Source organism: Kitasatospora sp. NPDC059577 (genome assembly GCF_042735475.1).
Classification (GTDB): Bacteria; Actinomycetota; Actinomycetes; order Streptomycetales; family Streptomycetaceae; genus Kitasatospora.
This window is the reverse complement of record NZ_JBHWBZ010000057.1, coordinates 1-42,717: the sequence shown is the minus strand read 5'-3', so window position 1 is coordinate 42,717 and position 42,717 is coordinate 1. Positions and strand designations below refer to the sequence as shown.

General features: G+C 72.4%; 36 protein-coding genes and 1 pseudogene. 17 read left to right on the top strand and 20 right to left on the bottom strand.

The window, feature by feature from the left end; genetic code table 11:
* Nucleotides 1-203 precede the first annotated feature (203 nt).
* Entirely contained in the window at nucleotides 204-518 is a 315-nt protein-coding gene (locus ACFV0O_RS32565; RefSeq protein ID WP_380347365.1) for a hypothetical protein, read from the bottom strand.
* An 823-nt stretch (nucleotides 519-1,341) separates the two neighbouring features.
* Between ACFV0O_RS32565 and ACFV0O_RS32560 the strand changes: the two genes are divergently transcribed.
* Nucleotides 1,342-1,827 carry a hypothetical protein gene (locus ACFV0O_RS32560; RefSeq protein WP_380347364.1) on the top strand — a complete coding sequence of 162 codons (486 nt, stop codon included), beginning with the start codon at nucleotides 1,342-1,344 and terminating at the stop codon, nucleotides 1,825-1,827.
* 113 nt (nucleotides 1,828-1,940) lie between these two features.
* Here the strand turns inward: ACFV0O_RS32560 and ACFV0O_RS32555 are convergent, their stop codons facing one another.
* A complete protein-coding gene (locus tag ACFV0O_RS32555) occupies nucleotides 1,941-2,480 on the bottom strand; it encodes a hypothetical protein (RefSeq protein WP_380347363.1) in 540 nt (179 codons plus the stop codon).
* A gap of 932 nt (nucleotides 2,481-3,412) precedes the next feature.
* Between ACFV0O_RS32555 and ACFV0O_RS32550 the strand changes: the two are divergent.
* The 3 genes and pseudogenes from ACFV0O_RS32550 to ACFV0O_RS32540 form a co-directional block, all read left to right on the top strand.
* A pseudogene (locus tag ACFV0O_RS32550) lies at nucleotides 3,413-3,658 on the top strand (transposase family protein); the annotation flags it as partial.
* 188 nt (nucleotides 3,659-3,846) lie between these two features.
* Nucleotides 3,847-4,506 (top strand): hypothetical protein, encoded by a 660-nt coding sequence (locus ACFV0O_RS32545; RefSeq protein ID WP_380347388.1) that lies wholly within the window; start codon nucleotides 3,847-3,849, stop codon nucleotides 4,504-4,506.
* Nucleotides 4,413-4,628 carry a transposase gene (locus ACFV0O_RS32540; protein ID WP_380347386.1) on the top strand — a complete coding sequence of 72 codons (216 nt, stop codon included), beginning with the start codon at nucleotides 4,413-4,415 and terminating at the stop codon, nucleotides 4,626-4,628. The genes ACFV0O_RS32545 and ACFV0O_RS32540 overlap by 94 nt, the downstream gene beginning before the upstream one ends.
* A gap of 735 nt (nucleotides 4,629-5,363) precedes the next feature.
* Here ACFV0O_RS32540 and ACFV0O_RS32535 read toward each other — a convergent pair.
* Nucleotides 5,364-5,891, bottom strand: a complete 528-nt coding sequence (locus tag ACFV0O_RS32535; RefSeq protein ID WP_380347362.1) for a GNAT family N-acetyltransferase — start codon at nucleotides 5,889-5,891, stop codon at nucleotides 5,364-5,366.
* Between the two features lie 2,380 nt (nucleotides 5,892-8,271).
* On the opposite strand from ACFV0O_RS32535, the gene ACFV0O_RS32530 reads away from it, so the two are divergent.
* Complete coding sequence (locus tag ACFV0O_RS32530) at nucleotides 8,272-8,907, top strand: DUF6939 family protein (protein WP_380347361.1); 636 nt, start codon at nucleotides 8,272-8,274, stop codon at nucleotides 8,905-8,907.
* Nucleotides 8,908-10,143: 1,236 nt separating this feature from the next.
* On the opposite strand, the gene ACFV0O_RS32525 is transcribed toward ACFV0O_RS32530, so the two are convergent.
* Complete coding sequence (locus ACFV0O_RS32525) at nucleotides 10,144-13,656, bottom strand: NACHT domain-containing protein (RefSeq protein ID WP_380347360.1); 3,513 nt, start codon at nucleotides 13,654-13,656, stop codon at nucleotides 10,144-10,146.
* Nucleotides 13,657-13,878: 222 nt separating this feature from the next.
* Between ACFV0O_RS32525 and ACFV0O_RS32520 the strand changes: the two genes are divergently transcribed.
* Nucleotides 13,879-14,163 carry a hypothetical protein gene (locus ACFV0O_RS32520; protein WP_380347359.1) on the top strand — a complete coding sequence of 95 codons (285 nt, stop codon included), beginning with the start codon at nucleotides 13,879-13,881 and terminating at the stop codon, nucleotides 14,161-14,163.
* 150 nt (nucleotides 14,164-14,313) lie between these two features.
* On the opposite strand, the gene ACFV0O_RS32515 is transcribed toward ACFV0O_RS32520, so the two are convergent.
* The 3 genes from ACFV0O_RS32515 to ACFV0O_RS32505 all read right to left on the bottom strand — a co-directional run bounded on the left by ACFV0O_RS32515 (nucleotide 14,314) and on the right by ACFV0O_RS32505 (nucleotide 16,426).
* Complete coding sequence (locus ACFV0O_RS32515) at nucleotides 14,314-14,970, bottom strand: hypothetical protein (protein ID WP_380347358.1); 657 nt, start codon at nucleotides 14,968-14,970, stop codon at nucleotides 14,314-14,316.
* Between the two features lie 560 nt (nucleotides 14,971-15,530).
* Nucleotides 15,531-16,070 (bottom strand): M4 family metallopeptidase, encoded by a 540-nt coding sequence (locus ACFV0O_RS32510; protein WP_380347357.1) that lies wholly within the window; start codon nucleotides 16,068-16,070, stop codon nucleotides 15,531-15,533.
* Nucleotides 16,067-16,426, bottom strand: a complete 360-nt coding sequence (locus ACFV0O_RS32505) for a hypothetical protein (RefSeq protein ID WP_380347356.1) — start codon at nucleotides 16,424-16,426, stop codon at nucleotides 16,067-16,069. Before ACFV0O_RS32505 ends, ACFV0O_RS32510 begins: the two co-directional genes overlap by 4 nt.
* Before the next feature lie 261 nt (nucleotides 16,427-16,687).
* Between ACFV0O_RS32505 and ACFV0O_RS32500 the strand changes: the two genes are divergently transcribed.
* Complete coding sequence (locus ACFV0O_RS32500; RefSeq protein WP_380347355.1) at nucleotides 16,688-17,812, top strand: RICIN domain-containing protein; 1,125 nt, start codon at nucleotides 16,688-16,690, stop codon at nucleotides 17,810-17,812.
* A 77-nt stretch (nucleotides 17,813-17,889) separates the two neighbouring features.
* Here ACFV0O_RS32500 and ACFV0O_RS32495 read toward each other — a convergent pair whose 3' ends face one another.
* Together ACFV0O_RS32495 and ACFV0O_RS32490 are read right to left on the bottom strand one after the other, a co-directional pair.
* The gene (locus ACFV0O_RS32495; RefSeq protein WP_380347354.1) at nucleotides 17,890-18,240 is read right to left on the bottom strand and encodes a calmodulin; all 351 of its coding nucleotides are present in this window, start codon (nucleotides 18,238-18,240) and stop codon (nucleotides 17,890-17,892) included.
* A gap of 580 nt (nucleotides 18,241-18,820) precedes the next feature.
* Nucleotides 18,821-20,083 carry an MFS transporter gene (locus ACFV0O_RS32490; protein WP_380347353.1) on the bottom strand — a complete coding sequence of 421 codons (1,263 nt, stop codon included), beginning with the start codon at nucleotides 20,081-20,083 and terminating at the stop codon, nucleotides 18,821-18,823.
* Between the two features lie 201 nt (nucleotides 20,084-20,284).
* On the opposite strand from ACFV0O_RS32490, the gene ACFV0O_RS32485 reads away from it, so the two are divergent.
* On the top strand, nucleotides 20,285-20,506 hold the full coding sequence (locus ACFV0O_RS32485; RefSeq protein ID WP_380347352.1) for a hypothetical protein: 222 nt from the start codon (nucleotides 20,285-20,287) through the stop codon (nucleotides 20,504-20,506).
* A 155-nt stretch (nucleotides 20,507-20,661) separates the two neighbouring features.
* Here ACFV0O_RS32485 and ACFV0O_RS32480 read toward each other — a convergent pair whose 3' ends face one another.
* A complete protein-coding gene (locus ACFV0O_RS32480; protein ID WP_380347351.1) occupies nucleotides 20,662-21,777 on the bottom strand; it encodes a MerR family transcriptional regulator in 1,116 nt (371 codons plus the stop codon).
* A gap of 362 nt (nucleotides 21,778-22,139) precedes the next feature.
* Between ACFV0O_RS32480 and ACFV0O_RS32475 the strand changes: the two genes are divergently transcribed.
* The 3 genes from ACFV0O_RS32475 to ACFV0O_RS32465 all read left to right on the top strand — a co-directional run bounded on the left by ACFV0O_RS32475 (nucleotide 22,140) and on the right by ACFV0O_RS32465 (nucleotide 24,383).
* Nucleotides 22,140-22,613, top strand: coding sequence for a hypothetical protein (locus ACFV0O_RS32475; RefSeq protein ID WP_380347350.1), 474 nt, complete (start codon nucleotides 22,140-22,142; stop codon nucleotides 22,611-22,613).
* 11 nt (nucleotides 22,614-22,624) lie between these two features.
* Nucleotides 22,625-23,383: a hypothetical protein gene (locus ACFV0O_RS32470; protein ID WP_380347349.1), complete on the top strand. Its 759-nt coding sequence runs from the start codon at nucleotides 22,625-22,627 to the stop codon at nucleotides 23,381-23,383.
* Between the two features lie 151 nt (nucleotides 23,384-23,534).
* Entirely contained in the window at nucleotides 23,535-24,383 is an 849-nt protein-coding gene (locus tag ACFV0O_RS32465; RefSeq protein ID WP_380347348.1) for a hypothetical protein, read from the top strand.
* A 101-nt stretch (nucleotides 24,384-24,484) separates the two neighbouring features.
* Here ACFV0O_RS32465 and ACFV0O_RS32460 read toward each other — a convergent pair whose 3' ends face one another.
* The 4 genes from ACFV0O_RS32460 to ACFV0O_RS32445 all read right to left on the bottom strand — a co-directional run bounded on the left by ACFV0O_RS32460 (nucleotide 24,485) and on the right by ACFV0O_RS32445 (nucleotide 28,880).
* The gene (locus ACFV0O_RS32460; protein ID WP_380347347.1) at nucleotides 24,485-25,270 is read right to left on the bottom strand and encodes a VOC family protein; all 786 of its coding nucleotides are present in this window, start codon (nucleotides 25,268-25,270) and stop codon (nucleotides 24,485-24,487) included.
* A gap of 284 nt (nucleotides 25,271-25,554) precedes the next feature.
* Nucleotides 25,555-26,241: a fasciclin domain-containing protein gene (locus ACFV0O_RS32455; protein WP_380347346.1), complete on the bottom strand. Its 687-nt coding sequence runs from the start codon at nucleotides 26,239-26,241 to the stop codon at nucleotides 25,555-25,557.
* Between the two features lie 106 nt (nucleotides 26,242-26,347).
* A complete protein-coding gene (locus ACFV0O_RS32450) occupies nucleotides 26,348-28,129 on the bottom strand; it encodes a molybdopterin-dependent oxidoreductase (protein ID WP_380347345.1) in 1,782 nt (593 codons plus the stop codon).
* Nucleotides 28,130-28,382: 253 nt separating this feature from the next.
* Entirely contained in the window at nucleotides 28,383-28,880 is a 498-nt protein-coding gene (locus ACFV0O_RS32445; protein WP_380347344.1) for a hypothetical protein, read from the bottom strand.
* Nucleotides 28,881-29,357: 477 nt separating this feature from the next.
* On the opposite strand from ACFV0O_RS32445, the gene ACFV0O_RS32440 reads away from it, so the two are divergent.
* On the top strand, nucleotides 29,358-29,942 hold the full coding sequence (locus ACFV0O_RS32440; RefSeq protein WP_380347343.1) for a sigma-70 family RNA polymerase sigma factor: 585 nt from the start codon (nucleotides 29,358-29,360) through the stop codon (nucleotides 29,940-29,942).
* Nucleotides 29,939-30,697: an anti-sigma factor domain-containing protein gene (locus ACFV0O_RS32435; protein ID WP_380347342.1), complete on the top strand. Its 759-nt coding sequence runs from the start codon at nucleotides 29,939-29,941 to the stop codon at nucleotides 30,695-30,697. Before ACFV0O_RS32440 ends, ACFV0O_RS32435 begins: the two co-directional genes overlap by 4 nt.
* Nucleotides 30,698-30,933: 236 nt before the next feature.
* On the opposite strand, the gene ACFV0O_RS32430 is transcribed toward ACFV0O_RS32435, so the two are convergent.
* From ACFV0O_RS32430 to ACFV0O_RS32415, 4 genes are read right to left on the bottom strand one after another with little or no spacing between them, the layout of a single operon-like run.
* Nucleotides 30,934-31,221 carry a hypothetical protein gene (locus tag ACFV0O_RS32430; RefSeq protein ID WP_380347341.1) on the bottom strand — a complete coding sequence of 96 codons (288 nt, stop codon included), beginning with the start codon at nucleotides 31,219-31,221 and terminating at the stop codon, nucleotides 30,934-30,936.
* The gene (locus ACFV0O_RS32425; protein WP_380347340.1) at nucleotides 31,218-31,577 is read right to left on the bottom strand and encodes a hypothetical protein; all 360 of its coding nucleotides are present in this window, start codon (nucleotides 31,575-31,577) and stop codon (nucleotides 31,218-31,220) included. The genes ACFV0O_RS32430 and ACFV0O_RS32425 overlap by 4 nt, the downstream gene beginning before the upstream one ends.
* Nucleotides 31,574-31,723, bottom strand: coding sequence for a hypothetical protein (locus ACFV0O_RS32420; RefSeq protein ID WP_380347339.1), 150 nt, complete (start codon nucleotides 31,721-31,723; stop codon nucleotides 31,574-31,576). Before ACFV0O_RS32420 ends, ACFV0O_RS32425 begins: the two co-directional genes overlap by 4 nt.
* Nucleotides 31,720-32,190 carry an ATP-binding protein gene (locus ACFV0O_RS32415; RefSeq protein WP_380347338.1) on the bottom strand — a complete coding sequence of 157 codons (471 nt, stop codon included), beginning with the start codon at nucleotides 32,188-32,190 and terminating at the stop codon, nucleotides 31,720-31,722. Before ACFV0O_RS32415 ends, ACFV0O_RS32420 begins: the two co-directional genes overlap by 4 nt.
* A 168-nt stretch (nucleotides 32,191-32,358) precedes the next feature.
* Here ACFV0O_RS32415 and ACFV0O_RS32410 point away from each other — a divergent pair, with 168 nt between their 5' ends.
* Both ACFV0O_RS32410 and ACFV0O_RS32405 read left to right on the top strand, forming a co-directional pair.
* A complete protein-coding gene (locus ACFV0O_RS32410; RefSeq protein ID WP_380347337.1) occupies nucleotides 32,359-33,627 on the top strand; it encodes a hypothetical protein in 1,269 nt (422 codons plus the stop codon).
* A gap of 25 nt (nucleotides 33,628-33,652) precedes the next feature.
* A complete protein-coding gene (locus tag ACFV0O_RS32405; protein WP_380347336.1) occupies nucleotides 33,653-34,366 on the top strand; it encodes a creatininase family protein in 714 nt (237 codons plus the stop codon).
* 602 nt (nucleotides 34,367-34,968) lie between these two features.
* On the opposite strand, the gene ACFV0O_RS32400 is transcribed toward ACFV0O_RS32405, so the two are convergent.
* Nucleotides 34,969-35,364 carry a hypothetical protein gene (locus ACFV0O_RS32400; protein ID WP_380347335.1) on the bottom strand — a complete coding sequence of 132 codons (396 nt, stop codon included), beginning with the start codon at nucleotides 35,362-35,364 and terminating at the stop codon, nucleotides 34,969-34,971.
* A gap of 275 nt (nucleotides 35,365-35,639) precedes the next feature.
* On the opposite strand from ACFV0O_RS32400, the gene ACFV0O_RS32395 reads away from it, so the two are divergent.
* Nucleotides 35,640-38,681: a BTAD domain-containing putative transcriptional regulator gene (locus ACFV0O_RS32395; protein WP_380347334.1), complete on the top strand. Its 3,042-nt coding sequence runs from the start codon at nucleotides 35,640-35,642 to the stop codon at nucleotides 38,679-38,681.
* Nucleotides 38,682-38,763: 82 nt separating this feature from the next.
* Here ACFV0O_RS32395 and ACFV0O_RS32390 read toward each other — a convergent pair whose 3' ends face one another.
* Nucleotides 38,764-41,844, bottom strand: coding sequence for an ATP-binding protein (locus ACFV0O_RS32390; RefSeq protein WP_380347333.1), 3,081 nt, complete (start codon nucleotides 41,842-41,844; stop codon nucleotides 38,764-38,766).
* 628 nt (nucleotides 41,845-42,472) lie between these two features.
* Between ACFV0O_RS32390 and ACFV0O_RS32385 the strand changes: the two genes are divergently transcribed.
* On the top strand, nucleotides 42,473-42,717 hold a 245-nt coding region (locus ACFV0O_RS32385; RefSeq protein WP_380347332.1), incomplete at its 3' end, for an acetyl-coenzyme A synthetase N-terminal domain-containing protein.

Sequence of the window (42,717 nt, the reverse complement as noted above, 5' to 3'; positions counted from 1 at the left end):
GGGCACGGTTTTGTATTAACCCCCCCCCCGCGCGCGGGGGGGGGGGCCCGGCGCGGCGGGGGGGGGGGGGGGGTGGTGGAACCCCGACCGACGGGCGTGGGCCTGCCGCCCCCCCCCCGAGGCCCTGCCCCGCGGGTCGTGGGGCAGGGGGCAGGGCACGAAGGGGCACCGGGCGACGAGGGTTCGCGGCTGTCCGCCGTTTCCTACCGCCTCTCTCTGTGCGGCTCCTCCGAGAGGGGGGCCTGCCCCGCCAAGAGGCTCTCCAGGAACTGGCCGTGTCGGGCGGGTGCGCTGCTGCGGGCCTCGAGCGCCCTGGGCTGCGTCCGCAGCACCTGGGTCTTCTCGGTCGGGTCGCTCTGCTGGGGCCGGTCGGGCCGACCGGCCCGGTCGGGCCGACCGGCCCGGTCGGGCCGGGTGCCTCGGTTGGCCCGGGCGGCCCGGGCGGCCTGTTCGGAGACCATGACCCCGAGGACATCGGCGAGGTCGGTCATCGACTGACGCGGCTCGGCAGGGTCCACACGGACCGCCTCCGGGGTCCGAGCCCGGTCGTTCCCGGAGGCGCGGACATCGGTACCGGTCCGGGCAGTCCTCGTGGACTTCGTCGCTTCAGTCGCTCCAGTCGCTCCAGTCGCTGCAGTCGGCGTCGTGGGCGCCGTTGTCAGTGCACTCCCGGTCGGCGCGACCGCGGCCTTCGCCGCCGCCCCGCGCTTCACCGTCGTCACCGCCTCCGACCTTGCAACCCGACCCCGCGCCGCCGTCGCGGGCTTCGCCGCGGAGCGCTCGGCTGCGGACTCCTCGCGCAGACGACTCACCTCCGCCTCAAGCGCCGCCACCCGTGCCCGCAGTTCGTCCAGCTCGCCCATCTTCTCCACTTGCCCAGACCCTCCCCGGCCGTCATCCACGGCCATTGACGTGCGGCTTCAGCCTAGCCGGGGGTCCTGGTCGCGCCCGAGGGCGTCCACCGGCTCGGCGACGCGCGCGACGAACCGCCGCATCAGTGAGAGCATCCTCGTGCTCGGTCGCGGCCCAGGAGGCGGGGGTCATGCGCGCCCCACTCGACTCGAACACCCGTGCTTCGATCGAGTTGACGCGCGGTGCTCGGGTAGACGTCACCCTCCTCCTCCCAGACCTTCGATGCCCTGCCGGCATGCCGCCGGAGCGGCGCGAAGGTGCTGCCCCTGGCCCGCTCTGACGCCGTCTCCGATGAGCACCCTGACGCACTTCTGACGGAGTGAGGATCCCGACGCACAGGCGTTCACCGCTCCCGAACTCGTCCGGACGGATATCGCCCCACGGCCTCGACTGCCTCGAAGTGTCCGACCCCGCCCCTACGATCCCCCGGTGACCGATGACGAGATCGTCGAAGCCTGCCGGAGGATCGCCCGGGACCGACAGGCGCCCCCACCCGCTCCGTACGGTGCCGTCGTCCGGGCGGAACGTGTCATCGAATTCGTCTTCCCCACGCTTCTGCGCCGGCTGTACACCGAGGTGTCCAACGGCGGATTCGGCCCCCCGGACGGCGTCCTGCCGGTCGATGTGGGGCAGTGGCACGAGCACCTCGCCGAGTCCTACGAGCACGGGCCGGACCCCACCGGCGGAGTGCCCGCCGGAGTGGTGCCGCTCTACGACTGGGGCTGCACGAGGTGGTCGATGATCGACTTCCGCGACCCGGACGGCGCGATGTGGGCCTGTGCCGAGGGCGTCTGTCGTCCACAGGACATCAGCCTCAGCCAGTGGCTGGTGGCCGGAATGAACGGAGAGCTGAGCTTCGTCTGGCCGGACGACGAACCGATGGATCGCAAAGACTCCGGGCCGACATGTCGGTGAGCACGGCGGCTGGGGCGGTCGGGAGAACCGGCCCGCACCCGGCAGTGAGAGGCGCGCTGTGCAGCGGTGCTGCTTCGGACCCCCTGGCTTGGTCCGAGGTGGGGAGCCGCCCGTCAGACCAGCAGTCGTGCCCAGTCCGCCAGAGCCGCGAAGTCGTCCGCCGTCAGTCCGATCGTCGGGTCGATGTGGCGGAGGAGCGCCGGAGCGGGGTGGTGGGCCTGGACCCAGGTGCGGTCCGCGTCCGTGATGTTGTCGTCGACCCAGGCGAACGGGCGGCCTTGAGCCCAGGACACGATCTTCGATGTCTTCCAGAACACGCCGTCATCGGGCTGGGGACGCGGATCCGGCCAGGTGATGACCGGCAGCGTGGGCAGTCCCAAAAGGGGCGCAAGGAAGTCATTGGCCTCCTCCTCCCAGGTCGTCGCCCACACCAGGTCGAACGGCAGGGCAGTGAGCGCCGGTCCGTGAGCCGGGTTCAGCCAGACCCGCAGTGGCTTCGGCGCCTTGTTGGGAAGACCCCAGGCCCGGAGCCTACGACGCTCGGCCGCCTCCCACTGGGGCGTCATCAGCCAGTGTGTCTCGTAGCCCTCGGGCCGCCGGTACGGTTTCGCCGCGTTTGGATTCAGTGGCCCGTCGACGTCTATCAGCAGCATGGGCCGCATCAGCTCACCCCCGGAGATCGTCTCCGTACGGTACCGGTCGATCTCTGGCAGACCGATGGGATTTCCTTGCCGTGTTCATCCGGGGACGGTCACCACGGCTCTCCCCCACCCCCGCCGGCTGTCGGAAGTGGTGCGAGGATCCGGGAATCCGGGAATCCGGTCTGACGATTTTCCGCAGAAAATTCTGATCCCCGCGAGACCCCGAGCTGGCCATCGGGCGGTGCCCCATGGCGGTAGGGGATCACTCGGTTCCCAGCTCGGGTGTGCAGTCAGGCCGTGCGGAGCTGCCCGGAGGTCCCGGCGGCAGAAGCATCACGATCGCAATGGAACGGCGCCCGTACGTTGGCCTCGGGGAACGGCCCGCCAACGCCTGGAGCACCGGCCCTCCTGGCGACGCGCGATGGTGGTCCCTGTCTGCGGCGGTGGGGTTGTTCGTCGCTGTGGCGGTCGGGCAGTGGGGTGGAGAACGGGGTCCTGCAGGGCGCCGGCCGCTTGCCGCTCGAAGGCTTTCGACCGTTGGACAGCGGCAGCGGCATGGGTGAAGGCCTTACCGTGGCCCTCGTTTCACTCGTTGCCGACACGTCGGGCCCGGTCTTGCTTTCCCCGCCGGTCTCGCTGGCCAGGCTGATTGTGTCTGCCCCTGCCGGGTGGGTGCGGGATTTTCTGCGGAAAATTGGCTGGGGGTTGCTGGGGTGGTGGGACGGGCTGTTGTGATCCGGACGGGATGTTGGTGGGCTGGATTCTGGGCGGTCTCCCCCACAACTGGCCCCGTCCGTCGGTGACGCTTCGTAGGGTCGGTCCCGGCTGGGCTCGGATTTTCCGCAGAAAATTTCGGGTGTCGGCGGTCGCTGAACCTTGGTTCTGGATCACTTCTTCCGTGCCAGGGCCACGGAGGGGCACCGGAGCCGCGATCATGAACGGTCGTGGCTGACGATCTCCTCCAAAACCTCTGGGTCCACCAGACCGCCGACGTCGCGGTCAACACCTGGACCATCCACGCTGACCGTGTGACCGTCCACGCCGCCACGGCCGGGGACGAGGCGGGCTGTCCGTCGTGTGGGACCGTCTCGACCCGGGTGCACAGCAGCTACGTTCGACGGTTGGACGACAGCGCGGCGGGCCGGCGTCGGGTGGCGGTCGAGTTACGGGTCCGCCGGTTCCGCTGCCGTGAACGAGCCTGCCCCCGGGCCACGCTCGTCGAGCAGGCGCCGGGACTGACCTTCCGGACGCGATCCACGTCGCCGACCGGTTCCACCTGTGGCAGAACCTCGCCGACGCGGTGGAGAAGACCGTGCTCCAGCACCGTGCCTTGCTACCCGAACCGGCCCCTCCAGCAGGTCCGGCTCCGGCTGCCGCGTTGCCGTCCGTCAGCTCCGAGCGCCGCCGGACCGGCCGGCTGTCCGACCGGGTCCGCGAACAGCACGCCGCCGTCCACGCGCTCATGGACGACGGGTTCGGCCTGCGCGCCATCGGCCGACGACCGGGCCTGGCCCGCGACACAGTCCGCCGACCGGTCGGCACGCAGGACCCGGACGAGCTGCTGGTCGGCCGCTGGACCGGACGCACCAGCATCCTCGACCCCTACAAGCCATACATCCACCAGAGGTTCGCCGAGGGCCACAGCATCGCGCGGCGCCTCTTCGAGGAGATCCGGCAGCGCGGATTCCCCGGTCAGGAGCAGATCGTGGCTGTCTACGTGCGTCGGTTGCGGGAGACATTCCCCCGCCAGGACCCGCCCCGTCGCAAGCCCTCCGTCCGGGACGTGACCAGCTGGATCACCCGCCACTCCGACCGCCTGCGCGACGAAGACGCCCGGCAGCTCAAGGAGGTCCTCGCCCGGGTCCCGGTGCTGGCCACCGCTGCCGAGCACCTCAGGACCTTCGCCGAGCCGATGAACGACCGCCGCGGACGAGAGCTCAAGAACTGGATCACGCGCGTCCAGCAGGACCAGGTCCGGCCGTTCGAAGCTTCGCCACCGGTCTCCTCCAGGACCTCGATGCGGTCGTCGCCGGTCTGACCCTGAGCTACAGCTCCGGCGCGGTCGAGGGCCACAACAACAAGATCAAAATGATCAAGCGCCAGATGTTCGGCCGAGCCGGCTTCGACCTCCTGCGCAAGCGCGTTCTCCTTGCGGCATGAGGTCGCCGGTCGTGGCGGCGTGGACGGTCACGCGGTCGGCGTGGATGGTCCGGGCGTTGACCGCGACGTCGGCGGTCTGGTGGACCCGGAGGTCTTGGAGGAGTTCGTCAGCCACGACCGTTCATGATCGCGGCTCCGGTGCCCCTCCGTGGCCCTGACACGGAAAGTGATCCCGAACCACGATTCAAAGAACGCGGACTCTGGGCGGTCTCCCCCACAACTGGCCCCGTCCGTCGGTGAAGCTTTGTAGGGTCGCTCTCGGCTGGACTCGGATTTTCCGCAGAAAATTTCGGGGCTCGGAGCGCTGTGGAGAGGCCAGTGGTGTGGCTCTTCCATGGCGAGTTGGCGCGACGCCAACTGCCGACGTTGGGCGATGGCGTTCGGCAGGACTGGGATTTTCTGCGGAAAATCGGAGCCGGGCTAGCCGAGGCTTGCTGAGTTGGCAGGTCGCCTCGGTGTGATGCCGGAGGCGTTTCTGTCGCCCTGGATGCTGTCCGGTCTCCTTCGCCGCGGGTTCCGTCGGGCAGCAACTCGTTCGTGGAGTCGGTCGTGGATGGGCTCCGGATTTTCTGCAGAAAATTTCCGGCCGGATCGCAGTACGTCTCGGCGGATCCGGGTCGGGTTTGAGAGGTCTGTGCGCTGCGTCGGGGTCCGCTCGACGTTCCAGTGGTTGGCCCGGGCATCGAGGCCGCCGGTTGGATCGAGGAGTGAGGGCTTCCTCATGACCGCTGGCCGTCACTCGACGGCGGCGCGCAGGTCCCGGGTGTACCAGTCGAACCGTGTGCCGTCCCTGCTGTGCGTCTGCCGGCCAGGGATGAATCCTGCCCGCTGAGCCACTGCGGCAGATGCGGGGTTCTCCGGTTCCACCTGGATCACCGCTTCCGTCCCGCTCTCGCTGGCTGCGTACCAGGAGGCCAGGAGGACCGCGCGGGTTGCCAGGCCGCGTCCCCTCCAAGACGGGTAGAGGCCGTACGCGATATTCACCTGACCGGGACGTAGACCTTCCCCGGTGAACCGCAAGTCGATCGTCCCCGCGAGTACCTCGGGGGTGTCGACCCGGATGCCGAACGCACGGAGTGGACCGGCGGCCTCCCACTGTTCCCGGCAGTGTTGGAAGTACGCTTCAACACCCTCCCGGGTGCCGGGGCCGCCGTTGAGCCAGCGCACGAGTAGCTCATCCTCGCCCGCAAGGTGCGCCTCGACATCGTCCAGGCGCAGTGGGGACAGAGTGACGATTCCATCGGACAGCCTCACTTCATGCATCTGCCGATTCTTGAGGTCAGAGCTGTGTCGCACCATCGGGTTTCCGTGGGGCGAGGTCATGTGGGCCGCCCGCTACAGGACATTGATCTCGGCGTGGGTCGATGGTTGGCCCAGCCCCTTCCCCCGCCCTCTCAAGATCAATGACGGGACAGCCCTTGGCCTGTTCGGCACGTTGTGCGTGGTGGAGATGGCGAGCTCCGGTCGTTTGATCCTGCCGGGCCGGATGTGCCTGGCCATGTCGGTGGGGCTCGGATTTTCTGCGGAAAATCCGGTGGGGACGGTTGGGAGTTTCTGGGGCGGGTCGGAGTGACGCCGGGGTGAGCTGTTGGTGGGCTAGGGTCTGGCCGGTGTCCTCTGGTTGCGGCTCGGTCTGCCGGCAACGGTTCGTGAGGCCGGCCTCGGCAGAGCTCGGATTTTCTGCGGAAAATCGAAGCCGGGCTAACCGAGGCTTGCTGAGTTGGCAGGTCGCCTCGGTGTGATGCCGGAGGCGTTTCTGTCGCCCCGGATGCTGTCCGCTCTTCTCCACCGCGGGTTCCGTCGGGCCGCAACTTGTTTCGTGGAGTCGGTCGTGGATGGGCTCCGGATTTTCCGCAGAAAATTTCCGCGCCGAGCGCAGTACGTCTCGGCGGATCCGGATCGGGTCACAGAGGTCTGTGCGCTGCGTCGGGGTCCGCTCGACGTTCCAGTGGGTGGCCCGGGCACCGAGGCCGTCGGTTGGATCGAGGAGCAGTTCGTCCGGCACGTCGAGCGTGGTGGAGACGGCTGGCTTCTGATCGGCCAGGCACTCGGAGATAAGTCCGGTCGGTAGCCGGGAACTGAGAACCCGCACTCGACCCGGCGTCCTGTATCCACTCCCCCGGCGCCTCTGCAGCTCCGCCGGCATTGACATCGGGGGCATCCGATGTGCCGCCTCCGGGGGCTGGCCGTCGTTGGCCAGGTGCTGATGGCGGACCGGGAGCCATGTGCCGATGCGTGCCGCCGTCGGCGTGTGCGGGTCGTCGGGTGCAGCGGCTGGGGTTCCAGCATGGGCGGAGGGAGGGCGCGCTTGGGGCGAGGGGCGGAGGACTGGTACTCACGGGACGGGATGGGGTGGATCAGTGAGGCCAGGACGGGGGAGTGCTTTGGGCGAGTGACCGGTGGTGCCGGGGTAGGCCGCGGGGGCGTGCATCCGGGGGCAGTCCGATTCGCCGGCGAGTACCGCACGATCGGAGGTGGCGGGGGAGTGGCTTCGGCACTGAGGAGCCTCACTCTCTCCCGTTGCGGTCTCTTGTCCGTCGAGCCAGCCGGAGCTACAGGAGCTGCGGGGCGGGATCCGGATCACCGGTGAGAACGGGCGGCGGCGACCGTGGCGCCGGTGGCCTTGGTGTGGGGGAGGAGACGGTGGGCGGGGTGACGGCTCGGGGGCGGGGTCGGAGGCGTTGAGTAGTCACTGGGAGGTGGCGCTGATCAAGGTGCTGAGGCGGCTTCAGGGGAGTCCTCAAGCAGCGGGGCGGCGGTGAGCCGAACGGCGGTTTCGGAGGGGTGCCGCGCCCGGTGCAGATCACGCCCTGGTGATCACCTCGGGCGACCCCGCCATGGGCCACCATTGTGAGCGCGTCCGCGCCCTCGACGTCCTTGGCGCCCTCGACCGGGAACCCTGCGCACTCGTTGGTCGCTCCGAACCCGGGGTGATCATCGGAGAGGGCGTTGATCCCCCGGGTCGTCGCCCGCCTCGGCGAGGACGGCGACCACGTTCGCCGAGTAGGGCGCCCTGTTCGTTTCGGCAGAGCCGGTGCGGCGGCAACGCGGACCGCCGGCCCCGGCCCCGGCCCCGGCCCCGGCGCCGGGCCAGGGGCTGGAGCAGGGGGGTGCCGAGCGAAGGCGGCGGTGGGCGACGGCCGCCGTGGTCGGGGAGGGCCGGGATCATCAGAGCCTGCGCGGACTGTGGCGGCAGGGGCGGATTCGTTGCGGGCGGATCGGTTCGTTGAGCACCGTGAGGACGGTCTCACCGGTGGTTCGGCGAGCGGCGCGCAGCATGTGCCGGCGCACCCTCTGGGTCGTCGTTGTGCGGTAGGTCCACCTGTCATCCGCTCTCTGGCGCCAGGTGGTCATCCAGTCCCATCAGGCTGCCGAGCAATTTTCCGCGGAAAATTCGGCGGACTTCAGCGGCCGACCCTTGGCTGACCGTCGGCCGACCGTCGGCCGAGACACGGCGCAGTCCGGCGGCAATCCTGGGCTGTGATGAGCTGCGGCTCTGCCCACTCAGGTGGCGATCGGTGGGCGCGAAATTTTCTGCGGAAAATTCTTGAGCGCGGGCCTGATCGAGCAGACACGTGGAGCGGCAGGAGCGCCGCCCGGTTCGGTGAGCAGAGCGGAATGTCAGTGCCATCGGGGATGCTCGGTGGCTGATGTCATCGAACCAGGGGGCCCGCAGATGTCGATCCGTATTGCCAGTCGTCGCCGTGCGATGGAGTCATTGACCGCAGCGTTCCCAGGCGCGGAGATCATCGACGTGACCTCCAAGGCGCCGGATCCGTGGGTGCGGCTGAGCCCGTTCTATCCCCATGGCGGCATCCCGGTTCCCTTCAGCGACGGTGTGACGAGTCAGTCCGTGGAAGGCATCTGGCAGGCACTCAAGGTTTTCCAGGACGCAGACGTCGACCCCGCCAAGCTCGGGGTCACCACGATGAAAGGACTGAAGCGGACGGTTCGTCGATTCGGTCCCGTCCAGGGCCACCGAACCGGTCTGAACGGCGACCGGCTGCTGTCCTACGAATCGGCTCGGCGCCGGATCTACCTGCCGGCCTACCGCTGGATCCTTGAGCACCGAGTGGCCGACCTGGTCGAGCAGATCAGGACCAAGGGCGATGTCGTACTCCTCGACTACACCATCAACGGGGATGTCACCGACCCGGCCAGCCCCCTCTCCCACGCGGCGCTCATCCAGCTCCACGTGGAGGGGCGCTGGCCCGATGAGGACGATGAGGACAACGCCGGGTTTCTTCCGGAGGGACCAGCGGTCGAATGTCGTGAGTGATCCGGGCGTAGGGCCACCGGTTGGGTGGTGCTGCCGGGTGGCCCATAGCCGGCACCAGGGCAGGCAGAGCGATGCCTTTGAGGAGCAGGCGCCGTGCCGTGGCGGAGGCGGCTGAGGCTCACCAATTTTCTGCGGAAAATTTCGGGAGGGCATCGGGCCTCGGGTATCGAGCCTCGGGTATCGAGGCCGGGCGTCGGGGGAGTGAGGCCGGGCTGGTGCCCTTCGGCTGAAGCACTCCGGCGCCCTGTTGGGCCGGCTCTCGGCAGACGGTGGGGGAGTGGTCCGCAAACGGTTGTGACGACCTTGAGCTCCCCCGGTTTCTCACCCGAAGGGAGCCTCCCCCCGACAGTGTCGGATTGACCTCGACGGGAGTGGATTCGCCACCTCGACTGCATAGAGGGCTACCAGCGCCACCCCGGAATCTGGAAGATCCCTCTGGTGACCGTCACCGTTTGGCGCCCTTCCCCGAGGTCACCGCGTCGGCCGATCTGATCCTCAACCCGTTGAGGTCACTGCCGACCGAAGAGACTCGCCCCGGCCACGACGACTGCGTTGGGAGTCCGGACGTTTCGCCCGGATCCGCTCCACCCCCTCCGGCGCTCATGACCCGCTCGCTTCGTCAGCACCCTCTGGCCATCTCCGCAGAACGCGGCTTCAGCGACCGCTCCCCGAGCGACGACGGCTGACGGCTCATGGCGGACCTGAGCCTCTGCCACGTGATGTCGACGGGCGGAGTCGGTTGGTCCGCTGTTCGTGTTGGGCCGGGACACGGACAGATCGGGGCAGGACGTGAATCGGACGGAGGTTCGACTGACTCGTGTTCCTGGGTCGAGCTCGGAAGAGCGTCAGCGCCCTCGACGGGTGGGATTGGCCGACCGAGTAGGCGGAGAGGACAGGATTTCGCCGTTTGGCGCCTTCGCGCTCGGAAGCTTGAACACAAAAAACCCAGTAGACGGCATATAAACAAGTTGGCCATCAGTCACCAGCCGCCCTCGGCCGAGGCGGTCAGACTCGCCGCCACGCACCCGAGCGCCAAGATCGGCCGTGTCGAGACCAAGGGCACCCTCGTCGCTGTCGCTGTCGCTGTCGCTGTCGCCGTCGCCGTCCCCGACTCGCGCACCCCGCGCAGCTTCGCCGACGCCCCCGCCGGCGGAGGCGACCCGGGCCCTCGATCCGTCCGGGCCCTCGATCCTCCGTCCGGGCCTCGATGCCGGACCGTCCCACAGGTGCCGCCGGTCAGGCCGAGGCGGCCAGCCAGGCCTGGAGCTGCCGCAGGACGGCGGCTTCCGCCGGGTCGGGGCGTGCGGCCAGGGCCTCGCGCAGCGTTCGGTCGGCTTCGCCGTGCGCTTCCGAGGCGATCAGGCTCTGGAGCGCCTGCCACCGGGTCGAGACGGCGGCACCCGCTGTGCCGCAGATGCGGCACCACAGCGGGACGGCTTCCTCGCGCAGGCCCTCGGCGGCCAGGAGCGAGGCGAGTTCGGCGACCTGGTCGATCGTGGCGAGGGCTGCCGAAGCCCGGTCGAGGATCGTGCGCACGGCCCCGCTGCCGGCCACGGCCACCCAGGACCGGACCACGGCCCGGAGCTCCGGCCTGGTCAGTCCGGGGTCGTCGAGCAGTCGGCGGCCCAGGTCCATGACGGCCGCGTCCTGGCCGTGTTCGACCAGGACGGGCAGGAGGCCGGCGCACAGGGCCGTGCCTCCGTAGGGGCGGTGGTCCAGGGCGTCGAGGATCTCCTCGCAGGCCGACGCTCCGCCGCGCTGCAGCAGGATGTGGGCGGCCGTCACGAACGCCGGGTTGCTGCTGCCGGGCTGGTGGATCAGGCGGTGTGCGAACGGCATGGTGGCCGTAGGGGCCGCGCCGGCGTCGATCAGCAGACGCAGGGCGGACGCGTGGTCCTCGGGCGTCGCGTCGAGCTTCTCCAGCCACTGCAGCATCTCGTCGGCCGAGTCCGGGCCGAGGGCCCTGGCGAGGACCATGAATTCGAGTTGGAGGCTGTACCTCGACCGTGGTGAGGCGTCGAGGCTCATCCGGACCAGTTCGAGTGCCTGGTCGGTGAATCCTTCGAGCAGCAGGGTGTGGGCGATGCTCGGGCGCTCGTCCGCGTTCCAGGGAGAGTGTCCCCGCATGGACCTGACGATGAGGTCGGCTCCGGCCGTACTCTCCGCGTCGACCCACGCCGTCACGACGTCGCCGATGTCATCGCTGCTGATCGACTCGTTGAGGAGGCGCTGCGTGAGCGGAGCCGCCTCGGCGGTGCGGCCGAAGCGGAGCAGCGTGAGGATCAGGCCCCTGGTGGTCCAGATCAGGGGGTCCTTCCGGGTGCCGATGACCCGGGCGACCTCCTCGGCGGCCCGCAACCCCTCGACGGCGAACCAGAGTTCTCCTGCCCGTTCCAAGCGCTGGTCGTTGTGCTCCGGGCCGGCGAGGACGGACCGGGCGAGTTCCGCGACGCCCTCGGTGACACCCTCCTCCACGAGCAGTTCCCCGGCCGTCAGCCGGTCCCAGGTGGAGGCACGGGGATCGGTGAGCAGTCGCCGCAGCACCTCGGCCCGGAACGGAGTGCCCGAGGGGTCCAGTGCGGCCAGGTGCCGGCAGCACAGGACCACGGTCCCCGGCTCCTCCGTCGATGCCATGCCTTCGAGGACGACGACCCCTTCCCGCAGGGAGGCGACGTTGGCGAGCGCGGCGGCTGCCCCGGTGCGCAGAGCCGCCGGGACACCGGCCTGGCCGGCGATCGCCCGCAGGCGGGCGGCGAGCCGACGGTTCCCGCGCAGCTGGGACAACTCGGCGAGGACCTCGGAGTCGGGCGCGGAGAACCGGGGGTTCCCGTCGTCGGCGAAGTCCAGGAGGCGGTCGATCACCGAACGCTCCAGTGCTTCCCCCAGTGGAACCCCCGCGGTGACCAGGCGCAGCGCCAGGATCCGGTGCGGCAGCTCGCCGGCCAGCAGGTGCCGGACGATCACGGCGACGTCGTTGCCGGGTCGACGGGCCCAGAGGGCGGCGGTGAACAGCATGCGGTTGCGCGCGCCGGCGCTCGTCGCGGCAGCGGACCAGCTGCCGAGCTCGGGGAAGTCGGACGGGATCGCGGCGGCCTCGTCCCGGGCGGCCAGGAACTCGGCGAACGACTGGTGGAGGAAGGACAGTTCGGTGCCGTCGAAGGACAGCACCCCGCTCTGCGCCAGGAACTGCCCGAGTTCGCCGTCCGACTCCTCAGGCCAGTGCGTCCCGGCCGGGAGGTGGGACGCCAGCCACTGCCGGGCACTGCGGAGGAGGGACGTCGACGGCGATCCGTCGAGGCGGGCCCATGCCAGGTGGGTCACCAGCAGGTCCCGGTTGTCCAGCAGCCAGGACGCCATGTGGCCCCGGTCCCGTTGCTCCCAGCGCCGGACGAACCGTTTCCTGACCTCGGTGTTCCCCTCGCGCGCGGTCCTGAGCTGCTCCAGGAACGCCTCGTACAGGGCGATCCGGCCGCGGGGCAGCGGAGCGTGGGGGTTGCGGCTGCGGTAGGCGGCGGCGATGGTCGCCAGCAGCGGCACCCGGAGCACCTCGTGCAGGCCCGCCTGGTCGACCTCGTCCAGGAACCTGCGGGCGTGCGTGACGGCGTCGTCCATGCCCTGGGCGCGGAACCAGCGTTCCGCGAAGGCGAGTTGTTGGTCGGCGTCGAAGCCCTTGAGGGTGTAGAAGCCGACGCCCGGCAGCTCCCCGAAGGGTTCGAGTTCGCCCTGGGGGAGGGGCCGCGAGGTGATCACGAACCGGAAGTGCCCGCCGGGCGTCATCTGCTCGGCGAGCGTCCTCAGGACGTTGTGCCGGACGATCGGTGAGGAGACCTCGTCCAGGCCGTCGACGACGACGAGCCACCGGACGCCGTGCGCGCGGTCGGCGAACCGGTCGTGGTGCACCGGATCGGCGTGGGTGCCGCTCCGGTTGACCGCCTCGCTCAACTGCCGGTACCAGGCCTGCGGCAGGTGGAGACCCGCCGAGGTGATGCGGACGGCGACCACGGCGCTCGGGTACCACGGCACCGTGTCGTCCTCCCGCAGCCAGTACCTGGCCACCTGCCGCACGAGGTGCTGGCCGAGGGTGGTCTTGCCGGTGCCGGGGCCGCCGGTGATGAAGAGGTGGCCGTGGGCCGACAGGGCTTCGGCCAGGGTGGACGCCGGCCGGGACGGCCGCTGTGGTCCCGCCCGGTACGGCCGCGGTGTCTCGTCCCGGTACGGCCCGTGAGGTTCCTCCCGGTCCCCGTTCTGCGCGAGCGGTTGGACGTCCTGCTCCACGTAGATGTCGGACAGCGGCGGTTTGACGACACCGAGCACGTCGTACGGGAACTGCTCGGCCGCGGCGGCCTGACTGCGCAACAGGCCGTCCAGCCACGGATCGGGCAGCGGAACGTCGGTCCAGTCGACGTCCGGGACGCCCGCGGCCCGCGTCCTGTCGCGCAGGGCGAGTTCCCGCCGCTCCAGCTGCCGCCTGGCGCGCTTCCACACGGCGGTGACGGCCTCCGGGGGCTGCCCGAGGGCCGTCGCGAGCTGCCGGGTGGTCGGCAGGCTGCACAGACGGCGGGCGTTGAGGATGTCGTAGACGCTGTCCTTGGGAGGAAGCGCGGGGGCACCGGGCGGGCGCGGGGCGATCCGGAAGGCGTTGACGCTGACGTGCCCGGCGGCCTGGAGCTTGGCGTGGAACCACTCGGCGAGGTCGGACAGTTCCGGCAGCGGCTGCTGATCGGTCTTCCTCGGCCGTCCGTTGGGCATGGGCTCGCTTTCCTTGGGGCTTCGGGGCTTCGGGGCTCTGGGCTCGGGGCTCGGGGCCCTGGCCCGGGGCTTTATGGCGCTGGCTCCTCGGGGGTTCTGGGGTTCCAGAGGTCCCGGTGCTCCCGGGTTTCCGCAGAGTTTCCTCACGCTAGAGGGAAATCCCGTACCGGGTGGAGGGTTTGTCGCATCGGTTCGGCGAACGACGGGGAAGGCAGCGCGATAGTGTTCGACGCAGTGGTGACAGGTCTGGGTGACGCCCGGGCGGCGGCCGTGGTCGTTCCGGTGGTGATCGGGGCGGTGGTGCGTCGCTGGCTGCACTACCGCGAGGCCGTGCAGCGGGAGGCGGAGCGAACGCGCCAGGTCAGCACCGTCATCGCGGGCACGGAGTCGCGGCACCGGGCCGAGGTCATGACGGCGTGCGAATGGCTTCGGGCCGGTCCGGACGCGCGTGGCAACGGACGTGGCCTCGGCGTCGGCGTCGGTACCGACAGTGGGCAGCAGTCTTGAGTATGGGCGAGGAGGCGACTGAAGGGGCCTCTGAGGGCCTGGAGGGCGGGTTGAGTGGATGGAGGCTTCTCCGGGCCCGGGGGTGCCGCTGAGGGGTCTTCTGGGGGCTCCAGAAGCCCTCTGTGTGGACAGTGCGCCCCTGGGGCCGCGTCAGCCGGTAGGAGTGCCGGTCGGGCCGTCGGTCGGGCCGCCGGTCGGGCTGCCGGTCGGGCTGCCGGTCGGGCTGCCGGTGGTGGCGAAGCGGGTGCGGAAGTCCGTCGGGGTGGTGTCCAGATGTCGGGCGAAGGCGCGGCGCCGGGTCTCGTCGCTGCCGAGGCCGCTGCGGCGGTCGGCGGCGGTGACGCTGTGGCCGGCGAGGAGGAGTCGCGGGGCGCGCGGTCCGGGCGGACGCGTTCGACCCAGCGGGCCGGCCGGGATGGTGTTCGGCTCGGACTGGAAGAGCCTGCTCGGGTGGCGGGTGCTGACGGCGGCGGTGGCGGCCGTCGCGGGCAGGCTGTGGCCGGCGGCCGGGTCGGCGAGGACGGCGTCGGTCAGCGCGCGCAGCAGCTCGCTGCGGGCCAGCGGGGTGGCCAGGGCGGTGGAGGACCGGGACCGGCGGCCAGGGCGCTGTCTGAAGATGACCGGCTCACGGGCAACGGCACGGGCCGCGTCGGCGCCGTGGTCGTGCCGGTCCAGGGCGAGCGCGAGGTCGGTTCCGGCGTTGATGCCCGGGCCGGCTCCGGCGTGGTTCCTGCGGGCCCCGGCGGTGGTGCGGCGGGTGGGGGCGTCGCCGTACGCGGCCGGCACCTGGGCCGTGCGTGCCGACACCCGGTGAGAGGGGCTGCGACGCTAGCTGGTCCCGCACGTGGGCGGGACGGCGTTGCTTCGCTGTGGGCCCCCGCGACCCGTGGTCTCGACTCGCCAGGTCGATTCATCGGGACCTCGGTTGAGGCGACCGCGCCGCCTCCGGACGTGACCGTTACGCGGCGCCATCAGGGGAGTCCCCGGCGTACCGGCGCGGCGGCGGGACGAGGACCGACCGCCGAACGTGCGGGCCTGTCCGTGAGGCCGGCCGGGACCGCGGGGACGGGGGATTCCCGGGGTCCCGGCCGTGGGAGGCACCGGCCATCGTGGGGGCGTGGCCGGCCTGGTCAGCAGCCCGGGGAGGGGGTGGTGGGGCTGCCGTGACGGGAATGCTAGACCTGACCGGGGTCGGTGAACAGGCCTGTGACCTGCAATCTTTACGGCCGCGGACATGCCAGGAGGGTGGGAGTGGGTGCCCCTGCCCCGCCAGGCGGTCCGTACCCCGCCGAACGGTCCGTACCCCGCCGCATCCGGGCATCGGGGCACGGACCGTCGTGCCGGAAGGGCCTTGCCGAGGGAAGCGGTCAGCGGACGCCGACGGTCTTCCAGGCGTTGTCGACGGCGTTCAGTTCGGTCCCGCTGCCGTAGAGGTCCTCGGCGACGGTCGCGGTCAGCTCGGCGAAGTCGGCGAAGGTGGCGTCGGCGGCGAGCTTGCCGCCGGTCGCGGCGTCGTACCAGATCCGGCCGGCCTTCTCCCAGGCGTTGCCGCCGATGGCGGTGGCGGCGAGGTGGAAGGCGCGGTTGGGGATGCCCGAGTTGATGTGCACCCCGCCGTTGTCCTGGTTGAGAGGCAGATCGAAGTAGCGCTCCATGTCGGCCTTCTGACGGTCCTTGCCGAGCCGGGGGTCGTCGTAGGCGGTTCCGGGTGCGGCCAGCGAGCGCAGCGCCTTGGCCTTGAGGCTCGGGGCGAGCATCCCGGCGCCGAGGAGCCAGTCGGCCTGGTCGGCACTCTGACCGAGTGAGTACTGCTTGACGAGCGAGGCGAAGACGTCGCAGACGGACTCGGAGAGCGCCCCCGACTGATGGAAGTACCCGAGCTGCGGGTTCAGGATCTGCCTGCTCACGCCGGCCGCGACGACGTCGAGGAGCTCGCGCGGGCGCAGCTGGAAGACCTCGCCGTCGAAGTCGCCGAGAACCAGTCGCCGAGAACCAGCCGCCCCTTCTCCCAGAACACGTTGGTGAACTTGTCGCGGTAGTGGACGGTCGCCCGCAGCGGGCCGCCCTGGCCGTCCAGGGAGTTGCGGCCGTACGCCGTCCGGAAGAAGTCGAAGGTGGTGCCGAGCGCGTCGTAGACGCCGTTGACCAGCTCGTCCGTGCTCGCGTCGTCTCCTTCGGAGCGCACCAGGGTGCCCGGGAGGGATTCCTTGCGCTCGGCGTCGTAGATCTCGCGGCGGAGCGTGGGGGTGTCTTCGGTTTCCATGCGATCCGGTGTGGGCGTCGGCCGCCCCGGCCATCGCGTCCTCCGCGCCCTTTGGGTTCGTGTCCTGATTTCCTTGGTAGATCAAGGACATGACGCTCCGTCGGTCGGTGCGGCGGGATCGTGGCCCCTGTGGTCCCGCTACCTGCTTCTCGCGCCTGCGGCCCGCCCGGCGCGTTCGTCACGCGCCGGAGCGGCCCCTCCCGCGGGGGTCCTCATGGGGTGACACAAAGCCATGTCTCCTTTTCTGAAAGGGTTTTCACGATGTCGGTCGACTGGCCCAGCGAGATGTTCGTGTTACGCCTGCACCGCATTCCCGGCCTGGTGGCGGGAGCCGCACCGGGAAGCCCGGAGGGCACTCCCGTGGTGCTCGCGCCCGAGACCGGCAGTGACGGCGAGCAGTGGGTGGCCGAGCGGTTCCGGGTGATCAACCACCGGATCCGGCACGCCGCCACCGGCCTCTACCTGACCGCCGAGGGAACGGGCAAGGGCGCCACGGTCACCCTGCGGCCCAAGTTCCCCGACACCGGCAGCGATTCCTCGTACTGGAGGCAGGCGTGGCGGGCCTTCGTCCAGCGCGACACCGGTCGGCTGATGGCCCTCCACGACTCCTCCAACTGCCTCCTCGGCCTGGCCGACCCGGCTGCCGTGCGGCCGGGCGGACCGCTGGTCCTGGAGAAGGGCGCCGGGGCCGAGGACCTGTCCTGCACCGCCTGGGCGCCCGCGCCCGTCCCGACGCCGGAGCCCGCACCCGCTCCGCCGCCGAAGGCCACCGACCTGCCGGTGGGGACGGGCCGGGTCCGGGTGCCGGCCCGCCGCTACGAGAAGCATGTGCGGACGATCGAGCAGATCTTCGATGAGACCAGCTTCCGGGAGGTCCCCGGCGAACTCCTCACCCCGGGCACGCGCATCGAGACCTTCGACTTCGACCAGTACTCCCAGGGCGACTGGTACAAGGAGGGGCGGGAGGGCAGTCTCGTGATCTTCACCGACAGCTACGACACGGCGGGCGCCGTGCGCAGGGCCTTCCACCGGCTGCCGGGGGAACCCGCCCGCTACGTGGACGCCGAGGAGGTCGACGTCCACTACGTCCCGCCGAAGCTCGTCGCCCGCACCAACTTCCCTGCGCCGCTGTTCGACCGCATCGGCGGCAGCGGCGCCATCTTCCGGACGCCGTACCGGCTGCCCAACGGACACGGTTTCTACAACCAGCCGGAGCGCCGCGAGGGCCTCTACTTCCCCAAACGCGACGGCGCCGGCACCGTCGTGCAGTGGAACAAGACCTGGATCGCGGACAACGACACCACGTCCAAGGTCTTCCTCTGCTTCGACGGCCGCTACTTCATCGACCAGGAATACATCACCTGGGCGGACGACGAGAAGAGCTGACCCCGCGGCCGGCGGATCCGACACCCCCGGGCGCGGGGGCATCCTGATCGGGGGCGACCTCGGCAGCTGGGGAGCACTCAGCTGCCGAGTTCGCGGGTGATCTTGGAGCGGGACGGGGCCCAGACGTTCTCCGGCAGGAAGCCCTCCTCGCCGACGTGGTCCAGCTGCGTTGCGACGTAGTGCCCGGTGGCGTCGCAGTCCTCGTCCGCCTTGTCGAAGAACGTGATGCTGTCGGGGTCCAGGTGGAAGTTCCAGTCCGGGTTGTGGTCGGCGGTCTTCGGGACGACCCGCCCCTGGACATGCACCTGGGACGTCTCGTTTCCGGAAAGGATGTCCCGGGCGTGCCTGATCTTCGCCTCGTCATCAAGCCGGACGATGAACTCGTCTTCGTTCGGTGACGGAACGAGGCCGAAGAGGGCAGTCGTCATGGAAACCTCCTGTATGGGTACGAACCAAGATTTTCTCGACGCTATGGGGCGGCGGCAACGGCGCGCAATCGCTCGATCGGGTGTCAGCGGCGTCGTGCCGTCATGACCGCTGCGGCACCCGGACGACCGGGACGACCGGGACGACCTGCGGTGCACTTCGCCCATCTGCTTCCCACGGCGGCGGGTGTGCTGTGCCGACTCCCTCGCCTGATCGATCACCAGTATTACCGGCACGAACTGGCATTCCATCATTTCTGCGTGATGATCTGATATCGGACAGCGGTCGACGCCTTCTCGACACTGTCATCAATCCCCCCGGTGCACATGCGTCCGGACCGCCACGCTTTGGCACTCCGGTAGGACTTCGACGTTTTGTCTGTTCAGAGGCTGCGTGGGGTGTGTGCAGTGGGCTGATGGCCCATCAGGGCGGCACCGCGTTCGGTGACGTCAAGGCCGACGTCTTCGCCCACTTCGTCTCCGGCCTCCGGCCTTGAGTTCGACGACTTCATTGAGCCATCAAGGGCTCTGGCCGGCCCAAGTGATCCTCCTCAACTGCCGTCCTGAGAGGGTACGTTGATGCTCAGGCCAGATCGCGCATGCGGCGGATCGGGCCGGCCAGGAGGATGGCGGGGCTCGCCACGGAGGCCAGGGCGAGCAAGAGGAGGGCCGTGCGGGGGCCGAAAGTCGAGGCGGCGGCGCCGGCGGCGAGGGCGCCGACCGGGATGGTGCTCCAGGAGACGAAGCGCGCGGTGGCCATCACCCGGGACAGCAGCTCTGGCGGGGTCTGGGTCTGGCGGTGGGTGCGGGTGACGATGGCGGTGACCACGACGCCGCCGTAGAAGCCGGCGCTGCCGAGGGCGAAGACCAGCATCGCCCAGCCGGACTCGGCCAGGGGCAGGAGGAGGGCGAAGGCGCTGGCGATGACGGCCGACCAGCACAGCGCGCGCCCGCTGCCGAACCGGGCAACCAGGCGGGGGGTGAGGGAAGCGCCGACGACGCTGCCGACGCCGCCGGTGGCCATCAGGGCGCCGACCGCGGCGGCCGGAGCATCGAGGGTGCGGACCAGGAAGACCGGGGTGAGCGTCATCAGCCCGCCGTAGACGATGTTCACGGCGGTGGCGCCGGCGACGCACAGCCTGATCACCGGATGCCGGGCGACGAACTGCCAGCCCTCGCGGATCTGTTCGCGGATGCCAGGGCGTCGGGAGGCGACCACTGACGGTTCAGGCTGTTCGGCACGGGGCAGGCTGCGTAGCAGTGCGGCCGAGGCGAGGTAGCTGACCGCGTCCAGTAGCATCGCCGCCGCTCCGCCCACGAGTTGCACCAGCACGCCGCCCAACGACGGGCCCGCCAGCTCAGTCGCGGCGACGCTGCCGGAGATCAGGCTGTTGCGGGAGGTGAGCTGCTCCTTGGCGACGATCGAGGGCAGGAAGGTTGAGTTGCCCACGTCGCAGAGGACGTTCGCGAGGCCGACCAGCAGCGCCACGACGATCAGCTGCGCAAGCCCGAGCACCCCGAGGGCCGCCGCCAGCGGTACCGAGGCGACGGCGGCGCCGCGGAGCAGGTCCATCGTGACCTGGACGCCGCGCAGCGGCAGCCGTTGGATCAGGACCCCGGCGGGCAGTCCGAGCAGCAGCCAGGCGACGTAGGCGGCGGCCGTGATCAGACCAACCTGGATCGCCGACGCGTGCAGGGTGACCACGGCGATCAGCGGCAGCGCCACCACCGTCACCTGGTCGCCGAGGCCGCTGACCGTCGAGGCGGTCCAGTAACGCCAGAACACCCCCGCGCGGTCGCCTCGCACCGCCTCCGCTGCCGCCGTATCCACCGTCTGTGTCGACACGTCCGCCCTTTCGCAAGTCAATCTCTCTTGGGAACTCATGTAGTCGGCGGCCGTGCGCACACGGAGGTGGCGGACCCCGACTGCGCGATCTCCCAGGCCCTGACGGTGGTCGGGGACGCTTGGACCCTGCCTCTGATCAGGAACGTCGCTGGTGGCACGCGCCATTCGAGGGGCTGCAGAAGGGGCTCGGAACCAGTCGCGATGTCCTCACCGAGCGCCTCGAAGCACTCGTCGCCGACGGCGTCCTGGACCAGGCGCGTCAGAGCGCTGACCGGCCACCGGCTGCCCGCCCTGAACCTCGCCGCCGCCACCGGCGACCGCATCGACCGACCCGACCCGGCCTTCACCGACCGCGCCTGGACGGTGCACTACTGCTATCCGGGCGTCTCCGGCCGTTCTTCCTGTTCAGAAGCTGCGTGGTGAGTGTGGTGGGCCGATGGACCGGACCGACCGGTCCGTGCTCGACCTGTACAGCGGGAAACGCCAGGTCGAGTCTGCCACCGAGGCCACGTGACGCCGCGGCGACGTCTACCGATTCCGGCGGGTCAACTCCTTTCGGCGTTCTCGTGCACGATGGTTCAGGCCACGAGAAGGCGCAGGCCGAGCTCCGCCGCGTCGAGGGCGACGAGGTCGCGGTTGCATTCGGCCCAGCGGCCGGAGGAGAGGTCGTCCCGGAGCATGTTCACCGCCCGCTGCTCGGCCTGCGGTCCGACCCTGGTCCAGACGGACACCGCGCGGCGCACGTGATCGTCCAGGTACGCCTCGGGGCGGCGCCAGTGGGCCTCGAAGAAGCCGTCGGCGCAGTCCCACGGGATGAGCACCGGCTCCGCGCGGCCCCCGATCGCATGGGCCATGTCGGCCAGCGAAGGCCACCCGACGAGAAGGTCGGCGAATTCAGGCAGGTAGTCACGGGTGAGCCAGAACCGCTGGAGCCAGCCGGTCGTGCTGGCGTCGTACGTGAACACCACCACGCGCCGGGCCACCCGCTTGAGCTCGCGCAGCCCGGCGATCGGGTCCGGCCAGTGGTGAACGGTGCTGACCGCCATCGCGGCGTCGAAGGACTGGTCGGCGAACGGCAGGCGCTCCGCACTGGCAGCCACGCACGGCGCCGCGCCCGCGGGACGCTGTGCCCGCATGACCGCCGACGGTTCCACCGCCGTGACCTCGCGGTCCGGGGGTTCGTAGGAGCCGGTGCCGGCCCCGACGTTCAAGACCGTCCGGGCGTCCCCGAGCGCCTCCCAGATCCTCGCGGCGATCCGCGGCTCGGTGCGCCGCGTCACGGGGTAGGCGGACCCGATGGATTCGTACAGCCGCGCGCCGAACACTTTGAGCTGTTCCTCCGGCGTCGTCCTGATCCCCATGGCCCGTGCCTCCAGTTCCCTGTCGATGGCCGTCACCGTCGCGGCGGCACGGTCGCGCTGTTCCACCAGCAGGCCGCGCAGCCGATGCAGGTGCGTGACGGCGTCGGTGTTCGGGTCGTCCACCAGATCCGCGACCTCGCGCAATCCGAAGCCCAGCCGCCGGTAGGCGAGCACCTCCCGCAACCGCTCCACGTCGTCGGGCGAGTAGGCCCGGTACCCGGACGCGGTCCGTGCCGACGGGTGCACGAGGCCGATCTCGTCGTAGTGATGCAGCGTGCGGACGCTCACGCCCGCCAGCTCGGCCACGCGTCCCACGGTCAGGTGCTCTTCCACGCGACCGACAATGCAGCATCACGCCACGTGAGGGTCAAGCACCTCCCTTCTGGTACCGCGCGTGTCTGACCATGACCAGGCTCCGCATCCGCGACGATGCCCGCCCCGTACTCACGCCCTGAGCCGGCCCACCTGGCGCGGACAGCGGCAGGCCGGCGCCCGCCGTTGCCACTACCAACGTGGGCCGCACACGATCGAGGGACGGTCCGGAGCAGACCGCCCCTGATCGGGCATCAGCCCACTGCGCTCACCACGACGCAGCCTCTGAGCAGGCAAAACATCGAAGTCCTGCTGGAGTATCAGTACTCCAGCCGTAGATCGTGATCACGGAGGCCGAAGCCGCTCGTCGGTAGCCTGCGTGTATGGCTGGGGCCTGGGACTTCCTCGCCGCGCAGATCGAGGGCACCGACCACTTCTCCAAGCCCGTCAGCGGCAGCGACGAGGACATGGTGCCGTCCGGTCGCAGCATCATCGCGCTTCTCAATGCCCTGCGAAGGACCGCCCACAACGGCGTCGACGGTGACAGCGGTATCGAGACCTGGGCCTTGGCCGTCACCAGCTACGAACGCATCGCCGCCGTGATCAACCACACGCGGCCCGCGGACGGGGCCGCGGGGGCGGACAGCTGGTCCAGCCGCGGATCGTCCTCGACGACCGGATCGACGGCGGGGCGGCCGACGGCGGGGCGGACGGTGGCGGGGCGGACGGTGGCGGGCAGGCCGACGGCAGCTGATCCACGGGGAGCGCGCTCGGGCAGCGCGGGCGACGCGAGGGTGGCGCGAGGGTGGTGCGACGCGAGGGGAAAAGATCATGCTCGTCGTGCGGTCGGCCGGTAGGGTCCGGCCCCGTGAACGAGACCTTCGCCCCCCACGACGACGTCGTGACCGCCATCATGGAGAACGCCGGGCGCGCCACCCTGCCCTTCCAGGAGGCGAACGCCGACCGGAACCACGGGACGGCGTTCCGGTACAACCACCTGGTCGAGAGCGCGCCGGACGGCGACACCGTCAGGCAGTACCTGGTGACCGCCGAGGCGTTGACGCGGTACGACCTCGGGCAGTGGACGCTGCGCGCCGACGTGTGCGAGCCGGCGATGAGTGCCGACCGTCTCGCGATGACCGGGTTCGCCGCCGGGTGGACCGGTCTCGACGGGCTCGGGGTAGCCGTGATGCCGACCGGGGTTCTCGACGCCACCGCCGAACGCAAGGGCTGGCGGTGGACCACCGACGAGATCACCGACGGGCTGGCGGCCTCCGACCGGGACGTCGCCGCCATCGGGGACCGCTGGACACCGGCCTACCTGCTGGGACATGACGTCGGGGAGGAAAGGGGCGAGCGCTTGCAGGCCGTCGTCGTCGGTGCGATCGCGCGGGACGCGGACGGCGTGGTCCGCTGGGGCGGCCCGCTGCCGGAAGGGTGTGCCGGGGGACCGGTCTTCGTCGGCCGCTCGCTCGGCGGCCGCCGCTTCCGGCTGGTGTGCGTCGGCCTCGCCCTTCCCGGCGCGAGCGGCGCGAACGAGATCGCCACCTTCGACCGCATCCGTGCCGCCCTCGGAGGACGCGCCCCGGCCGAGCCCCGCCGCTGGTGGCAGTGGCGGCGGGGGTGAGGGAGGCCGGCCGGTTTCCGGATTCGTCGAGGAGCCGTCCGTGCACGCGGATACCCTCTGGCGGGCGGCCGGGAGTCGTCCCGGACCCGACGGAGGGGGCAGAGGTGGACACGGTCTCCGCGCGGCTCGGACGGGCAATGGCGGGCCTGCGGTGACCGCGGCTGCTTCCTCCGGGGCCGGCCGGGACGGCCGGGACGGCGGGGCCCGGATCGACCCGCTGCTCGCCGACCGGGTCACCGAGGCGTTGCTGCTGGCCGGTCTGCCCGTCGCCCACGGCGGGCACGGGCCCGGTGTCCGGCTGGGGTCGGCGCGGCCGTCGGACGACTCGGGCGACTCGGGCGAATCGGACGACTTCGCGGGCCTGCTCGTCCTGCACTGGAAGCCCGGCCCCCGGCTGGTGGCCGCCGCGGCGATGGAGGGGCCCGAGGACCCCGTGGCCTCCGCCCGCCGGGTCGTCACCGCGAGCATGGGGAACGCGCTGGCGGAGCTGTTGCCGGGCTTCGGCATCGAGGTCGTACCCGGTTCGGCGGGTGGGGAGGTCCGGGTCGTCCGGGTGAGTGGTCCCGCTCCGGCGGTCGGTTCGGGCGGCCTCGCCGCGGCGACGGTCGGGGCCCGGCCGCAGGAGTCCGGCGTCGGGGCCGACGTCGTCGCCGCGGTCCGCCGGGCCGCCGCGCTCGCCGGCCTGCCCGTCGCCGACCACCTCTCCGCGCCCGGCATCACCCTCGGCCCGTGCCCGCCGGTCGACGACGGCGACGACACCACGGGCCTCGCCGACCTCGGCTGGAACCCCTCCCGGCGGCTGTCCACGGCCGCCGCCGACGACGGACCCGCCGCCGAGCAGGCCGCGCGCGCCTGCACCGCCGTCCGGGACGCGATGCGCCACGCCATCGGCTCCGTCCTCGGCGCGTGCGGCCTCGACGCCCGGTGGCGCCGGCCCACCGGCATCCCGTACCAGCTCCGCGCCCACGGGCCGGCCGAGCAGCCGCCGATACGGCACTGAGTTCCGACGGCGCGCGGGTGGGCGCGCGGGTGGGCGCGCGGGTGGGCGTGCGGGTGGGCGTGCGGGTGGGCGGGGGTGAGGCGTTCGGTGACGGTTCCGGGTCAGGACGGGGCGAGGACGTAGAACTCGTGGCGCTCCGGGTCGGCCAGGCACGTCCACGGGACGTCGCCCAGGCTGCGGTCGCGGTCGGGGTCACGGTCACGATCGGGGTCGCGCTCGCGGTCGAGGTCGGTGGCGCCGAGGGACCGTAGTCGGGCCATCTCCGCCGCTTCGTCGTCGCCCGGATACGGCAGCAGGCCGAGGAGGACCCGGTCCGGCACGGTCTTCGGGTCGGGCCTGCGGAGGAACTCCAGGTACGGGCCGACACCGTCGGGGGAACGGAACACGGCCTGGTCGTCGGTCACCTCGTGCAGGGTCCAGTCGATTGCCGCGCCCCAGAACCGGGCCATGGCCCGCGGGTCCGCGCAGTCGACGACCACCGCGGCGACCGGCCCGGTGTCGCGGTAGACCTCCCGGGGTTCCAGGACACAGAACTCGTTGCCCTCGGGGTCGGCAAGGACCGTCCATGGCACGTCGTCGCCCTGGCCCACGTCGGCGGGCGTCGCACCGAGGGCCAGGAGGCGAGCGACCGTCTCCTCCTGGTGGGCGACGGAGGTGGTGGCGAGATCGAGGTGCACCCGGTTCTTCGTCGCCGACTTGGGCTCCGGTACGGGGACGACGCCGATCCCGAGGGCCACCGGTCCCGGCCGGACGAGGCTGCCCGACGGCCCGACGTACGTGGTCACGCCGGTGCGGTCGGCACTCCAGCCGAGTGCCTGTGCCCAGAAGCGGCTGACTGCCGGGCCGTCAAGGGCCTTGATGTTCACCGTCACGGGTCGCAGTGCCATGCCGGCGATCCTATGCACGGGCTCTGCGGCGGCCTTCGTGTCGCGCGGCGGGTCGGGGCGAGGCGTTCGGTCGCCGGTCGCCGGCTGCTGCGGTGGTTGCTGCTGTCGCTACGTCGGCCTGATCGGCGGCCTCGGTCGCTCCGGTCGCTCCGGTCGCTGGGCCGGCGGATCCCGGTGTCTCGGTCGCTCCGGTCGCTGCCGTGCCGCGGGCCGCCCTGTCGGGAGTCCTGTCGGACGCCTGTCGGCAGGGCGGCCCGCGGCACGTGGGCGGGGCCGGAGAGGTGTCAGGAAGCGGGCATCAGGACGGTGTCGACGATGTAGACGGTGGCGTTCGCGGTCTGGACGTCGCCGCACAGGACCTTGGCGTTGCCGTTGACGGTGAAGTCCTGTCCGGCGCCGGTGACGGTGAGGTTGTCGCCCGCGAGGGTCTTGTGGGCGCCGGTGAGGGCGGTGGGGTCGAGGCGCTGCGGGACGACGTGGTAGGTGAGGATCTTGGTGAGCTTGTCCTTGTCGGCGAGGACGGCGTCCAGGGTGGCCTTGGGGATCTTGGCGAAGGCGTCGTTGGTGGGCGCGAACACGGTGATGTTCTGCGCGGAGTTGAGGGTGTCGACGAGACCGGCCTGCTTGACGGCGGTCACCAGGGTCGACAGCAGCGGGTTGTTGGAGGCGGCGGTGGCGACCGGGTCCTTGGCCATGCCGGTGAAGGACCCGGCGCCGTCCTTGGGCACGGCGGTGCAGGCCGCGCCGAACGGCTGTCCGCTCATGGCGGCGCCGGTCGCCGTTCCGGCAGGGGCAGCGGCAGCGGCAGTTTCCGGAGCTGCGGCGACGGATGCGGACGAGGAGGGGGCGGGCGCCGCGGCGGTGGACGAGGAGCCGGAGCCGTTGCTGCCGCAGGCGCCCAGGCCGAGGGTGAGTGCCGTGGCGGCGAACAGGGCGGCGGCGGTGTGGCGGCGGCGGTGGGTGACGGTCATGTCGGTGTTCTCCTTGGCAGGGGTGTGACGGCCGGTCCGTCGGTCGGGCCGGCCGGGGTCTCGGATGTGAGGGTCGGGGGGCGTCACGGGTCGGGCATGACGCGGGTCACGACGTCACGGTCACGACCGTGCTGTGCCAGCCGGTGGCGCCGGACGGGAAGGGGGCGGCCCGCTCCTCCGTCTGGACGGCGCCGGTGGCGTCGGTGGCCCGGACCTCGATCCGGTGGGTGCCGGGCGTGGCCCCGGTCCAGGTGTGGGTCCACTGCCGCCACAAGTCCGGTCCGGCATCGGCGGCGAGCAGCGCCTCCTGCCAGGGCCCGCCGTCGACCCGGACCTCGACGGCGGCGATGCCACGGTGGGTCGCCCAGGCGGTGCCGGCCACGGCGACGTCACCGGCGCGGACCCGGGCGAACGGGGCCGGCACCTCGATGCGAGAGGCGGTGCGCACCTCGCCCGTACGGTCCCAGCCCCGGCGCACCCAGTACGGGTCGAAGGCGGCGAAGGTGGTGACGTCCAAGTCGACGAGCCACTTGGTGGCCGAGGTGTAGCCGTAGAAGCCGGGGACGACGCTGCGGCAGGGGAAGCCGTGGGCGACGGGAAGCGCCTCACCGTCCATCGCGACCGCCAGCAACGCGCGCCGGCCGTCGAGCACCGACTCCAGCGGGGTGCCGATCGTCATCCCGTCCTGGGACCGGCCGACCAGCTGGTCCGCTCCGGGACGCACACCCGCCCGGCGCAGCAGCGCCGGGAGAGAGGCGCCGAGCCAGCGCGTGGTGCCGACGTACGGGCCGCCGACCTCGTTGGAGACGCAGGTCAGCGTGTGGTCCAGCTCCTCCAGGGGCTCGTGCAGCAGGTCGTCGAACGTGAGGAGGAGCGGGTGGTCGACCATCCCGCGGATGCGCAGGGCCCAGCGGCGCGGGTCGATCCGGGGGAGCGTGAGAGCGGTGTCCACCCGGTAGAAGTCCGCTGTCGGTGTGACGAACGGGGACAGGCCCGAGACCTTGGGGTGGACCGGGACGGGCAACGGCGGCAGCGGCCGGGCGGCCGGGGGGACGCGGACGGCGTCACGGGCGGCGGTGACGTCGTAGCGGCGGTCCGACAGTGTGCGGCCGACGACACCGGCGAGCGCGCCGACGGCGATCGTCCCGCCGGTGGCGGCCAGCACGGACCGGCGGCCGGGGCCCTGCGGGGCGGGCGGTTCCTCGGCCGGTACGGCTGCATCCGCCGCTGTAGCCGGCGCCGTAACCGGTGCCGCCGCCGCGTCCGGCCCTGCTTCGGGCGCCGCTTCCGGCCCTGACGCCGCTTCCGGCCCCGTCGCCGTGGCGGCGCGCAGCCTTCGCGTCAGCCACCGGACGGTGGCCGCGCCGACCAGGCCGGCCACCAGCGCCGGTGCGGCGTCCGCGGGCCCGGCACCGGGGCGGGACAGGGCGGCCCAGGCGCCCAGCCCGCCGAACAGGGCGAAGACACCCGCGCCGACGGCCGGTCGACGGGCGGCCAGCAGCCCGGCCAGTGCGGCGAGCAGGGCCATCGTCAGGTGGATCCCGCCGAGCAGCACCGTCTTGTCGCTGGTCCCGAACGTGCGGACGGCGTACTCCTTGAGCGGAGTCGGTGTCAGGTCGATCGCCGCCGAGCCGACCGCGAGGACCGGCGCGGTGTCCGGGCCGGTGAGGGCGGCGACCAGTTCGCCCGCCCCGAGCGCGGCCACGGCGGCGGCCACTTCGGCCGCCGCGGCCAGTGCCGCCGTGACGGTCGGCCCGGCCGCCGTGACCGCCGGGGGCGCCGCCGTGACCGCTCCGGCCTGAGTGCGGCGGGTGCGGCGGGTCGGGCGGATACGGCGGGCAGGGCGTCGGCCGAATGGCGGTGGGGTCGGTGTCGGGTCGGTACTCACAGCCCCGATTCGTCGGCTCCCGGGGCCCGGATGGGTGGGATTTCCGCTTCACCCGCAGGAGTGGCAGTCCTCGAACGCGCGGACGGTCGGAGGGGAGGGAACGCGGGCGGAGGGGCCGACGGGCCGACGGGCCGATGGGCCGACGGGCCGACAGGCGAACGGGCGGTCCCGCCGTGCAGCGCGGCGGCGGGACTGCCCACCGGTGCCCGACCGCCGCCGGTGCGGCGGGAGACCGGCGGGGGGAGGGAGGTGGTCAGTCGAGCGCGCCGCACAGGGCGGGGGCGGTGGCTTCCTGGGGCAGCGCGGGGTTCAGCTCACTGGGCCCGAGGACGCCGTCGTACCTGCCGTTGTGGTTGTAGTCGATCCCGTGGATCACCACGACGGCGTTGTCCGCCCGGACCTGCCGGGCGACGTCGCTGGTGAGCTGGATGGTGCGGGAGTAGTGGAACGTCCCGGTGGAGGGGAAGCGGTCGACGGCCAGGGCGCTGGCCGGGCTGGTGTCGCCGTTGGTGGTCAGGGAGGTGCCGATCGGCCCGTAGGCGGGCAGGCCGTCGGCGGTGCTGATCGCGGGGTGGCCGTTGTGGAGCGTGGCGGCGTCCGCGGTGGGGCACTCGCCGCTGCCCTTGACGTGGATGTGCATGGCGTGGGGGGCGTCGAGCAGCCCGCTGGCGTTCACCGTGACCCTGGCGGTGTCGTCGCTGTTGAGTACGACGGTGGCGGTTCCGGCCCCGGCGACGTGGTTGTCCGGCACCGGCAGCAGGATCGCGAGGATGAACCGGGAGTGCTGCGGCGTGATCGTTCATTCGTGGTGATCGGTCCGTGCGGGGGATCTCCGCGGTCCGTCCGGCGCCGCGCGTGGACCGGGGCGGCACACCCGGGCCGTGGTGCCTGGACCGGGGCGGCACACCCAGACGGTGGTGCCTGGGCCGGGGCGGCACGCCCGGACGGTACGTATTCGAACGACATGGGCCCGGCCGGTGCGCTCCCGGAGGTGAACCGCTCCGCCCACCAGGGATTCGCACTCCGCACCCGGGCGGATTGGTGGCGCGAAGGAGTGGAAACGGCGGGCAATCCGGTCCGTGAGCAGCTCCGAATGCGGGATGTCAGCTGGTTCTGTTGGCCCCGGCGGGAACCCCGTGTCCCGGTCGTGGGTCGTGGGGAGGCCCGTGATGTCCGCCGTCCGTTCGTGGGGCCCACCGCCCGCCCGCCGTGCCGACGGGGTGGTCGGATGAACGCCGTCGTCCACCTGTCCGGCCCTGCCCGTCCGGGCCCGGACCTGAAGGAACTCCTCACCCGGGTCGCCCTGGGGGACCAGGACGCGTTCTCACGGCTGTACGACGCGGTGGCCGGACCGGTGCTGGGGCTGGTGCGGCGGGTCCTGCGGGATCCGGCGCAGTCCGAGGAGGTCGCCCAGGAGGTGCTGCTGGAGGTGTGGCGCACCGCGGCCCGCTACCGGGCCGAACGCGGCGAGGTGATGCCGTGGGTGCTGACCATCGCCCACCGACGCGCCGTGGACCGGGTCCGGTCGGCGCAGGCCGCGGCCGACCGGGACCGGCGCGCCGCCGGGGCGTCCCACGCCCCGGCGTTCGACGAGGTCGCCGAGCAGGTCGAGAGCAGGCTGGAACGCGAGCAGGTCCGGCGGTGCATGAGGATGCTGACCGAACTGCAGCGGGAGTCGCTGACGCTCGCGTACTACCGCGGGTACACCTACCCGCAGGTCGCCGAGGTCCTCGGCGTCCCGCTGGGCACGATCAAGACCCGCATGCGCGACGGGCTGATCCGGCTGCGCGACTGCCTGGGGGTGGGAGCATGAACGTCGCAGACCCGCACACCCTGACCGGCGCGTACGCCGCGCACGCCCTCGACCCCGACGAGAACGCCGAGTTCGAACGCCACCTGGCCGGCTGCCCGTCCTGTGCCCAGGAGGTGGCCGAGTTCGCGGCGACCCTGGCCAAACTCGGCACCGCGCAGTCGGAGGTGCCGCCGCAGACCCTGAAGGCGAACGTGATGGCGGCCCTGCCGACCATCCGCCAGGAAGCCCCGCACACCGCGCCCGCCCCCGGACAGGGGCCGTCCCGCCCCGGGCGACGGGCACCCCGCTGGACGAAACTGGCGCTGGCCGCCTGCCTGGCCCTCGCCGCCTCGGCCGGCGGTATCGCCGTCCAGCAGCACCACCGGGCCGACCAGGCCAGGGCCCGGGCAGCCGCCCTCCAGGTCCAGCAGGACCGGGTCACCGACCTGCTGACCGCACCCGACGCCCGGACGACCACCGGCCTTGCCTCCGGGGGTGCCGCCGGCGGTGTGGGCACCGCGGTGTGGTCCCACAGCCGGGGCCAGGCCGCCTTCCTCGCCTCCGGCCTGCCGACGCCGGCCGCCGGCACCACCTACCAACTGTGGTTCAACGACTCCGGCACCATGCGCCCCGCCGGACTGCTCCCCGGCGGGAACGGCGCACGACTGCTGTCGGGACCGCTGGACGGGGCGGTGGGCATCGGCGTCACGGTGGAACCCGCGGGCGGCTCGCCGCACCCCACCTCGGCACCGGTGCTGCTGCTGCCCTTCACCTGAGCACGGTGCCGGGCCGCAGGCGGATGCGGCCCGGCACCGTCCGGCGATCGTGCTCAGCGCCCAGCCCCCGTCCAACTGTTCTTCAACTCCCCTGGCCAAGAACCGAACCGGCCATCCGTGCACAGACATGCCGGGGAGCCCGATACCACCGGCATCGGGTTCCGACCCACCGGACCACCACTCTCCCGCCAAGGTTCCGGGGTGGTCCGGCACGTCTTCAGTTGTCCCTGATCAGGTCAGGTGCCGTCCCGAACCGGCTTCTCACAGCCGAAGATCCGCCGGAACAGCTCCGCCTCGGTCAAGTCGAGCAGCGGATCATCGACGCCGGCCATCTCCCGCCAGATCTGCCGCATGAGCAGCAACCGCTGGTCCTCGGAAAAGCCGGGCTCGGCATACCAAGCCACCGCGTCACGGTGCGCGGCCCGTCGGCTCGGCGAGACGGCCCGCACCGGCCGGGAGAACTGGCCGTTCAGCAGCCACCAAGTCGAGGCCCGTTCCCACCAGGCCCGCAGGTGCCGGATCACTGAGGTGTCCCGGGGCCGGCGGGGTACAGACGGACCACGGTCGGGGTCAGGTCGAGGAAGGCCCCAGCCCGTACCTCACCGTGCGTCGCGAGCCGGTGGCCGATCGACTGCACCTCCGACGGCCTGAACAGCTCGGCGAAGTAGCCGTGCTGGTCCGGGCTGAGCGGGAGCGCGTCGAGCGTCTTCAGGAGCGCGGCCATGGCGTCCGGCAGCTTGCTGAAGTGCGCGGGCGCGGTGACGCCTCGGACCTCCGCGATCACCGGGAAGGGGTACGGGGAGGCCGCCTCCGGCCCGGAGCGTCCGGCCACCAGGACCAGTTCCGGGCCCGGTCCACCCTGCTCTCCAAGCCGCGTCACTTCCCCGACACCTCCCCCGCGCGGCGCGGGTGCCACCGGTGGACGCCGACCGTCTGACCGTTCACCACGATGGTCCGGGTCAGCGCCTTCCTCAGCTCCGCGCCGCAGTAGAAGCACCGCGCCGCCGTGGGCGCCTGCCTGCTCATCCCACACCGCCTTCCGGACCCACCAGGGCCCAAACAATCTTTCCGATGCCTTCGGGCCTGGGCTCGAAGCCCCATTCCAGGGAGAGGACTTCCACCAGGTGGAGCCCGCGCCCCGAGAGGTCGTCCGGGTCGGTGGCGCGCCGGATCGCGGGCTTCTCGCTGCTCGCGTCATGCACCTCGATCCGCAGGTGGTCGCACACCACTTCGAACCGGACGGCGATCTCGCGCCCCGGCGACACCCGCGCGTGAACCACCGCGTTGGCCACCAGTTCGTCGAGCACCAGCTGGCCGTCGCCCATGAGGGCTGCGCCGCCCGGGACGTTCTGAAGGAATTTGCGCAGGTGGTTCCTGGCCACCGCGGCGGACCGCCTGTGCCGCGCGAGCTTCGCTTCGAACGCGGGTATTCCGTCGGCCGGCTTGTAGGGTTCGGAGTCGTCGTGGGAGTTCCCCGAGCTGATCACGTGCACCGCCTCCCGATGCCCAAAGGGCGGCCTGAACCTGGACGTTCCGGCCCTTGACGCCAGGTTGCCTGGAGGGAATGCGGACTTCGTACCCAAGCTGGTTACCCAACATGGGTAAACTCACAGGTAATCAACTTGCTTACAGCGTCTGCCGATCGACAGCCGGGGGCAGTGGTGACCGAGGCGCGCGTACCTGACCGGCTCCCCGCAGGCCTGCTGTCCGACCCGGAGATGATCGCCGCGTGCCGAAGACGAGACTTCGCTGCGGTGTTCCGTCTGCTCAAGCCGGCCGGGATCTACCCGTCGCTCATCGCTCGCGCCTGTGACATGACCCCGAGCCGGGTCGGAGAGGTCATGTCCGGGAAGCGCAGGATCGAGAAGATCGATCTCATCGAGCGGATTGCCGACGGCCTTCACATCCCGGGCCACATGCTCGGCCTGGTTTCCCGATCATGGGAGCAGGAAGCGCTTCCCCAGCCCCGCCGCCGCTCGCCGGAGCCGTCTCCCCGTGGGCAGGGCCTCAACGCGCCGATCGACCCCGAGTTCTTTGTCAGCCAGCTGCGCGGCGTCATGCCCGGCCATTACAGGGCCGCGAACCTGCTCGGTTCCCGCCATGCGCTGGACGCGGTGACACGGCACGTCCGGCTGCTCGACCGTCTCCAGCAGAACGCCGGCGGCAGCGCCCGCGACGAACTCCTCACCATCGGCGCCCGCACCGCAGAGTTCCTCGGCTGGTTGAACCAGGACCTCGGGGACTTCGACCAGGCCCTCTACTGGTCGGACCGCGCCATGGAGTGGGCACAGGAGGCAGGCGACGACGTCATGGCCGCCTACGTGCTCTTCCGGAAGAGCAACCAGGCCACCGCCCAGCGCAGCGCCCAGAAGGCCGTCAGCCTTGCCCGCGCGGCACAACGGGCGGTCGGGGCCACCCACCGAATCCGGGCACTGGCAGCACAGCAGGAGGCACAGGGCCACGCGATGATGGGCAACCAGTGCTTTGCGCAGGCGAAGTTCGACGAGGCTCACGAGGTCGCGGCCGCGCCGGACGACTCCCACGCCGACGACGCCCTCGATCTCGCCTACTGCACACCGACCTACATCGAGATGCAGCGCGCGAACTGCCTGATCGAACTCGGCGACCCGCACACAGCCGTCGGCATGTTCGAGGCGGAGCTCCGCGTCCTCCCGCCGATCTACCGCAACGACCAGGGCGTCTACCTCTCCCGACTGGCCCGCGCCTACGCGGTGTCCGGCGAACCCGAGCAGGCCGCCTCCGCAGCCGACCGCGCACTGTCGATCGCCATCGACACCGAATCGGCACGCGCGATGTCCGAACTGTCCGCCGCAGGCCAGGCCCTCCAGCGGTGGAGCACCGTACCCGAAGTCGCCACGTTCACCGGCCGCCTGGCCCTGATGGGCAGCGGGAGCCCTCTCGACCGCTGACGGCCCGATGGGAGAGGCTGAGCTCATGGACGCACTGATCACGGCCGCCACCTCCGCAGACGAACGCCGACGCGGCGCCAAGATCGCCGTGCTGCCGGTCGGCAGCTTCGAGCAGCACGGCGACCACCTGCCGCTCACCACCGACACCGTCGTCGCCAGCCTGATCGCCCAGCGGATCGCCACCGACTACGACTTGTTCCTCCTACCGCCCATCACGCTGTCCTGCTCGCACGAGCACGCCCACATGCCGGGCACCGTCAGCATCAGCGCCGCCACGCTCTACGCAGTGATCAACGACATCCGGAGGTCGCTTCAGGCGTCCGGCGTTCCCGGCCTGCTCATCGTGAACGGGCACGGCGGTAACTACGTCCTCTCGAACGTGGTCCAGGAGGCCAACACCGAAGGCCCGCGCGTCGCCCTCTTCCCGGTCCGCGAAGACTGGCACCGGGCCCGCGAAGCCGCCGGCCTGGAGAGCAGCAGCGCCGAGGACATGCACGGCGGTGAGCTGGAGGTGTCGCTGCTCCTCCACGGTGCCCCGGAGCTCATCCGCGAGGGAATCGCGCAGGACGACCACTCCGCTCCGGAGCGCCCGCACCTCCTCACGCTCGGAATGGCCGGCTACACGAAGAACGGCATCATCGGACAGCCGTCCCTCGGAACGGCGGCGAAGGGCAAGGCCCTCCTCGACAGCCTGTCCCAGTCAGCTGCCGCTCACCTCTCCCTCGTCGCGGGCGGCTGAGCAAGCACTTCGGGCCCTGCCCCGTCAGGGGAAAGGCCCGAAGGAAGAGAAGGAGCCGTGACCGAGCAGACTCAGGCGTTCCTGGGACCGGCTGACTGGACGACGTCGAAGGACCAGAGGGTGGAGCCGCAGGCGGCGTGACGCTTGAGAGTCTCACCCCCACCACCGTTCTGGTGGGCCGACTTCATCCGAGGACGCGCTGCGAGCCGCGCTCGGCGCCTCCGTCTTCGACACCGTCCGGTTCCCGGCGAACGCCGCACACGCCGGCTTGGGTGCCGTCTTTGCCGAAGCGGTGCGCTCCCACCTGCCCCTGCTCAACCGCACCGATGGCCTCCGGTGGGCTCGTCGGCAGCGGCCATCCCTTCGCCTTCCACACGGCTTCTTTCCGGCGTGCGGTCGTCCTCACCGGCACCACGAAGGTGGGCCACCTTGAAGCGAACGCGGAGGCGTTCGCCTCCGCCGTGGCTGTGGTGGAGGGGACGGAGACGGCGGAGGGGCCTGCAGCGAGGAGTTCGGAAGGGGCGCTGCCGTCGGGAGGCACTGACCGTCGGTACGGCGGCTGCGTGAAGCCGCCCGGTCAGGTCCGGCCGGGGCCGAGCCGGTCAGGCCAGGGCGTCGAGGAGGCGGTTCAGTTCGGGGTACCAGGCCCGGCAGACGTTCAGGCGGGTCGCGTTGCGGTCGCCGGGCAGGACGAAGCCGAAGTGGCTCCAGAAGATGCCGCGCCGGAGGGGGACGAGCCGCCTGGCCACGTCCGGGAGCGGGACGCGGTGGGCCAGGCCCTGCGGGCGCACCCGGATCGGGTCGACGTCGTGGAAGGCCAGCGAGCGGTCGGTGAGGGTGACGAAGCAGTCGTTGTTGTCGAAGACGCCGATCAGTGCGTACCGGTACGGGCTGCCCCCGCGCAGGACGCCCACGGTGGCCACCGGCTGCTCGCCCGGGAGGTCCCGGGCGACCGCCTCCGCCACCTGCTTCACCATCGTCGACTTGCGCAGGGCCATCCGCTGCTCTCCTCCTCGGTGCCGGCGTGCGCCGGCCGGTCGGTTCCGGTCTGCGGGGAGCAGGCCTCGTGGTGACGCTACGAACCGCCCGGGCCGCGCGGCACGACGGGGCGCACCGAAGGCTTTGGGCCCCGGCACCGTGAGCGCCCGGGGCCGGGCGCCACTCCGGTGGGGGACAATGGGGGCTCGCCGCGGCCGGGCCGCCCGGCGCGTCGGCCACCCGCTGCCCCGGCCGGCACCGTGGACGGGGCAGTACGGAACGGTGGAGCGAGGACATGGGCGGACTGCGGATCGCGGTACTGGGGCCGCTCCGCGCGTGGCGCGGCGAACGGGAGTTGGACACCGGCCCGGCGCAGCGGCGCGCCGTCCTGGCGGCCCTGGCGCTGCGCTCCGGCCGGGTCGCCACCGCCGAGGACCTGGTGCGGGACGTGTGGGGCGCGGAGCCGTCGGCCAGCGCCCCGGCGGCCCTGCGCAACCACGTCTCGCGGCTGCGTGCCGCCCTGGAACCGGAGCCGTCCGCCCCGAGGGCCCTGCTCTCGCGGGCCGGCGGCTACGCGCTGCACCTGGAGGACGGGGCGCTGGACCTCGCCGAGGCGCAGCGGCTGCGGGCCGAGGCGGAGGCCGCCGAGGCGCGTGGCGAGGCGGAGGCGGCGCTGCGGCTGACCGGCCGGGCGCTCGGCCTGTGGCAGGGGGTGCCACTGACCGGTGTCCCGGGCGACGGCGCGCAGCGGCACCGCGACCGGCTGACGGAGTACCGGCTGGCGCTGACGGAGGCGCGGCTGGAGCTGGAGCTGCGCCTGGGCCGGCACGCCCCGGCGGTCGCGGAGCTCACCGCGCTCGCGGACGAGCACCCGCTGCGTGAGCGCCTGCGGGAACTGCAGATGCTGGCGCTGTACCGGTGCGGCCGGCAGGGGGAGGCCCTGGCGGCCTTCGCCGGGGCCCGGGCGGTGCTCGCCGAGGAGCTGGGGGTCGATCCCGGGGCGGGCCTGGCGCGTCTGCACCAGCGGATCCTGACCGCCGATCCGGCGTTGGACGCGGATCTGGCCGGGGCTGCCGGGGCGGTGGGGTCGGTGGGTGCGGTCGGCCCGCTCGGTCCCGTCGGTGGAGCCGGTCCCGTCGGTGGAGCCGGTTCGGTCGGTGGAACCGGTTCGGTCGGTGGGGAGGGTTGCGAGTCGGGTGCCCGGCCGGTCGAGGGCGACCGCCAGATCTGGCCTCGTCCGGCCCAACTCCCGCCTGACGTACCGGACTTCACCGCCCGTACGGAGGACGTCGCGGCGCTGCTGCGGGCCCTGGGCGGCGGCGGACACGAGCCCCGGAGCGCACCGGTGGCGCCGACCGCGCCGACCGCACCGACCGCAACGACAGCACCGGTGGCACCGACCGCACCGACCGTCTGGACGGTCCACGGGATGGGCGGCGTCGGCAAGACCACCCTCGCCGTGCACGCGGCCCACACCGCGCGCGAGCGGTTCCCCGACGGCCAGCTGTACGCCGACCTGCGGGGCGCCGGTGCCGAGGCCGCCGATCCGTACGACGTCCAGGAGGTGTTCCTGCGCGCGCTGGGCGTCGCCTCCGAGCACATCCCTGCGGACCGCGCCGAGCGCACCGCGCTCTACCGTTCGCGGCTGGCCGGCCGCACCCTCCTCGTCCTCCTCGACAACGCGGCCGGCACCGAACAGGTCAGCCCCCTGCTGCCGGGCACGCCCGGGTGCGCCGTCCTGATCACCAGCCGGGCGCCGCTGGCCTGTCTGCCGACGACCGGCCGCACCGCGCTGGAGCCGCTCAGCGAAGCGGAGGCGACCGGCCTGCTGGAGCGGATCGCCGGCGCCGAGCGGTGCCGCCGGGACCCGGACGCCACCCGTGACCTGGTGCGTGCCAGCGGCATGCTGCCCCTGGCCGTCCGCATCATCGGCAGCCGCCTGGCCGCCCGGCCGCGGTGGAGCACGGTGTTCCTCGCGGAGCGGCTGGAGGACCGGCGACGGCGGCTGGGCGAACTGGAGACCGGCAGCCTCGCCGTGGAACCGGTCTTCGACCTCGGCTACTCGGCGCTGGAACCCGACCATGCCCGCGCCTTCCGCCTGCTTGCGATCCCCGAGGTCCCCGACCTGTCCGTGGCCGCCGCCGCGGCCGTCCTGGAGTGCGGCCCGCGCGCGGCCGAGGCGGTGCTCGACGAACTCGCCCACGCCGGACTGCTGGAACCCGCCGAACCCGGTCGCTACCGCTACCACGACCTGCTGCGCCTGTTCGCCCGGCACCGCACGCTGGAGGCCGACTCCTCGCCGGAGCGCCAGGGCGTGCTCAGCCGGATCGCCCGCTTCCACCTCGCCGGGACGGCCGCCGCCGTCCACGCGGAGTGGCCGCACAGCCGCCTGCGCCGTGCCGTCGACCCGACCACCGGCTCCACCGGTCCGGCGTTCACCGACGAGGCCCGCGCCCAGCAGTGGGTGATCAACGAGCTCCCGGCGATGCTCGCGGTCGCCGCCCAGATCCTCGACCACCCCTACCGGCCGGTGAGCGCCGAGGACACGGCAACGCTCGCCGGCCTGCTGGCGCTGCTCACCGCCTACCCCGACCTGTCCGTGCCCTGGTCCGCCCTGGGCGCCGCCGCCCGCACACTGACCGAGGTCGGTGAGCGCCACGGCGACCGCGCGGCCGTCATGTACGGCTGCGCGGTGGAGGCCATCGCCTGCGCGCAGACCGGTCGCCACGAACAGGCGCGGACCCTGGCCCGCCGCGCGCACGAGGTTCCGCCCCCGCCCGGCCCCGACATGTCCCACCGGATGCTGCACGTCAGGGGGCTGGTGGCGGGCAGACGCCCGGACGGCCTCACCGAGGCCCTGACCCACAACCGCCGCGCCCGTGACCTCTCCCGCGCGGCCGGGGACATCAGCATGGCCGCCCGCTGCGCCCTCGAACTCGCCCCGGCCCACCTCGCCCTCGGCCGGCCCGACGAGGCACTGGAAGCCGCCCGCGACGCGCTCGACGGCTGCCGCGAGGCCGAGAGTCCGGCCGGTGTCGTCGTCGCCCAGCGGTCCCTCGCCGAAGCACTGGCCGCCCTCGGCCGCCACGACGAGGCGCGCACGGAGTACCGGGCCGCCCTCGAACTGTGCGAGGCGCGCGGACTGCGCACCCAGCACGCCCGCACCCTGCTCTCCCGCGCGGCCGCCCTCGCCGGTACGGACCGTCCGGGCGAGGCCGAGGACTTCGCGGCCCTGGCCCTGGCCGCCGCCGTTCGGCTCGGTGACGCCCCGGGCGAGGAACGGGCGCGCACCCTGCTGGCCCGGGCCACGGGCGGGGCGGCGCCGACCGAGAGCTGATCCGGTGGCCCCGGCGACCCCGGCGGCCCCGGCGTTGCCGCACCTCCGACCTGGGCACCCTCCGACCTGGACACCCGCCGCCCTAGACACCCGCCGGCCGGGGCAGTCCCCGGGGTGTGCCCGGGCGGGGGCCGACGACCGTGGGGGCGGGCTGCTCCCCGGTGCCCGCCAGCGCGGCCGTCAGTCCGCTGCGGCCGTCGATGGCGAGCTTGCCGTAGACGTTCGTGAGGTGGACCTCGACGGTGCGCAGGCCGACGAAGAGTCGCTGGGCGATCTCACGGTTGGTCAGGCCGAGGGCGGCGAGGTCGGCGACGCGCCGCTCGGAGGGGGTGAGGGCGGCGACCCCGTGGAAGGTCCGGCTGCGCGGGCGGTCCCCGACCGCCCGGAGTTCGGCGAGGACCAGGTCGCCGAGCACGGTCGCGCCGCACTCGTCGGCGAGGCTGGCGGCCCGCTGCAGGAAGCCGCGCGCCTCGGGCAGCCGGCCGGCCTTGCGGGCCAGGATCCCGCAGTCGGCCAGCGCCTGGGCGTGCCGCAGGCGCGCGGGTGACCGTTCCAGGAGCGCGACGGCCTCGCGGAGCAGTTCCAGCCCCTCCGGGCCGCCGACGACGAGTCCCATGCCGTGCAGGGCCGTGCCCACCGCCTCCGGGACGCCCCACAGCCGGGCGAGCCGGACCTCCTCGGCGGCCAGCGAGCGGGCGCCCGCGCCGCGCCGCAGCGCGGCCTGCACCAGCGCGGCCTCGGAACGCCAGGAGTGGAAGGCCGGTCCGGCCATGCCCCGGGCGTAGGCCCGCTTGCCGCAGTGCAGGAAGTCGGCCAGGGCCTCCTCCAGCCGGCCCTGGGCCACCCGCAGGCGTCCGCGCACCATCAGCACGTGGTCGTTGACCCAGTTGGGGCTCAGCGCGCCGTCCAGACCGGCGCGGGTCAGCAGCAGCTCGGCGTCGTCGGCCCGGCCCCGCCGCACCAGGGAGTCCATCGCGGTCGTCGTCGCGAAGACGGCGAAGCTGTGCGCGGGCCCGATGCCGATCCCCTGCAGCTCCACCAGTGCCGACCGCGCGTCCGCGTGGCTCTCCGTCAGGCGCCCCAGACGGGCCGCCATGTGCGCCCGTACGCTGAGCGCCTGGACCCGTCCGAGGACGGAGCCGCGGGCGTGCGCCCGGTCCACGGCGGCGTCGGCGAGCTCCAGCGCCGTCTCCGTCCGCCCGGCGGCCCGCAGGGCGATCAGGGCGTCGTAGTAGACGACGGACTCGTCGGACAGCGGGTCGGCCCCCTGGCCCAGGGCCAGTTCGGCGAGGTTCACCACCTCCTGCGGACAGCGGCCGACCATGGCCTCACGCAGGCTCAGCAGCGCCGCCAGCGGCCGTCGGACCCCGGGGTCGCCGGTGTCGAGGACGTTCAGCTCCAGCAGCCGCCGTACGGTCTGCGGCGCATTGGCCGCGTTCGTCAGGTCGATGTGGAGCCGGTCGATCTCCAGCCGCATCGCCTGGTCGGGGTCCTCCTCCCGGATCTGCTCACCGGCCTGCCGCAGCACCTCCACGGCGTCGGGGTGGCGGTCCAGGGCGAGCAGCGCGCCGGCCAACCTGCGGGCCACCTCGGCCCGTTCGCCCGGTTCCCGGCACAGCCGCAGGCTGTGCTCCAGGCTGCGCACCGCCACCGGGACGCTGGAGGCGAGCTCCAGCCGCCCCAGCGCGCCCAGCAGCCCGGCCAGCTCCTTCCCGGGCACGTCCTCCCGCAGGGCGCGCCGCACGTAGGCCGCGGCCTGCGCCTGATCGCCCCGTTCGCCCGCTCGCTCGGCGGCCAGGGCCAGCACCCGCGACGCCCACGGCTCGCCCGGCGGCCCGGACAGGAGGTGGGCGGCGATCCGTTCGGCCGGGGCGCCGTGCGCGTGCAGGAACCGGGCCGCCCGGGCGTGGAGGTCCATCCGCCGGCTGGGCAGGACGGTGGACGCGACGGCGGCGGCGACGGCCTCGAACCGGAAGGCCACCCCGGCCCGGGGACCGGCAGCGACCCCGGACCCGGCCTCGGGATCGGACCCGGGCTCGGGATCGGGCTCGGAGTCGGCTCCGGTTCGGGACTCGGTACCGGCACCGGTGCCGACACCGGTCCGCTGCAGACAGCCGGACCGGACGAGCCCGTGCACGGCGTCCTCGACCTCGGGTTCGGTGAGCCCGGTCACCTCGGCCAGCAGGTCGGTGCCCGGCTCGCCACCGAGAACGGCGACGGCCGCGACGGTGGCCGCCGCGTGCGGCGCGAGCGCCGCCGTCCGGGCGAGGACGGCCGGGCCCAGGTCGGCCGGGACGTGTTCGGCGATCCGTGCGGCCAAGGACGCCCCGGGGTCGTGCTGCCCGGCCTCGCGGAGCCCGCGCAGGACGGCCCGGAGCAGAAGCGGATTGCCGCCGGTCGCCTCGCGGCAGGCGGCCGCCATGGAGCGCTCGGCGGGCCGGCCGAGGGACTCCTCGGCCAGCGCCCCGACCGCCTCCTCGGCCAGGGCGCCCAGCGTCACCCGGTGGCCGAACAGCGGCAGGACGTCGGCGAGGGCTCCGGCGTTCGGGTGCGTCCCCTCCTCGCCGAGCACGGCGAGCACGACCAGGGGCAGGTCGGCGCCGCGGCACAGCAGGTAGCGCAGCCAGCGCAGGGAGCCGGGATCGGCCCGCTGGAGGTCGTCGACGGCCAGCACCAGCCGGCCGTGCCCGGCGAGCCGGGCCACGTGCCGGTAGGACGCGCCGAGCAGCGCTGCCTCCGCCTCCGTGGCCGTCGCCGCTGTTGTTGCTGTTGTTGCTGTGGTCGCCGTGGTCGCTGTTCTCGTCATCGTCATCGTCGCCGTCGTTGCGGCAGCGGGCAGATCGGGACCGGGCAGATCGGGGCCGGGCGGGGCGCCGGGGCTCTCGAAGAGCTGACGGACCATGGCGAACGGCGCCTCCCGCTCCAGCGGGTCGACCGAGGCCGACAGCACGAGGACGTCCTGCTGCCGGCGGGCCTGCGACAGCACCTCGCGCAGCAGCGCCGTCTTCCCGATGCCCCAGTCGCCGCGGAGCAGCACGGAGACACAGCCCTCGCCGGGGGCTGCGAGGAGTTCCCGCAGCGCGTGCGACTCGCGTTCCCGTCCGTGCAGGGCGGGGCGGCTGCCCGCTCCCGCGAGATCGAACACCGTGGGTATCGCTGCCATGTGCATCAGGACTGTCCGTCGTCGAAGCGATCCGCGGCCCCGGCCGACAGGTGTCGGGACCGGGGGAGGGAAGCCCCGCGGGGTGGAACCGGAGCGGCCGGCCGCTCGCCCGCCGATTCTCGCGCGCGCGTGTCATCGGCGCGTAAGCGTCCTGTCATCGCGGGGGCCCGGGGGGGGATCAACGGGGATCGACGGGCGGGGGCTGACGGTGGGGACCAGCGGTGGGCTTCGACACCGGGTGGCCGGGCCAGACCTTTCGGTACCGGCCGTCATGTCCCGGCGGCGCTACCCGGCCTAGGTTGGCCGTGGCCGGTGGCGTGCTGCCCGGCTGTTCCGTGCGGTTTGCCCGGATCCGCCTCCGTCGGTCGACGCGGCGTCGTCCGCGCACCGAGAACCACCGCACCGAGAACCACCGCATCGCGGAGCCTCCCGTACCGAGTGCCCACCGCACCCGTACCGAGTGCCCACCGCACCGCCGAACACGCCACGACCGAACCACTGCACGACCGAACCACCGCACGACGAACCACCGCAGTACCGAACCACCGCACAACCGAACCACCGCGTCCCCGAACCACCGCACCATCCCGGCACCGTCCGGACCCGCATCACCACGAGGAGAGAACCGTTGAGCAACGAGAGCCTGGCCAACCTGCTCAAGGAGGAGCGGCGCTTCGCCCCGCCGGCAGAGCTCGCCGCAGCCGCCAACGTCACCGCGGACGCCTACACGCGGGCCTCCGAGGACCGTCTGGGCTTCTGGGCCGAGCAGGCCCGCCGTCTGGACTGGGCCGTCGAGCCGACCCAGACCCTGGACTGGTCGAACCCGCCCTTCGCGAAGTGGTTCGCCGACGGCAAGCTCAACGTGGCCCACAA

Bases quoted from the DNA above. Each gene is read 5' to 3' on its own strand.
- ACFV0O_RS32420 (WP_380347339.1), bottom strand. From the start codon at position 31,723: ATGAGCAGGCAGGCGCCCACGGCGGCGCGGTGCTTCTACTGCGGCGCG.
- ACFV0O_RS32555 (WP_380347363.1), bottom strand. From the start codon at position 2,480: ATGCTGCTGATAGACGTCGACGGGCCACTGAATCCAAACGCGGCGAAA.
- ACFV0O_RS32405 (WP_380347336.1), top strand. From the start codon at position 33,653: ATGGACGCACTGATCACGGCCGCCACCTCCGCAGACGAACGCCGACGC.
- ACFV0O_RS32505 (WP_380347356.1), bottom strand. From the start codon at position 16,426: ATGGAAACCGAAGACACCCCCACGCTCCGCCGCGAGATCTACGACGCC.
- ACFV0O_RS32440 (WP_380347343.1), top strand. From the start codon at position 29,358: ATGAACGCCGTCGTCCACCTGTCCGGCCCTGCCCGTCCGGGCCCGGAC.
- ACFV0O_RS32475 (WP_380347350.1), top strand. From the start codon at position 22,140: ATGGCTGGGGCCTGGGACTTCCTCGCCGCGCAGATCGAGGGCACCGAC.
- ACFV0O_RS32455 (WP_380347346.1), bottom strand. From the start codon at position 26,241: ATGACCGTCACCCACCGCCGCCGCCACACCGCCGCCGCCCTGTTCGCC.
- ACFV0O_RS32460 (WP_380347347.1), bottom strand. From the start codon at position 25,270: ATGGCACTGCGACCCGTGACGGTGAACATCAAGGCCCTTGACGGCCCG.
- ACFV0O_RS32485 (WP_380347352.1), top strand. From the start codon at position 20,285: ATGTCCTCACCGAGCGCCTCGAAGCACTCGTCGCCGACGGCGTCCTGG.
- ACFV0O_RS32435 (WP_380347342.1), top strand. From the start codon at position 29,939: ATGAACGTCGCAGACCCGCACACCCTGACCGGCGCGTACGCCGCGCAC.
- ACFV0O_RS32395 (WP_380347334.1), top strand. From the start codon at position 35,640: ATGGGCGGACTGCGGATCGCGGTACTGGGGCCGCTCCGCGCGTGGCGC.
- ACFV0O_RS32525 (WP_380347360.1), bottom strand. From the start codon at position 13,656: ATGCCCAACGGACGGCCGAGGAAGACCGATCAGCAGCCGCTGCCGGAA.
- ACFV0O_RS32390 (WP_380347333.1), bottom strand. From the start codon at position 41,844: ATGGCAGCGATACCCACGGTGTTCGATCTCGCGGGAGCGGGCAGCCGC.
- ACFV0O_RS32500 (WP_380347355.1), top strand. From the start codon at position 16,688: ATGTCGGTCGACTGGCCCAGCGAGATGTTCGTGTTACGCCTGCACCGC.
- ACFV0O_RS32495 (WP_380347354.1), bottom strand. From the start codon at position 18,240: ATGACGACTGCCCTCTTCGGCCTCGTTCCGTCACCGAACGAAGACGAG.
- ACFV0O_RS32535 (WP_380347362.1), bottom strand. From the start codon at position 5,891: ATGCATGAAGTGAGGCTGTCCGATGGAATCGTCACTCTGTCCCCACTG.
- ACFV0O_RS32400 (WP_380347335.1), bottom strand. From the start codon at position 35,364: ATGGCCCTGCGCAAGTCGACGATGGTGAAGCAGGTGGCGGAGGCGGTC.